The sequence below is a fragment of the Pseudomonas sp. MWU13-2517 genome (genome assembly GCF_023242545.1).
GTDB lineage: Bacteria > Pseudomonadota > Gammaproteobacteria > Pseudomonadales > Pseudomonadaceae > Aquipseudomonas.
Window position 1 is genome coordinate 230686 of record NZ_JALMFA010000006.1, and the last position, 55508, is coordinate 286193.

The following is a 55508-nucleotide window of genomic DNA, read 5'->3' on the forward strand; positions in this document are numbered from 1 at the left end:
AGCCTACCTGCTCGACCTGCAAGACCGTATTTGCAGCGCCCTGGAAACCTTCGAGACGGACACTCGCTTTATCGAAGACGCCTGGACCCGGCCTGCCGGCGGCGGCGGTCGCACCCGCGTGATTGCAGATGGTTCGATCATTGAAAAAGGCGGCGTTAACTTTTCCCACGTGTTTGGCAGCGGCCTCCCACCTTCCGCCAGTGCCCATCGTCCTGAGCTGGCCGGACGCGGCTTTGAGGCGTTAGGCGTGTCGCTGGTCATCCATCCGCACAACCCCCACGTGCCGACGTCCCATGCCAATGTGCGCTTTTTCATCGCCGAAAAAGAAGGCGAAGAGCCGGTATGGTGGTTCGGTGGCGGCTTCGACCTCACGCCCTACTACGGCAACGAAGAAGACTGCATCCACTGGCACCGCGTGGCCGAGCAGGCCTGTGCGCCGTTCGGTCCGGATGTGTACTCGCGCTACAAAGCCTGGTGCGACACCTATTTCCATATCAAGCACCGCAACGAGCCGCGCGGTATCGGCGGCCTGTTCTTCGACGACTTGAATGAATGGGACTTCGACACCTGCTTCGCCTTTATCCGCGCCATCGGCGATGCCTACATCGACGCCTACCTGCCGATCGTGCAGCGCCGCAAGGCCACGCCCTATACCGAGCAACAGCGCGCGTTCCAGGAATTCCGCCGAGGCCGTTACGTTGAATTCAACCTCGTCTACGACCGTGGCACCTTGTTCGGCCTGCAGTCGGGTGGGCGTACCGAGTCGATCCTGATGTCGCTTCCGCCGCAAGTGCGCTGGAGCTACGACTGGAAGGCCGAAGCCGGCAGCGAAGAAGCGCGCCTCACCGATTACTTCCTGCAGGACCGCGACTGGCTGGGTGTGCTCGCAGCCAAGGCGGCGGTCTGATGGATCGCTACGTCGTATTCGGTAACCCCATCGGCCACAGTAAGTCACCGTTGATCCACCGTATGTTTGCCGAGCAGACCGGCGAGACACTGGATTACAGCACCTTGCTCGCGCCGCTGGAGGATTTCAGCGGCTGCGCCCGTGAGTTCTTTGTGCAGGGGTGTGGTGCCAATGTCACCGTGCCGTTCAAGGAAGAGGCCTACCGTTTGGCCAGCGCCTTGACCGAGCGCGCCCAGCGCGCCGGCGCGGTGAACACCCTGAGCAAGCTGGCCGACGGCACCTTGCTGGGCGACAACACCGACGGCGCCGGCCTGGTGCGCGACCTGACGGTAAACGCCGGGTTGAACCTGAAGGGCAAACGCATCCTGCTACTGGGTGCTGGTGGCGCAGTCCGCGGTGCATTGGAACCTTTGCTGGCGGAACAGCCGGCCTCGCTGATCATCGCCAACCGCACCGTGGAAAAGGCTGAACTGCTCGCCGAGCTGTTCGACGACCTTGGCCCGGTATCCGCCAGCGGTTTCGACTGGCTGCGTGAGCCGGTGGACCTGATCATCAATGCCACGTCCGCGAGCCTGTCAGGCGATGTACCGCCGATTGCCGGAAGCCTGATCGAATCGGGCAAGACCTTTTGCTACGACATGATGTATGCCAAGGAGCCGACTGCGTTCTGTCGCTGGGCCACTGAACAAGGCGCGGCCGTGGCGATGGATGGTCTGGGCATGCTGGTCGAGCAGGCGGCGGAAGCGTTTTTCCTGTGGCGCGGGGTGCGCCCGGATTCGGCACCGGTGCTCGCTGAACTGCGTCGCCAACTCAGCTGACTGCGTTCCAAGTGTGGTGGGGGGCGAGCCTCCTTCCACATTATTGGCCACGTTCAGTCTTCGAAGTGGATGGGGCACTTATCCGCCCCTTCCAACTTTTTCAACTCGTCCACAACCTGCGGTCGGGCCCGGCGCAAGATCAAGCTGCGCCCCAACCCGCGCAACCTGCGTGCCTCCTGGTGCAGCATCTCCACCCCGGAATAGTCGATAAAGTTGATCTGCTGCGCCTCAATCACCACTCGTTCGCTCGCAAGGCTTTGCAGGCGCACTTGCAGGTAATGGCTGGCGCCGAAGAAGATCGAGCCGCCTACCCGCAGCACATCGTCTTCGCCGTCACGCCACTGCTGGACACGCGGTTGCGAGGTGCGCTTGAGGTAGAAAAACAGCGACGCCAGCACCCCGGCATAAATCGCCGTTTGCAGTTCCAGCAGCAGCGTGGCGACGCAGGTCAGGCTCATCACCATGAATTCGGCACGGCTCACCCGGAACAACGCGCGAATGCCGCGATGGTCCACCAGCCCCCAGCAAATCAGCAGAATGCTCGCTGCCATGCTCGGGATGGGGATGTGTGCAATCAACGCGGCGCCAAACAACGCGAACAGCGCCACCCACAGTGCGGAAAACACCCCCGCCAACGGTGAGCAGGCGCCGGCTTCATAGCTGAGCCCGGAGCGGGTAAAGGAACCGGCTGACAAGTACCCCGAGAAAAATCCGCCGACGATATTGGATAAGCCCTGTGCGCGGACTTCCTGGTTGGCGTCGAGTAATTGCTGCGAACGGGCCGATAAAGAGCGGGCAATCGATAGGCTGGTCACCAGCCCCAGCATGCCCACCGCCACGGCACTGGGCAGCAGGCGCAGAAGCATATCCAGGTCCATTGGCAGCGGGCTGAATGGAGGCAGCTTGCCGACAAACGAGCTGACCAGCGCCACCTGCCCGAACATCGCCGGCGACAGCCAGGCGACCAGGCTGCCGAGGGCCAGGGCGATCAACAGCGTTGGCCAGCGGGGCACCCAGTATTTGAGCAACGCGCCCACCAACAAGGTGCCCAGCCCGAGGACGAGTGAAGCTGGGTCCCACTCGCGGCTATGGTCGATCAGCGCCAGCAGGCTATTGATGGCCGTTGCCTGGCTCGGCACATCCAGGCCCAGCAGATTGGGCAGTTGGCCCAGGGCAATCACCACGGCGGCACCCAGGGTGAAGCCGAGCACCACCGAATGGGAGACGAAATTCACCAGCGCGCCGAAGCGCAGCATGCCCAGCAACCACTGGAAAACGCCGGCCAGGAATGTCAGCAGGAGGATCAAGGTAATGTAGTCCTGCGACCCCGGCACGGCCAAAGGGCTGATGCTGGCGTACAACACGATGGAAATCGCCGCTGTCGGGCCGCAGATCAGGTGCCAGGAGGAGCCCCAGAGGCAGGCAATCAGTACCGGGATGATTGCCGCATACAGGCCGTATTCGGGTGGGAGGCCGGCGATCAGCGCGTAGGCAATGGATTGTGGCAGCGCGAGTACTGCGCCGCTGAGGCCGACGACTGCATCTCGACCGACACTGGCGCGGGTTTGGCGTGGGAGCCAGGCGAGAAAAGGCAAAAGTGTGTGGCGGTTGGGCCGAAGCATCGCAGACTCGGTCAGAAGGTTTGGCTCAGAGTATCAGTACGCATCGGCCCCTGTGGGAGGGAGCGAGTCGAATCGGCGCACCGCCCCTCCCACATTCAGCTGGCGAGTATCTTTAGAGTTTGGCTTTTACAGCGGCCAGAGCATCCTTGCCATCCACTGTCTTTACGCCATCCAACCACTTATCCAACACCGCCGGGTTCGCCTTGATCCACGCTTTCGCCGCATCGGCATTGCTGACCTTGTTGTTGGTGACGTCGGCCATGATGCTGTTCTCCATCTCCTGGGTGAAACTCAGGTTGACCAACAGCTTCCCGACATTCGGGCAGGCCTGCGCGTAACCCTTGCGGGTCAAGGTATACACGCTGCCGGTGTCACCAAAATATTTCTCGCCGCCTTTGAGGTAACGCATTTTCAATTGCACATTCATCGGGTGCGGCGTCCAGCCGAGGAAAGTCACGAATTTCTGTTTCTTGACCGAGCGTGAAACCTCCGCGAGCATCGCTTGTTCGCTGGATTCGATCAGCTTCCACTGGCCGAGATCAAAATCGTTTTTCTTGATGATCTCCTGCAGCGAGATATTCGCCGGCGCGCCGGAACTGATGCCGTAGATCTTCTTGTCGAACTTATCGGCAAACTTGTTCAGGTCGGCAAAGTCATGCACGCCGGCATCCCACACATAGTCCGGCACAGCGAGGGTGAACTCGGTGCCGTCGAGGTTCTTCGCCAGTTGCACCACATCGCCATTGGCCACGAACTTGTCATAGAAGCCCTGCTGCGCCGGCATCCAGTTGCCCAGGAACACATCCACCTGGCCATCCCTGAGCCCGCCAAAGGTGATCGGCACCGCCAGCGTGTCTACTTTGTGTTTGTAGCCCAGGCCCGTCAGCAGAAAACCGGCGATGGCGTTGGTGGCGGCGATATCGCTCCAGCCTGGATCGGCCATTTTCACCGTTTCACAACTGCTGTCTGCGTACACATTGGCGCTGGCGAGCACCAGGATGCCCAGTACTACCGTTAGCTTTTGCATGGCCTTCCCTCTGTTATTTATTGGTTTTGGCAGGGTTGTGGATAACGTGCCTTGCGCTCCAAGTCGTCGAGGTCGATATGGTTGCGCATGTATTGCTGACTGGCGTCTACCAGTGGCTGGTGATCCCAGCTCTTCAGCTTGCCCTGGGTCAGCGCCTCAAATACCAGGCGACGGCGGCGTTGGCTGGCGAGCACCTGCTGGTGGATCGCCGGGATGTCCCATTTGGCCCGCGCCTCATTCAAGAAGGCTGCAAACAGCGCCCGATGTTGCGGCGACTGGCTGAGGTCTTCCTGCTCCCGTGGGTCGTTGTGTACATCGAACAGCAGGCAAGGGTCGTCTTCGCTGTAGATAAATTTGTAGGCGCCACGGCGAATCATCATCAGCGGGCTGATGGTGCCTTCGGCCATGTATTCGCCGAACACTTCGTCGTGCCCACCCTGCCCTTGCAAGTGCGGGACCAGTGAACGACCGTCCAGCGGCAGACGCGGGTCCAGCTCGCCGCCGGCCAGTTCCACCAGGGTCGGCAGCAGGTCGGCGGTGGACACGGCGTGGCTCACGCGGCCCGCAGCGAATTGCCCCGGTGCACAGACCAGCAGTGGTACGCGGGCGGCCATTTCAAACCAGTGCATTTTGTACCAGAGGCCGCGCTCGCCGAGCATGTCGCCGTGGTCGCCGGAAAAGATGATGATCGTATCCTCGGCCAGGCCGGTGTCTTCCAGGGTTTGCAAGAGCTTGCCGACGTTGCTGTCGATATAGCTGCAGGCACCGAAATAAGCACGGCGTGCATCGCGGATCTTATCCACAGGCAGCGGCTTTTCCCACAGGTCATAGACTTTGAGCAGGCGCTGGGAGTGCGGGTCCAGATCGGCCTGGGGCGGTGTTGTCGGCAAGGGGATGTCGCTGTCGTCGTACAGCTCCCAGAACGGCTTGGGAATGGTGTACGGGTCGTGCGGATGAGTCATCGACACCGTCAGGCAGAACGGCTGTTCGCCGTCTTCGCGGATATGGTCGAAAAGGTATTGCTGAGCCTTGAACACGACCTCTTCGTCGAAGTCCAGCTGGTTGGTGCGCACACATGGGCCGGCTTGCAGCACCGAGGACATGTTGTGGTACCAGCTGGGACGCACGTGCGGCTCATCCCAGTTCACGGCCCAGCCGTAATCGGCGGGGTAGATGTCGCTGGTCAGGCGCTCTTCGTAGCCGTGTAGTTGGTCGGGGCCACAGAAATGCATTTTGCCCGACAGGGCGGTGCGATAGCCGAGGCGGCGCAGGTAGTGGGCATAAGTCGGTACATCGGCGGGGAAATCCGCCGCGTTGTCGTAGGCGCCGATCTTGCTCGGCAATTGGCCGCTGACCAGGGTGAAACGCGACGGTGCGCACAGCGGGCTGTTGCAGTAGGCGGCGTCGAACACTACGCCCTGTGCGGCGAGGCGACTCAGGTTCGGCAGTTTGATCGGGGACGGTGCGTAGAACGGCAGCATTGGCGCGGCCATTTGATCGGCCATGATAAAAAGAATGTTCTTGCGCTTCATGGGGCTTCGGCATTCCATAGGCAGTGTTTATGCGAATGAGCATGCAGCCCATGAAAAATTGGGTAAAGCCCATGAAATACAATGTCTAGGATAAGTACAGCTTATGTATGAAGCCCTCGGTGATTTATCCCTCGACCTGTTGCGCGTGTTCGAGGCGGCGGCGCGTCATCGCAGCTTTACCGCCGCCGCCATGGAGTTAGGCACCACCCAGCCGGCCATCAGCCAGCAGATCAAGCGGCTCGAAGAGCAGTTGTCGATTCGCCTGTTTGATCGCATCTACCGTGGCATTGAACTGACCGATGCGGGAGCCCTGCTGTTCGAGCACGCCCAGGGCGGCTTGCAGGCCATCAACCAAGGCCTGAGCGCGATCACCCGGCAGGGTCAGCATGAAGTGCTGCAAGTGGCCACCGACTTCGCGTTCGCCGCTTACTGGCTGATGCCGCGTTTGCACCGCTTCCACCAGGCCAACCCGCAGGTCGATGTCAGCCTGGTCACCAGCGAGCGCAACCACGCCACGTTGCGCAGCGATATCGACGTGGCGGTGCTGTTCGGCGACGGTCGTTTCAAGCAGGGCGACAGCCTGTGGTTGTTCAACGAGGAGGTCTTCCCGGTATGTAGCCCACAGTGGCTCAAGGAGCAGACCACGTCGCTGACCCTGGCAAATTTGCAGGACTTTCCCCTGCTGCACCTGCGCCAGGAGAACACCAGCCAGTGGTTCGACTGGAGCGGTGTGTTTCGCGAGTTGGGCATCACCGCTGCACCGACACCCGGCCAGTTGCGTTTCGATAACTACACACTGTTGATCCAGGCCGCGATTGCCGGCCAGGGGGTGGCCATCGGCTGGCGCCACCTGGTGGATAATCTGTTGCAGCAGAACTGGCTGTGCCGGCCGATCAGCGACACGGTTATCTCGCGTTTCGGTTATTACGTCGTGCAGCCCCAGCGCAAGCGCCGGGGGCAGTTGGTCGAGCGCTTTGTCGATTGGTTGCTGGCGGAACAGGCCAGCAGCGCGCAGTCCCTGACTGGGCTGGCCCTGCCTTCGATTGCGGTCTAGGATCGGTTCACAATGGACACGGATTTCACCATGCAACGTATCAAGGGCTATCACGCCCATATCTATTTCGACGCCAGTACGATCGACCAGGCGCGCACCTTATGCGAAGACGCAGCCAAGCTGTTCCCGTTAAGCATGGGCCGTGTGCACGAACGGCCTGTGGGCCCGCACCCTGACTGGAGCTGCCAACTGGCGTTCGAGCCGGAGTACATCGGCGTGGTATTGCCGTGGTTGGCGCTGCACCGCGAAGGGCTGGTGGTGTTCCTGCACCCCGAAACCGGCGATGACCTGAAGGATCACACCGACTACGCGATCTGGATGGGTGCGATGCGCGAGCTGGATTTGTCGGTTTTTTAACCTTCTTCATCAGATAACCCTTACTTCCCTCCGCCGTAAAAAACCGGAGGTGACGCAAGATTTACTTCGTCAAGTCTCACTATATGGGATTGATATTTATATATTGAGATATGCGCAAGCATAGGTTTATATTCGCCCATCAGCTTTTTCGGCACCCACTCATTTCAGGTGAAGCGATGCAGGCGCAATTGATCGCGCTCGATTGGGGAACCAGCTCCCTTCGTGCTTATAAACTCGGCCCCGCAGGCGTGGTGCTGGACCAGCGTTCGCTGGCGTGGGGCATCATGCATTTGCCCACCGAGCCCAGGGATATCGCGGGTGTACGTTGCAGCGATGGTTTCGAGTTGGCGTTCGATGCGGCGTGCGGTGACTGGCTCGATGCCCAGCCCAACCTGCCAGTGATCGCTTGCGGCATGGTCGGTAGCGCCCAGGGCTGGAGCGAGGCGGCCTATCGCAATACACCCGTTGACGTCGCCAGCCTCGGCAAGGCATTGCATCGCGTACGCAGCATGCGGGGAACCGATGTGTATATCGTGCCCGGTGTGATCGAGCAGGTCGGCCTGCCCAATGTGATGCGTGGCGAAGAAACCCAGGTGCTGGGCGTGTTGCAAGGGCTTGGCGCTGACGTGTTGATCGGCCTGCCCGGCAGCCATTCCAAATGGGTCGAGGTGGCCGAGGGTTGCATCACCCACTTCGATACCTTCATGACGGGTGAGCTGTTCGCGGTGTTGAGCAAACACAGCCTCCTCGGGCGTACCCAGAAAATAACCGAAGCGTTCCAGGCCGAAGCGTTTGATCGTGGCGTGCAGGTGGCGCTCTCGGAAGACGGTCGGCGCGGCGTGCTGTCGACGTTGTTCAGTGCGCGCACGCTTGGGCTCACGGGCGAGTTGGCGGGCGACCAGCAGCCTGACTACCTGTCCGGCTTGCTCATTGGTCATGAGCTCGCGGGCTTGCCGGCCGGCGCCAGACACAAGCCCATCATCCTGGTCGGCGCTGCCGCCCTCTGCGCCCGTTACCAACGCGCCCTCGCCCTGTGCGGCTTCGACCACGTGAGCCTGGCGCAGGAAGCCACCGAGCGTGGTCTGTGGCAATTGGCGGTGGCTGCCGGGCTCACTCAACCTGCATTGGAGACCTGACATGCTCAAGCAAGCGCTGGCACACAACGGTTTGATCGCAATCCTGCGCGGTGTACGACCGGACGAAGTCCTGGCGATCGGCCAGGTGCTGTACGAGGCGGGCTTGCGTGTCATCGAAGTCCCGTTGAACTCGCCGGACCCGTACACCAGCATCCGCACGCTACGCGACGGCCTGCCCGCCGATTGCCTGATCGGCGCGGGTACGGTGTTGACCCCGGAACAGGTCGAGCAGGTCAAAGCCGCCGGCGGTCAGGTAATCGTCATGCCTCACAGCGATCCTAAGGTGTTGCGCGCAGCGAAAGCGGCGGGCCTGTTCCTGTCGCCCGGGGTAGCCACGCCGACCGAAGCATTTGCCGCCCTGGCCGAAGGCGCCGACGTCTTGAAATTGTTTCCGGCCGAGCAAATCGGCCCGTCGGTGATCAAGGCGTGGCTGGCGGTATTGCCGACGGGCACGTTGCTGCTGCCGGTAGGCGGCATTACCCCGGACAACATGCAGGTGTTCATCGATGCTGGTGCCAAGGGGTTCGGGCTGGGTTCCGGGTTGTTCAAGCCGGGTATGACGGTGGATCAGGTTGCGAGCCGTGCCCAGGCGTATGTCGCCGCCTGGAACACCCTGAGCTGACTTCAAGTTCCGCGCCCAAGGGCGCTGCATCTATAAGAGAGATAACAGATGAAAATAACCAAACTGACCACCTTCATCGTCCCGCCGCGCTGGTGCTTCCTCAAGGTTGAAACCGATCAGGGCGTGACCGGCTGGGGTGAGCCTGTGGTCGAAGGGCGCGCCCACACCGTGGCGGCTGCCGTCGAAGAGTTGTCCGACTACCTGATCGGCAAAGACCCACGCAATATCGAAGACATCTGGACGGTGCTCTATCGCGGCGGTTTCTACCGTGGCGGCGCGGTGCACATGAGTGCCCTCGCCGGCATCGACCAGGCGCTGTGGGACATCAAGGGCAAGGCCCTCGGCGTGTCTGTCAGTGACCTGCTCGGTGGCCAGGTGCGTGACAAGATCCGCGTGTATTCGTGGATCGGCGGCGACCGTCCGGCCGATACCGCCCGTGCCGCCAAAGAGGCCGTGGCCCGTGGCTTTACGGCGGTGAAGATGAACGGCACCGAGGAGTTGCAGTTCGTCGACAGCTTCGAAAAAGTCGACCTGGCCTTGGCCAACGTCGCCGCTGTACGGGATGCGGTCGGCCCTAACGTCGGCATCGGCGTCGACTTCCATGGTCGCGTGCACAAGCCCATGGCCAAGGTGCTGATGAAGGAACTGGACCCGTACAAACTGATGTTTATCGAAGAGCCGGTGCTCAGTGAAAACTACGAAGCGCTCAAGGAACTGGCGCCGCTGACCAGCACCCCGATTGCCCTCGGCGAGCGGCTGTTCTCGCGCTGGGACTTCAAGCGCGTGCTCAGCGAAGGCTACGTCGACATCATCCAGCCGGATGCGTCCCACGCCGGAGGCATCACCGAAACCCGCAAGATCGCCAATATGGCCGAAGCTTACGACGTGGCCCTCGCCCTGCACTGCCCGCTGGGCCCGATTGCCCTGGCGGCGTGCCTGCAACTGGATGCTGTGTGCTACAACGCGTTTATCCAGGAGCAAAGCCTGGGTATTCACTACAACGAGAGCAATGACTTGCTCGACTACGTGCGCGATCCGGGCGTGTTCGACTATGACCAAGGCTTCGTCAAGATCCCCAACGGCCCAGGCCTGGGCATCGAGATCAACGAGGAATATGTGATCGAGCGCGCTGCCATCGGCCATCGCTGGCGCAACCCGATCTGGCGCCATGCCGACGGCAGCTTTGCCGAATGGTGATCCCCTCCTGAAAGAGCTCGGTAAAAATGTGGGGGGAGCAAGCCTAATGCCAGTCAGTTAAGCGTAAGTGCCGGCTGTAGGAGCGAGCTTGCTCGCGAAAGACGTCAACGATAACGCAGCGTATCCGGTTTAACGCGGCGCTCTCAGGTTCTTCGCGAGCAAGCTCGCTCCTACAAAAAGCCTTAACTGACTTGCATTAGGGGAGTAAGCCCCTCCCACATTTTCATTCGGTTTCTTTAGTCAGATTTTCCCCGGACCTCAATAAACATAAGAAGAGGCACCCCCATGCAACCTGAATCCTTTACTGGGCAGGCGTCTTTAGTCACGCCGAGCAGAAAGCGTTTCTTCATCATGCTGTTGTTGTTCATCACCGTGGTGATCAACTATCTCGACCGTAGCAACCTGTCGATTGCCGCGCCGGCGCTGACCAGTGAGCTGGGCATCGACCCTGTGCATGTCGGGCTGATCTTCTCCGCCTTCGGCTGGACCTACGCCGCCATGCAGATTCCCGGAGGTTGGCTGGTGGACCGAGTGCCGCCGCGCATTCTCTATACGGCTGCATTGCTGTTGTGGTCCGTCGCCACCGTAATGCTGGGTTTTGCTGCCAGCTTTATCGCGCTGTTTGTGCTGCGCATGGCGGTGGGTGCGCTGGAAGCGCCGGCTTATCCGATCAACAGCCGCGTAGTCACCACGTGGTTTCCCGAGCGCGAGCGCGCTACCGCCATCGGTGTCTACACCTCCGGGCAATTTGTCGGGCTGGCGTTTCTCACGCCGGTATTGGCCTGGCTGCAGCACGCATTCGGCTGGCACATGGTGTTTGTCGTCACGGGCGGCGTGGGCATTGTATGGGCGTTGATCTGGTATGCGGTGTACCGCGAACCGAAGGAATTCAAGGGCGCCAATGCTGCTGAAATCGAATTGATCCGCGAGGGCGGCGGCTTGGTGGACATGCAGGCGAAAACCGTCAAGGCGCCATTCAGTTGGGTCGACCTGGGCATCGTGCTGAGCAAGCGCAAACTCTGGGGTATTTACCTGGGGCAGTTCTGCCTGAACTCCACGCTGTGGTTTTTCCTGACATGGTTCCCGACCTACCTGGTGAAATATCGCGGTATGGACTTCATCAAATCCGGCTTGCTTGCGTCGCTGCCCTTCCTGGCGGCGTTTGTCGGCGTGCTGTGCTCGGGGATTTTTTCCGACTGGCTGATTCGTCGCGGTGCGTCGGTGGGCCTTGCGCGCAAGCTGCCGATCATCGGCGGGTTGCTGATTTCCACGGCGATCATCGGCGCCAACTATGTGGAATCGACGGCATGGGTGATTACGTTCCTGGCCGTGGCGTTTTTCGGCAATGGCTTGGCTTCCATTACGTGGTCGCTGGTGTCGACGCTGGCACCGGCGCGTTTGCTCGGGCTGACCGGGGGCGTGTTCAATTTCATCGGTAACTTGTCGGCGATTGCCACACCGATAGTGATTGGCTTTCTGGCGAGCGGCGATTCGTTTGCGCCGGCGATCACCTACATCGCTGTGCTGGCGTTGCTTGGGGCTCTGTCCTACGTGCTGCTGGTGGGCAAAGTCGAACGCATAGAGATTTAGGCTACACCCTGTGGCGAGAGAGCAAACCCTCTCGCCACACCGGCATTCCGGCTCTAGTACAGCGCGCCATCCAGGATCTGATAGACGATGCTGGTGCCGATGGCGATCAATACGATATCGCCACCGGAGCGACGCCATTCATACCCGGGGTATTGCGGCAGATGGGCCAGGGCTCGCCCGTCCAGGCGTTCGCCGTAGTAGTTGCGCGGCAGCGGCTGACCACGCACCAGGCGCACGCCGGGAGGCGGTGGCGGGCCACGGCGGAAATCGTTGTGGTTGTCACGGATCACCTGGCGTACCGGGCCGAAATCTTCCGGTGGGCCACCCCGGTGGTTGGATGGCGGGCCACGGTGGTCGTCGCCGCGTTGTTCGTGCTGACCTTGCGGCCCACCTCGGTCGGGGCCGGGGCCGCCACGCTCATCGTAGGGCGCGGCCTGCGCCAGGGCACTCGCGCCGAGCATCAGCGCGCCGAGACCAGCGATCCAGCGTTTAGGCATTTTCATGGGGGCTTTCCTCAGTACTGCACGAACAAAAAAGGGATTTCGAACCGGGTTCGAAATCCCTTGGTCTTGTCAGTTTAGGTATTGATTCGTGCGTATGATTCCTCTGTATCAGGAACTTTACCTATCGCTACACCGCCTTTACGTACGGGCGGCGCGAACACCTTCCGACAGCGCCGCGCACAGGCTCAATACGCCATCAATCGCCTGTTGATCATTTTTGGCAGTGGCGATGTGATCGATCAGTGCCGAACCCACCACTACACCGTCCGCCAGGCGGGCGATGGCCGCTGCCTGTTCCGGCGTGCGGATACCGAAGCCAATGCTGATCGGCAGGTCGGTGTGCCGACGCAGGCGGGACACGGCCTCCTCGACGTGTTCCAGGGTGGCCGCGCCAGCACCGGTCACACCCGCTACCGACACGTAGTACACAAAGCCGGAGCTCCCGTTGAGCACGGTCGGCAGGCGCACATCGTCGGTGGTCGGCGTGGTCAGGCGGATAAAGTCGATACCGGCAGCCTGGGCCGGGTCGCACAGCTCGGCGTTATGCTCTGGCGGCATGTCGACCACGATCAGACCATCGACACCGGCTGCCTTGGCGTCGCTGATGAACTGCGGCACGCCGTATTTGTGGATCGGGTTGAAGTAACCCATCAGCACCAGCGGGGTGTCGTTGTTGTCTTGGCGGAACTCGCGAACCATTTGCAGGGTTTTCGCCAGGTTCTGCTTGGCGGTGAGCGCGCGAATGTTCGCCAGTTGAATGGCCGGGCCGTCGGCCATCGGGTCGGTGAAGGGCATGCCCAGTTCTATCACGTCGGCACCGGCGGCAGGCAAGCCCTTGAGGATCGCCAGCGAAGTGTCATAGCCCGGGTCGCCGGCGGTGACGAAGGTCACCAGGGCGGCGCGGTTTTGTTCCTTCAGGTGCGTAAAGCGGGTTTGCAGGCGGCTCATCAGTGTTTCTCCTGCGGGGCATGCTCTTGTTGAGAAAGGTCCAAGTGGTGCATCACGGTTTGCATGTCTTTGTCGCCACGGCCTGAAAGGTTGACCACCATCAGGTGATCTTTGGGCAGCGTCGGTGCGCGTTTGAACACTTCGGCCAGGGCGTGGGCGCTTTCCAGGGCGGGAATAATCCCTTCCAGGCGGCAGCACTTGTGGAAGGCATCCAAGGCTTCGTCGTCGGTGACCGAGGTGTATTGGACGCGGCCGATATCGTGCAACCACGCGTGTTCAGGGCCGATGCCGGGGTAGTCGAGGCCGGCGGAAATCGAGTGGGCGTCGATGATCTGACCGTCATCGTCCTGCAGCAGGAAGGTACGGTTGCCGTGCAGCACGCCCGGTACGCCACCGTTGAGGCTGGCAGCGTACTTGCCGGTTTCGATGCCGTGCCCGGCCGCTTCAACGCCGATGATCTCCACGCTCTTGTCGTCCAGGAACGGGTGGAACAGGCCCATGGCATTCGAGCCGCCGCCGATGCACGCCACCAGGCTGTCCGGCAGGCGGCCTTCCTGGGCTTGCAACTGGTCGCGGGTTTCCTTGCCGATCACGGCCTGGAAGTCGCGCACCATCGCAGGGTATGGGTGCGGGCCGGCCACGGTGCCGATCAGGTAGAAGGTGCTGTCGACGTTGGTCACCCAATCACGCAGGGCTTCGTTCATCGCATCCTTGAGGGTGCCGGTGCCGGCGACCACGGGGATCACTTCGGCGCCCAGCAGCTTCATGCGGAACACGTTGGCCTGTTGGCGCTCGATGTCGGTGGTGCCCATGTAGATCACGCACTGCAAGCCGAAACGCGCCGCCACGGTGGCGGTAGCCACGCCGTGCATGCCCGCGCCGGTTTCGGCAATGATGCGTTTTTTACCCATGCGCCGTGCCAGCAGGATCTGGCCGATGCAATTGTTGATCTTGTGCGCGCCGGTGTGGTTCAGCTCTTCGCGCTTGAGGTAAATCTTGGCGCCGCCGCAGAACTCGGTCAGGCGCTCGGCGAAGTACAGCGGGCTTGGACGCCCGACATAGTCGCGCTGGAAGTAGGCCAATTCCTCTTTGAACGCCGGATCTTCCTTGGCCGCTTCGTATTCACGGGCCAGGTCGAGGATCAACGGCATCAAGGTTTCAGCGACGTAACGGCCGCCGAACGCGCCGAACAGGCCGTTGGCGTCTGGGCCGTTGCGTAGATCGGTCTGGGACTGAGTCATGGGACGCTCCAGGAAAAAATGCATGTAGAAAACAATGAGGGCCACTCTACCCCCTCACGCGCCACGCTGAAAACCGATAAGATTGCCGCAACCTGTCAGGAAAACTCACAGATGAGCCGAGACCTTCCGCCCCTTAATGCCCTGCGTGCATTTGAAGCCACAGCCCGCCTCAATAGCGTCAGCCTGGCTGCTGAACAGCTGCACGTGACGCATGGCGCGGTCAGCCGCCAGCTGAAAGTGCTGGAAGAACACTTGGGCGTCAGTCTTTTCAGCAAGGAAGGCAGAGGCCTTAAACTCACAGATGCAGGCCTGCGGTTGCGGGACGCCAGTGCCGAGGCGTTCGAGCGATTGCGGGATGTGTGCGCCGAACTCACCCAGGGCGGCGCGGATGCACCCTTTGTGCTCGGCTTGTCGGGGAGTTTGCTGGCGCGTTGGTTCATCCCGCGTCTCGGCCGTTTGAACGCCGACCTGCCGGATTTGCGGCTGCACCTGTCGGCGGGTGAAGGCGACCTTGACCCGCGTCGTCCGGGGCTGGATGCGCTGCTGGTCTTCGCCGAACCACCGTGGCCGGCGGATATGCAAGTGTACGAGCTGGTCAGTGAGCGTATCGGGCCGGTCATGAGCCCACGTTTCGCGGATTTCGAGCGCCTGCGCGAGGCCCTGCCGCAAGCCTTGTGCGGCCAGCCGCTGTTGCATACCACCTCACGCCCGCAAGCCTGGCCCAGTTGGGCGCGACAACACGGCATCGATCCCGGCACGTTGAAGCACGGCCAGGGTTTTGAGCATTTGTATTATTTGCTGGAAGCGGCGGTAGCGGGGCTTGGCGTGGCGATAGCACCTGAACCGCTGGTCGCGGAGGACCTGCGTGCGGGACGCCTGGTAGCGCCGTGGGCTTTCAGTGAAACCCCGGCGCACCTGGCGTTGTGGCTACCCAAGCGCGCCGCAGATGGGCGCGCCCGGCAACTGGCGCAATGGCTCAAGGCTGAGCTGGCGCGCCAGCCTGTTTAATCACCGCGTTTGCAGAGCAGGTAAGCGGCCAGCAAGCCCAATGCGCCAACGGCGACACCGGCTGTGGTCCACGGGTGTTCTTGTGCGTAGTCCCGGGTCGCGGCACTGGTTTCGCGGATTTTGACTTTACTTTCTTCGTAGGCGTCGCTGATCAGGTGGCGGGAGTGCTTGAGAGCATTCTCGGCATTGCTTTTCAGGGCCTTCAGGGTTTTGCGCGACTCATCGGAAGCATCGTCCTTGAGGCTCTCAAGGGACTTGAGCAGGCTCGAAATCTCGGCTTCCATGCTTTCCAGCGATGCTTTGCGTAAAGAAGTGTTGGCCATTTGGACTCTCCTGAAGTGATTGAGTGACGTGTGTAGATACCGACTCCTGGGTTTTCAGAAAGTGCAGTAAATCTGAACTTTAGGGTAGGAACGGTCGCCAGAAGCAGTACGAACATTCACTGCTACGCTGATTAAAGCCCTCAGGAGAAACGCTATGTCTGATCACCACACCTACAAGAAAGTCGAACTGGTCGGTTCCTCGACCACCAGCATCGAAGACGCCATCAACAATGCCCTGGCCGAGGCCAACAAGAGCATCAAGCACTTGGAGTGGTTTGAAGTGACTGAAACCCGTGGTCACATCAAGGACGGCAAGGCCGCGCACTTCCAGGTCACGCTCAAGGTGGGGTTCCGAATTGCCAGTAGTTGACCTCGCCGGTTGAACTTGCTGACTGGCCGATTGCCATAACCTGCGCTACAACCTTAGGGTGCCGATGCAACGCGCGTCGGCACGTTCTTTTCGATCAGCGCAAGGAAAGTAACGGATGAAGAAGTTCCTGTTAGCGGTAGGCTTGTTGAGCATTGCGGGTACAGCAATGGCAGCGAAAGACTGCGGAGAGCTGAAAAGCGAGATCGCGGCGAAAATCGATGCCAAAGGTGGATCGCACTACTCCCTGGAGATCGTGGATAAAGGTGCTTCAGCCGATGGCAAAGTAGTTGGCACCTGCGGCGGCGGTACCAAGGAAATCGTCTACAAACGCGGTTGATACCGTGTACCAGACATAAAAAACCGACGCGAGTGCGTCGGTTTTTTTTCGCCTGGAGGGTTTAGCCCTTCATCAACTGCGCCAACAACTCGTAGGAATGAATTCGATCGGCGTGTTCGTACAGGTCGCAGGTAAAGATCAGCTCATCGGCTCCGGTCTGCTCGATCAACACCTCAAGCTTGGCGCGGATCTTCGCCGGGCTGCCGACCATGGCCAGGCCGAGAAAGCTGCCAACTGCCTCTTTCTCATGGGGCAACCACAGACCGTCCATGGTTTTTACCGGTGGGCGCTGTACCAGGCTCTGCCCGCGCATCAGCGCGAGAATGCGCTGGTACACCGATGTGGCCAGGTAATCGGCCTGTTCGTCGGTATCGGCAGCCACCAGAGGAATGCCGAGCATCACGTAGGGCTTATCCAATACGGCTGAAGGCTTAAAGTGGTTGCGGTATACGCGAATCGCCTCATGCATCAGGCGCGGTGCGAAGTGGGAAGCGAAGGCATAGGGTAAACCGCGCTCCCCCGCGAGCTGCGCGCTGAACAGGCTGGAGCCCAGCAGCCACACCGGTACGTTGGTGCCGGTGCCCGGGACGGCGATCACCCGCTGGTCTGGCGTGCGTGGGCCGAGGTAGGCCATCAGTTCAGCCACGTCTTCCGGGAAGTCGTCGGCGCTGCCGGAACGTTCCCGACGCAGGGCGCGGGCGGTCATCTGGTGGGAACCGGGAGCGCGACCCAGGCCCAGGTCGATACGGCCGGGGTAGAGGCTTTCCAGGGTGCCGAACTGTTCGGCGATCACCAGTGGCGCGTGGTTGGGCAGCATTACGCCGCCGGAGCCGACGCGGATGGTCGAGGTGCCGCCCGCCAGATACCCCAGCAGCACCGAGGTGGCCGAGCTGGCGATGCCATCCATGTTGTGGTGCTCAGCCACCCAGAAACGGTTGTAGCCGAACTTTTCCACGTGCTGGGCCAAGTCCAGGGAATTGCGCAGTGACTGCGCCGGGCTGCCGTTGGCCCTTACGGGTACGAGGTCGAGGGTCGAAAATTTCACGTCGGACAGCGATTTCATAAGCCAGCTTCTCCATTGGGTGCGCAGGCTTAATAGACGAACCAAAACCTGCCGCTTCATGTGCATCTCCCTGCAATGAGGGCATATACCCGAGATTCAATAGATGATCGTAAAATTTCCTACCGGAGCACTAGGTTTTTCCGACAAAGTGAACTTTGCAAAAGCTTCTATCCTCAGAACGCCTACTGACGCAAAAACCACCGTTCGAGGAGATAGCTATGAGTATCAAGAAAAAAGCATCGGCTCATTGGGAAGGTGATCTGAAGACAGGTCTGGGGTCCATCTCGACCGAAACCGGCGTACTACGCGAAGCGCCCTACGGCTTCAAGGCACGTTTCGAAGGCGGCAAAGGCACTAACCCTGAGGAACTGATTGGTGCTGCTCATGCCGGCTGTTTCTCCATGGCGTTTTCCATGATTCTTGGCGACGCCGGCCTCAAGGCTGACAGCATCGACACCCAGGCGGAAGTGACCCTGGACCAGGTGGAGGGTGGTTTTGCGATTACCGCCGTGCATTTGATTTTGAAAGCCAAGATCCCGGGCGCCAGCCAGGCGCAATTCGATGAGTTGAGCAAGAAGGCCAAGGAAGGTTGCCCGGTGTCCAAGGTGCTGAACGCAACCATCAGCCTGGATGCGACGCTCGTTAACTAACGCGGCCAATCCAATGTGGGAAGGCCCAAGTCGCAGCGCCCTTCCCACATTTGTTCTGCGTCAAAATCAGAACTCGTATTTCCCGGATGTGGTCATATAGGCTATGCAGCCTTAGGCGCACACCCGTGCGCAGGCATTCAGGGAGCTTCACACATGAAACGTTTTGCCTTGGCGATCATTTGCGGTGCGTTGGCCACTTCGGTTGTGGCCGCGCCAAAAGATTGTGAAGAGCTCAGGAAAGAGATCGAAGTGAAGATCCAGGCCAAGGCGATTCCGTCCTACACCTTGGAAATCATCACCGCTGAAGAAGCCAAGAATCATGACATTGCCATGATTGTCGGCTCCTGTGAAAACGGCACCAAGCGCATCATCTATCAAAAAAACAACGACTGATCACAGGCAGTTGACGCTGCGCTCTTCAGCCAGCAATTGGCGGGCGGCGTTATATAAACGGATATTCGGCGTGTAGGCCAACGAGCGCCCCTCCAGGCGATAGCGTTGGCCGGCTTCGAAGTGATCGTATTGCAGCGTAATGAAACAGGTACGGTCAGTTGTCTGCCCAAGCCCGCCGAAGCTGCCACCCGTGGGTACCTCAAAATCAAACCGCACCATCAGCTCATGGCTGCCGGGCGGCACTTGGAAAAAACGCCCGTCGTTGAGGTTCTTGCCATCCAGGCGCTGGGCCATGACCAGCTTGGCGCCCGGCGTTGGCGTGGCGAAATCGATCCAGGCCTGATGTGGGTCGGCAGGTGGAACCGGGGTTGAAGCGCAGGCGCTGAGAAACAAGACAGTGAGGCAAAGCAAAAGCTGGCGCATGGAGGGCACTCCGGCGGTAGGAAAGCGTAGGACAGACTCTGCTATCAGTATAAACACGCGACGCCATGGAAAAATTCTGCGCAGGCAGGCTAGTCTGGCGGGCAATTTACCCAGGAGTCATCGGGGCATGGTCAGGCGTTTTCTTCCAGGGTTGATGGTTGTGCTGCTCAGCGGCTGTTCCAGCGTGAGTTATTACAGCCAATTGGCCAGCGGCCAGTGGCAACTATTGCGGGCCAGGGAGCCGGTTTTCGAGGTCATCGCAGACCCTTCTCGCCCTCAGGTGCTCCGAGATCACTTGATGCAAGCGCAGAAGGCGCGGACCTTTGCCAGCGAGCACTTGCACCTGCCTGACAACCGGAGTTACAGGCTGTACGCCGACATTGGTCGGCCTTACGTGGTCTGGAATGTCTTCGCCACGCCGGAATTTTCTCTCTCGCCCGAAACCCATTGCTTCCCTATCGCCGGTTGCGTGGCTTATCGCGGGTATTACAACCAAGGCGCGGCGCGAGGCGAAGCGGCGTTGTTGCAGCAACGTGGCATGGATGTGTCGATTGGCGGTGTCGAAGCCTATTCCACCCTGGGTTGGTTCAACGACCCGATCATGAGTTCGATGATGAACTGGGGCGATGAGCGCCTGGCCACGCTGATCTTCCATGAGCTGGCACACCAGCGCTTTTATGTGAAGGACGATACCGAGTTCAATGAGTCCTACGCCAACTTCGTTGAGCAGGAAGGCACCCGCCAATGGCGGACAGCACGTGGTCTGGCGCCGCTGGGTGATGCGGCGCTGCAGCAACGCGATCAATTTATCCGGCTGATTCTCGACACCCGCAAACGCCTGGAAAAACTCTACGCGCAGCCATTGGCAACGGATGTGATGCGCCAGGCCAAAGCATCGGAGTTCGAACGCCTGCGCAGTGAGTACCGGCGGATGCGCGACAGCCAATGGGGCGGCGATAAGCGGTATGACGCGTGGATCAACCAGCCGATGAACAATGCACGGTTGTTGCCGTTCGGGTTATATGACCAGTGGGTGCCGGCGTTTGCGGCGTTGTTCAGGCAGGAAGGTGGCGATTGGGTGAGGTTCTTCGCGGCGGTGGAAAAGCTGGGTGGGTTGCCGGCGGAGCAGCGCAAAGCGGCACTGAAGCAGTTGGAAGCAGGTAGGCGTCAGGGCTTCATCGGGAGCAAACCCCACATTTGACCGTATACGCCAATCAATTGTGGGAGGGGCTTGCCTCCAATGGCTTCCTCAGGGGCGCTGCATAAACGCCTGATGCATCTGATCCACGGTTTCAAAGTGCCAAGTCGGAGCCTCGGCATTCAACTCATCAAAACTGCCGAATCCGTAACCGACCGCCGCCGAATCCAAGCCATTGCTGCGGGCGCCGATCAAGTCATGCTTGCGATCCCCGATCATCAGGGTGGTGGCCGGGTCCAGCCCTTCTTCGCGCATCAAGTGAGCGATCAGCTCCACCTTGTTGGTGCGCGTACCGTCCAGCTCGCTGCCATAGATCACCTTGAAGTGCCTGGCAAAGTCGAAATGCCGCGCGATCTCGCGGGCAAATACCCACGGCTTGGAGGTCGCCACATATAACTGGCGACCTTGGCCGTTCAGCTCTTCGAGCAAAGGCATTACGCCGTCGAAGACGCGGTTTTCATACAGCCCGGTGACCTTGAACCGCTCGCGGTAGAAGTTCACCGCTTCCCACGCCTTGGCTTCATCGAAACTGTAGTACTGCATGAACGCCTGCAGCAGCGGCGGGCCGATGAAATGTTCCAGCTTGGTCAGGTCCGGCTCATCAATGCCGAGTTTGCCGAGGGCGTACTGGATCGAGCGGGTGATGCCCTCGCGTGGGTCGGTCAGGGTGCCATCCAGGTCGAACAGTACGGTGGGGTAATGCAAGGTCATTGATCGAATCCTTCGGCCAGGTGCAGGTCTTTGAGCTTCACGTAGTTCGCGGCGCTGTAGGTGAAAAAGGCGCGCTCCTTGTCAGTCAGCGCACGGACTTGTTTAACCGGGCTGCCCACATACAAAAAGCCGCTGTCGAGTTTCTTGCCCGGCGGCACCAGGCTGCCGGCACCGATGATCACGTCATCCTCGACCACGGCACCGTCCATGACGATGCTGCCCATGCCGATCAACACCCGGTTGCCCACGCTGCAGCCGTGCAGCATGACTTTATGGGCGACGGTCACGTCATCGCCGATCAGCAGCGGGAAACCCTCCGGGTTGAAGGGGCCGGCATGGGTGATGTGCAACACGCAGCCGTCCTGCACGCTGGTGCGCGCACCGATGCGGATGCGGTGCATGTCGCCGCGAATCACGGTCAGTGGCCACACCGAGCTGTCGGCGCCAATTTCGACATCGCCGATCACCACCGCCGAAATATCGACGAACGCCCCGGCGCCCAGGGTTGGCGTGTGGTTCTGATAGCTGCGAAGGGTCACGATAGCCTCTCTCTCTTTTGCTGATAGCTGCGGTGGGCATTGATTGTAATTAAGATGGCCCCATCTTTGTCTCATCCGTTTCTTCAGCCAAGGTGCCAACCGTGAGCGCGAACAACCCACTTCTGCAGTCCTACGACCTGCCGCCGTTCTCGGCGATCCGTGCCGAGCATGTGCAACCGGCCATCGAACAGATCCTCGCCGACAACCGTGTCGCCATCGAAGGCATCCTGCAAAGCCAAGGTAAAAATCCGACATGGGCCGGGCTGGTCCTGGCGATGGATGAACTGAACGACCGCCTGGGGGCCGCCTGGAGCCCGGTCAGCCACCTCAATGCCGTATGCAACAGCGCCGAACTGCGCGAAGCCTACGAGGCGTGCTTGCCTGCGTTGAGCGCCTACTCCACCGAAATGGGCCAGAACCGTGCGTTGTTCCAGGCCTTCGAAGCCCTGGCCAACAGCCCGGAAGCCGCCGGCTTCGACGTGGCGCAGAAAACTATCTTGGAACATTCCCTGCGTGACTTCCGCCTGTCGGGTATCGATTTGCCGCCTGAGCAGCAGAAGCGTTATGCCGAAGTGCAGAGCAAGCTGTCGGAGCTGGGCAGCAAATTCTCCAACCAGTTGCTGGACGCCACTCAAGCCTGGACCAAGCATATTACCGATGAAGCCAGGCTTGCCGGCCTGACCGACTCGGCCAAGGCGCAAATGGCCGCCGCCGCCCAGGCCAAGGGGCTCGACGGCTGGTTGATTACGCTGGAGTTCCCAAGCTACTACGCGGTGATGACCTACGCGCAGGATCGCGCCCTGCGTGAAGAAGTCTACGCGGCCTATTGCACCCGCGCGTCGGACCAAGGCCCGAATGCCGGTCAGAACGATAACGGGCCGGTGATGGAACAGATCCTCGATCTGCGCCAGGAGCTTGCTCAACTGTTGGGCTACGCGTCTTTCTCCGAACTGAGCCTGGCCACCAAGATGGCCGAGTCCAGTGACCAGGTGCTGAGCTTTCTGCGTGACCTGGCCAAGCGCAGCAAGCCGTTTGCCGCCCAGGACCTGCAACAGCTCAAGGCTTACGCCGCCGAACAAGGCTGCGCCGACCTGCAAAGCTGGGACAGCGGGTTCTACGGTGAAAAACTGCGTGAGCAGCGCTACAGCGTGTCCCAGGAAGCCCTGCGCGCCTACTTCCCGATCGACAAAGTGTTGGGCGGGTTGTTCGCCATTGTGCAGCGCCTGTACGGCATCGAGATCGCCGAGCAAAAAGGCTTCGACGCCTGGCATCCGGACGTGCGCCTGTTTGAAATCAAGGAAAACGGCCAGCATGTCGGCCGGTTCTTCTTTGACCTGTACGCCCGCGCCAACAAGCGTGGCGGCGCCTGGATGGACGGCGCCCGCGACCGCCGCCGCACGATTGACGGCGTGCTGCAGAGCCCGGTGGCCAACCTGGTGTGCAACTTCACCCCGGCCGACAGCGGTAAGCCTGCGCTGCTGACCCACGATGAAGTGACCACCCTGTTCCATGAGTTCGGCCACGGCCTGCATCACCTGCTGACCCGCGTTGAACATGCGGGCGTGTCCGGCATCAACGGCGTGGCCTGGGATGCGGTGGAGTTGCCGAGCCAGTTCATGGAGAACTGGTGCTGGGAGCCGGAAGGCCTGGCGTTGATCTCCGGCCACTATGAAACCGGCGAGCCGCTGCCTCAGGACCTGTTGGAGAAAATGCTCGCGGCGAAGAACTTCCAGTCGGGCCTGATGATGGTGCGCCAGTTGGAATTCTCGCTGTTCGACTTCGAACTGCACGCCACCCATGGCGATGGCCGTACGGTCGCGCAGGTGCTGGAAGGCGTGCGTGATGAGGTTTCGGTGATGCGCCCGCCGGCCTATAACCGTTTCCCCAACAGCTTCGCGCATATCTTTGCGGGCGGTTACGCGGCGGGTTATTACAGCTACAAGTGGGCCGAAGTGCTGTCGGCGGATGCCTTCTCCAAATTTGAAGAAGACGGCGTACTCAATCCGCAGACCGGCCGTGCCTTCCGCGAGGCCATTCTGGCCCGTGGCGGTTCTCAGGAGCCGATGGTGCTGTTCGTCGATTTCCGCGGACGTGCGCCGTCGATTGACGCACTCTTGCGCCACAGCGGCCTGAGTGAGGACGCGGCAGCATGAGCGAAGGGCCTGTGATTACCAAAAAGCAATTCATCGCCGGGGCGGTCTGCCCGGCGTGCAGCGAGCCGGACAAGTTGAAGATGTGGACCGAGGACAGCGTGCCACACCGTGAATGCGTGGCCTGCGGGTATACCGATACGCTGAATGATCAAGGGCTGTCGGTGCCCAAGGAGTTGGGCACGCGGGTGAATACATCGGCGTTGAAAGCACCGGACCCGAAAGTACAGGCGGTGCAGTTTTTTCCGAATCCGAAGCTGAAAAAAGACTGAAAAAAAGCGGGGCACTGGGAGCCAAATGCCAGTCAGTTAAGGAGCAGCACAGTCACTGTGGCGAGGGAGCTTGCTCCCGCTGGGTCGCGAAGCGGCCCCAGCTTTGGGCTTGAAAAGACTGGGCCTGCTACGCAGTCCAACGGGAGCAAGCTCCCTCGCCACAGGTTACTGGTTGTCCGCTCTATCGCTTAACTGACTGGCATTAGGCACTGGGTGCCCCGCTTTTTCTTCAGCTACTCAGATGCTGGTCGTTACAGTTGTTTCTCGTCTTTTCCCGAAGTGGTTACCCAACTTTTCATCGAGCACAGGGCAAAGGCACTGGTGCTGCAATCGCCATTTGCCAAGGCGGTGCGCAATTTGTCGATATCGGCCTTCATCATGTAGCGAACGCCGTCCTTGAGGCCATTACTGGTACCGAAGCCGCCCTGGGTCATTTCGTTCAGCGCATCTTCCTTGCTCCACCCCTGTACCACCACACGATACATCGCTGCCATCAGGCCGGTGCGGTCAGTGCCGTGTTTGCAATGCATCAACACCGGGCCGTTTGCCTGGGCCTCCTGAATGGCACGCAAGGCCGCGAGGACATCGGAGTCGTCGACATGGTTGGTGCGATAAGACAGCTGAACCTGTTTGATATCCGTCGATTTCAACCAACTGGCGTCCGTTTCCGGCAGAAAGTTGATCACCGTGCCAATCTTGAGTTTTTCCAGCACCGGCAGCGCACTGCTGTCCGGCAACGCGCTGCGATAAAGCGTGGGCGTCATCTGGTGCAGATTGAATTGGTCGCCCACAGGCTGGGCCCATTCCGGCGAGCGGGTCGAAGCCACATCCTCGGCTTGAGCGTGAACGGTTGCGAACAGTGCCATGAACGCCAGGCCGAGGGCGGGAAGCAATCGAGTCTTGGACATGCGCTTTGTAACCGAATAGGGAAATGGCTGATGGGCCACAGATTCGTCTACGGACGGTCAACAAGGCGTGAGGTCCTCGTCAAAGAATTGTGAACAGGCGGCACTGATCTGCTGTTTTTTGCAGCAGAACTGACTCTTCCAAATCCTTAGGCTGCTATCATTTGTAACTATTGGTTGCCAAGGTGTCGCATGCCTTGGAAATCCATGCCTTCACGTTGCTCCCAGAAGCGGCGGATAAACCCGTGACCACATGATGAGGTGCTCCCATGTCTGATCAAGATCAAGACAACCCGCGGCGCGACTTTTTGCGCAAATCCTTGACCTTGATCCCGGTGGTCACGGTTGCCAGCACTGGCCTTGGCGGTTCGATGCTGATGGCCACGCCTGAGCCCGCCCAAGCTGCGCCGGCCAAAACACCTGCGAGCGATAAAGCCTACGAGCCGAGTTATTTCACCGCCGAAGAATGGGCGTTTATCAACGCTGCCGTCGCGCGTTTGATCCCCGCCGATGCCCAAGGCCCTGGCGCATTGGAAGCGGGTGCGCCGGAATATATCGACCGCCAGATGAACACACCGTACGCCAGTGGCGCGCTGTGGTTCATGCAAGGTCCGTTCAATGCCGACGCAGCCCCCGAAATGGGCTGGCAGAGTAAATTGGTGCCCAAGGAGATCTATCGCCTGGGCATTGCCGCGACGGATGCATGGTCGAAAGCGTTCAACGGTAAAGTTTTTGCTGGGCAAGACAGCGCTACCCAGGATGACATGCTGCGTCGTCTGGAAGCGGGCGGTAGCGAAGTGAGCGCCCATTTTGAAGCGGTGCCGGCGAAGATGTTCTTCAACCTGCTGCTACAAAACACCAAAGAAGGCTTCTTTTGCGACCCGATCCACGGTGGCAACAAAGGCATGGTCGGCTGGACCATGATTGGCTTCCCTGGCGCCCGCGCTGATTTCATGGATTGGGTGGAACGCAACGAGCAATACCCCTTCCCGGCTGTTTCCATCCGCGGCGAGAGGGCATAAACGTGGCGACCATCATGAAGAAAGTGGATGCAGTGATCGTAGGCTTTGGCTGGACCGGCGCGATCATGGCCAAGGAGCTGACGGAAGCTGGCCTCAACGTGGTAGCGCTGGAGCGCGGCCCGATGCAGGACACTTACCCGGACGGCAACTATCCCCAGGTCATCGACGAACTGACCTACAGCGTGCGAAAAAAACTCTTCCAAGACATCTCCAAGGAGACGGTGACTATTCGCCACAGCGTGAATGATGTCGCCCTGCCTAACCGTCAATTGGGTGCGTTCCTGCCGGGTAATGGCGTAGGCGGCGCGGGCCTGCATTGGTCGGGGGTGCATTTCCGTGTCGACCCGATTGAGCTGCGCATGCGCAGTCACTACGAAGAGCGCTACGGTAAGAACTTCATTCCTAAAGACATGACCATCCAGGACTTCGGCGTCAGCTATGAAGAACTGGAACCTTTTTTCGACTACGCGGAAAAAGTCTTCGGCACCTCCGGCCAGGCGTGGACCGTCAAAGGCCAGTTGGTAGGCGAAGGCCGTGGCGGCAACCCCTATGCGCCGGATCGCTCCAACCCGTTCCCGTTGGAGGCGCAAAAAAATACCGTTTCCGCACAGCTGTTTCAGAAGGCAGCTACGGAGGTCGGTTATAAGCCTTACAACCTGCCGTCCGCCAATACGTCGGGGCCGTACACCAACCCCTACGGCGCGCAGATGGGCCCGTGCAACTTCTGCGGTTTCTGCAGCGGTTATGTGTGCTACATGTACTCCAAGGCCTCGCCGAACGTGAACATTCTGCCGGCGCTGCGCCAGGTGCCGAATTTTGAGCTGCGGCCCAACTCTCATGTGCTCAAGGTCAACCTCGACAGCACCCAGAAAAAAGCCACGGGCGTGACGTACATCGACGCCCAGGGCCGTGAGTGCGAGCAACCGGCGGACCTGGTGATCCTCGGAGCCTTCCAGTTCCATAACGTGCGGTTGATGCTGCTGTCGGGCATCGGTAAACCCTACGACCCGATTACCAATGAGGGCGTGGTGGGCAGGAACTTCGCCTACCAGAACATGGGCACCATCAAGGCCTTCTTCGACAAGGACACCCACACCAACAACTTCATTGGTGCGGGCGGCAATGGCGTGGCCATCGATGATTTCAACGCGGACAACTTCGACCACGGGCCACACGGTTTTGTGGGCGGCTCGCCGATGTGGGTCAACCAGGCGGGCAGCCGGCCGATTGCCGGTACCTCCAACCCGCCGGGCACCCCCGCCTGGGGCAGTGCATGGAAACGCGCCACTGCCGATTACTACACCCACCAGGTGTCGATGGATGCCCATGGTGCCCATCAATCCTACCGGGGTAACTACCTGGACCTGGACCCGGTATACCGTGATGCCTACGGCCTGCCGCTGCTGCGGATGACGTTCGACTGGCAGGAAAACGACATCAAGATGAACCGATTCATGATCGAAAAAATGGGCAAGGTCGCCGAAGCGATGAACCCCAAAGCCATTGCCGTACTCGGCAAAAAGGTCGGTGAGCACTTCAACACGGCGTCCTACCAGACGACCCACCTCAACGGCGGCGCGATCATGGGCACCAACCCGAAAACCAGCGCGTTGAACCGCTATCTGCAGAGTTGGGATGTGCACAACGTGTTTGTCCCGGGGGCTTCCGCGTTTCCACAAGGCTTGGGCTATAACCCTACCGGCCTGGTGGCGGCGTTGACCTATTGGTCGGCGCGGGCGATCCGCGAGCAGTACCTGAAAAACCCCGGCCCGCTGGTTCAGGCATAAGGAGCGATGACCATGAAAGCAATCGTTATCGCCTCTCTGACGGCCTCTCTGGGGTTGCTCAGCAGCTGCTCGGTCAATGCGGCTCAAACTGATCTGATCAAACAGGGGGAATACCTGGCCCGCGCCGGCGACTGCGTGGCCTGCCACACCGCCAAGGGGGGCAAACCCTTTGCCGGCGGCCTGCCGATGGAAACCCCGATCGGCGTGATTTATTCCACCAACATCACCCCGGACAAGGCTGGTTTGGGCGACTACAGCTTCGAAGACTTCGACAAGGCCGTGCGCCATGGCGTCGCCAAGAACGGTAGTACGCTTTACCCGGCGATGCCCTACCCGTCTTACGCGCGCGTCAGTGACAGCGATATGCAGGCGTTGTATGCGTACTTCATGAAGGGGGTCGAGCCGGTCGCTCAAGCGAACAAGGACAGCGATATTCCCTGGCCCTTGAGCATGCGTTGGCCTTTGGCGGCGTGGCGTTGGATGTTCGCCCCGGCTGTGCAGGAATCCGTGGTCCAAGCTGCTGCCGACCCGGTGGTCAGCCGTGGCGCTTACCTGGTGGAAGGCCTCGGCCACTGCGGCGCGTGCCATACACCGCGCGCCCTGACCATGCAGGAAAAAGCCCTGAGTGCCACCGACGGCAACGCGTTCCTGTCCGGCAGTGCACCGCTGGAAGGCTGGATCGCCAAAAGTCTGCGCGGCGACCACAAGGACGGCCTCGGCAGTTGGAGCGAAGAGCAACTGGTGCAATTCCTCAAGACTGGCCGCAGTGATCGCAGCGCAGTGTTTGGTGGCATGAGTGATGTTGTAGTCCACAGCATGCAGTACATGTCGGAAGATGATCTGACTGCAATCGCCCGTTACCTCAAGAGCCTGCCGGCGGTCGATCCCAAGGATCAGCCGCACCAGTACGACAAACAGGTGGCTGAGGCGTTGTGGAAAGGCGACGACAGCAAGCCGGGCGCGTCGGTATACATCGACAACTGCGCGGCCTGCCATCGCACTGACGGCCATGGCTATACGCGGGTGTTCCCGGCGTTGGCAGGCAACCCGGTATTGCAGACGGCGGATGCCACGTCATTGATCAACATCGTATTGAATGGGGGCACCTTGCCGGCGACCCACACAGCGCCGTCCACCTTCACCATGCCGGCCTTTGCCTGGCGTCTGTCGGATCAGGAAGTGGCGGATGTGGTCAGTTTCGTTCGCGGCAGCTGGGGTAATAAAGGTGCCCCTGTGAAGGCCAGCGACGTGGCAAACCTGCGCAACAATGATATGCGCACCACCTCTGGTGATGACCTGGGGCAGGTGACGAAGAAAAACTGATCCGCCCTGACCGCCAAACGGCACTGGTCAGAAACCTTGCGCCTCGATACTGTATATAAAAACAGTATCGAGGCGTTTTCATGTCTACTGCGCTGCCGCCCCGTGGCCGGGGCACGGCCACCAACCTGCACAACCGCTTTGCGCCCACCGTCAGCGTGGTCGAGGACGACGGCTGGTTCCAGGAAGTGCCGCCGACCCAAGGCACTGAAGTGCGTATCGAAACGGCCAAGTCCATCATCACCCGCAACAACTCGCCGGATTTGCCCTTCGATCGTTCGATCAACCCTTATCGCGGTTGCGAGCATGGCTGTATCTACTGCTATGCACGGCCCAGCCACGCCTATTGGGACATGTCGCCAGGGCTGGATTTCGAAACCAGGTTGATCGCCAAGACCAATGCCGCCGATGTGCTGGAGCAACAGTTGTCGAAGCCGGGTTACGTGTGTGCGCCGATCAACCTCGGGTCCAACACCGACCCGTACCAGCCTATCGAACGCGAGTACAGGATCACCCGGCAAACACTTGAGGTACTGCTGCGCTACCGGCACCCGGTGACCATCATCACCAAAGGCTCGCTGATATTGCGCGACCTCGACCTGTTGACCGAGCTGGCTCGCCAGCGCCTGGTGGCGGTGATGATCAGCCTCACCAGCCTGGACGACGAACTCAAGCGCATCCTGGAGCCGCGCACGGCGGCACCCAAGGCGCGGTTGCGAGCGATTCGTGTGATGCGTGAGGCGGGCATTCCAGTGGGTGTGCTGTGTTCGCCGATGATCCCCATGATCAACGACAGTGAACTGGAAAGCCTGCTCACTGAAGCTCACGCGGCCGGCGCGCAAAGTGCCGCTTACATGATGTTGCGCCTGCCGTTGGAGGTGGCGCCGCTGTTCGAGGAATGGTTGGCCGCGCATTACACGCAACGCGCGGCCCATGTGATGAGCCTGGTGCGTCAGGTGCGCGGTGGGGAGGTGTACGACAGCCGTTTCGGCGTACGTATGCGCGGCGAAGGGCCGTTTGCCGATTTGCTGGCGCAGCGCTTCAGCAAGGCGATCCGGCGGCTGGGGTTGAACCGCCGGGAAGGGTTCAACCTGGACTGCACAGCGTTCTGCCCACCGGGGCGACAAATGGCGCTGCTCTAGGCTGCCTAGGAATGTCGTACTGATTTTGTAGGAATAGTCGCGTTTTGATATCAATGAAACCCGCGTTCTAGAGCGGTCCATTCAGTTTGAGTTAAGTTTCGATGGGTACCTTGTTCCGCGAGTGACTGATAAGTCTGCGTCGCAGCTGTAGGAGTTTTACTGCCTAGCGTCGATCTGACCTGACTACCTCCCCTGCATTAATCAAGAGGATGAATCATGAGTGACAAGGATAAACAGCCGTTGGCTGCGTCGGCTTCAGCGCCTCAGGTGGCGGAATCCGCCGATGCAGCGCTAAAGCATATCGTTGACGGCTTTTTGCATTTCCATCACGACGTCTTCCCGCAGCAGGAAGAACTCTTCAAGAAACTGGCCACGGCCCAGAGCCCACGGGCGATGTTCATTACCTGCGCCGACTCGCGCATCGTGCCCGAGCTGATCACCCAAAGCTCCCCAGGCGACCTGTTCGTGACCCGTAACGTCGGCAACGTGGTGCCGCCCTACGGCCAGATGAACGGTGGTGTTTCCACCGCCATCGAGTACGCGGTACTTGCCCTGGGCGTGCAGCACATCATCGTGTGCGGGCATTCCGATTGTGGTGCCATGCGCGCGGTACTCAACCCGGGCAGCCTGGAAAAGATGCCGACAGTCAAAGCCTGGCTGCGTCATGCCGAGGTCGCCAAGACCATGGTCCATGACAACTGCGACTGCGCCAGTGAGGGCGAGAGCATGAAGGTGCTGACCGAAGAAAACGTCATCGCCCAACTGCAACATTTGCGCACCCACCCGTCCGTGGCCTCGCGCATGGCCAATGGTCAGTTGTTTATCCATGGTTGGATCTACAACATCGAGACCAGCGAAATCCGGGCCTACGATGCGGACAATGCGGCATTTCGACCGTTGAACGGCACTGAGCCGATTCCTTCCGCGACGCCTAAAGCGCGCTTCTAAAACATTTCCCTGCCGGGTCAAGCGGTGGCTGTCATGGATGCAGCCAGGCTTTGCCGCGACCGGCGAATAGCTCGGGAGAGTGATCATGCGTGCTGCTCAATTGAAAGCTGTACTGCCGCGGGAGCTGCTCGCTTCCGTGGTTGTGTTTCTGGTTGCCCTGCCCCTGTGCATGGGCATCGCCATCGCTTCCGGCATGCCGCCTGCCAAGGGGTTGATCACCGGGATTATCGGTGGGCTGGTGGTAGGTTGGTTGGCGGGGTCGCCGCTGCAGGTCAGTGGCCCGGCGGCGGGGTTGGCGGTGTTGGTGTTCGAGTTGGTGCGCCAGCACGGCATGGTGATGTTGGGGCCGATCTTGCTACTGGCAGGGCTCCTGCAACTGGTGGCGGGTCGCTTGCGCCTGGGGTGCTGGTTTCGCGTGACGGCGCCGGCGGTGGTGTACGGCATGCTGGCGGGGATCGGCGTGTTGATCGTGCTGTCGCAGATCCACGTGATGCTCGACGGCGCGCCCCAACCTTCGGGGCTGGCTAACCTGACAGGTTTCCCGGCGGCGTTGGGCGAAGCGATTCCAACCCTCGGTGGTGGCCTCGGATGGCAAGCCGGCCTGCTCGGCTTGTCGACGATGTTGGTGATGTATCTGTGGGATAAATTACGTCCGCAAAGCCTGCGTTTCGTTCCCGGCGCCTTATTGGGTGTGGGTCTGACGACCGTTATCAGCCTGATGCTGGCGCTGCAGGTCAAGCGTGTGGAGGTCCCGGAAAACCTTGCCGACGCCATCGACTGGTTGCGTCCCAGTGACTTGCTGAACCTGGCCGACCCGCAGTTGTTGGTTGCTGCGTTCGCCGTGGCGTTTATTGCCAGCGCCGAGACGTTGCTCTCTGCAGCGGCGGTTGATCGGATGCACAGCGGTCAGCGCTCCGATTTCGATAAGGAATTGTCTGCTCAAGGTGTGGGCAACATGCTGTGTGGTCTGGTCGGCGCATTGCCGATGACGGGCGTGATCGTACGCAGTTCGGCCAACGTGCAAGCCGGTGCCACGACCCGACTGTCGGCCATGTTCCACGGCTTGTGGCTGCTGGCCTTCGTCTTGTTGCTGTCGAGCGTACTGCAGAGTATTCCGGTGGCGAGTCTGGCGGGTGTGCTGGTGTATACCGGAATCAAGCTGGTGGACATCAAGGCGTTCAAGGCGCTGGGGCGTTATGGGCGCATGCCGATGTTTACCTATGCCGCGACGGCGCTGGCAATCATCTTCACCGACCTGCTGACGGGCGTGCTGGTGGGTTTCGGTCTGACATTGGTGAAGCTGGCGTTCAAGGCGTCACGGTTGAAGGTGAGCCTGATCGATCTGCCGCAAGACGGCGAGATGGAGTTGCGCCTGACCGGCGCGGCGACCTTCCTGAAGGTGCCGATGCTGACCCAGGTGCTGTCGACGGTGCCGGCGGGGACCACCGTGCACGTGCCGCTGAACAACCTGAGTTATATCGACCATTCCTGCCTGGAATTGCTGGAGGAATGGGGGCGGGCTAACGCTGCCAAGGGATCGAAACTGGTGATCGAGGCGCGGGGGTTGAAGCGGCGCCTGGAAGGTCGGGTACGGACGACGGTGGGGATCGGCTCCGCACCTCCAATGACCTGACACAAGCGCATCAAAAAATGCGGGAGGGGCTTGCTCCCGGTGGCGGTGGGTCAATCAGCTCGTACATCGGCTGGTCCATCGCTATCGGGAGCAAGCCCCTTCCACATGTGTTCTGCGTCGGATTGGAATTTAAGCAGGCTGATCCAGCGACAGCTCAACCCCCAACTGCCTTGACAGGCACGGCCAGCGTTTCCACGCCGCTTCCGTGTCCGGGCTCTTGAGTGTCTCGCGATAGGCCTCCACCGACTCCAGCGCAAAGTTCTCTTCGTTGAGCATTTCATCCACCGCCAGATGCACCGCTTCATCCAGCTGGTTGGCGAATTGCTCACCGATCAGTTGATGGGCAATCAAATTGGCGACTGTGGTATCGGTTGGAATCAACGGTTGGCCGAAGTGCTTGATATACAGATCGTTGACCTCCTCCACCAAGCGATGGGCCAGATAGGCCTCGTCCAGCAGGCCATCGAGACCCTCATGCCCTGCCAGGATCGCAGGAGGCTGCAGGAAGAAGTGCTCGGCGATCTTTAATACCGGCTTGATCTGGCTTTCAATGCCGGCTTCACGGGCCACGTCGTTGGCGGCTTCCAGCAAGTCGGGAACGAGGTCGATGTAAGCGGTCACGAAGCGAGTCATGACAATGTTGCGATCACCGTCAGCCAGGGAGATGGCCGAATGCAGGTGCGGCAATTGTTTTTCCAATTGCTGGGCAAGCTGGCCCGTAGTGGCTTCGTGTTGATGGGCAAGGGAAATCTGCTCGCGCAATGCGGCGGTGTTCATGAAGGCTCCAGTGAAACAGGCGTAGGAAAAGGGAGAGGATAAGGTAGCTCGTTTATACGAGCACCTAAGATGCATTTGTCATAATTATTTCATGGTTATGCGCCGCGGTTATATCGAATTGCCATCGTCTGTCGGATAAACGTTTGCGCGCCCTGTTTTATGGGCCCCGCCCGTCGATTTTTGTTCATTTGCCCCTACACATTGCGGGGTTGCAGGTGCTGTCTATACTCGGTTTGTACGCAATTAGCTGATGACGCCCAACTGCATGAAGCAGGCAAGGCCTGGCGGTTGTAAGCAGTATGGAAGCCGCTCCCTTCGCCGCAGGTGCAAACCGGCGGGATAACAAGAAACATAAAGGGGAACCCGCAATGACGCGACATCCACATGTTTGGATGGGCCTACTGTTGTGGTCGGTATTCGGCCAGGCGCACGCCGCCTGGACAACGAATATGGCCCCAGGGGCGACTGAAGTCAGTCACGCCGTGTTTGACCTGCACATGACCATTTTCTGGATCTGTGTGGTGATCGGCATTGTCGTGTTTGGCGCGATGTTCTGGTCGATGATCCTGCATCGCCGGTCGACGGGCCAGGTAGCGGCCAAGTTCCACGAAAGCACGACCGTGGAGATTCTCTGGACCGTGGTGCCCCTCCTGATCCTGGTGGCCATGGCCATTCCCGCGACCAAGACCCTGATCAACATCTATGACAGCAGTGAGTCGGATATCGATATCCAGGTCACCGGCTATCAGTGGAAGTGGCATTACAAGTACTTGGGCCAGGATGTGGAGTTCTTCAGCAACCTGGCCACGCCCGCCGAGCAGATTCATAACCAGGCCACCAAAGGCGAGCATTACCTGCTGGAAGTCGACCAGCCGCTGGTGCTGCCGGTGGGAGCCAAGGTGCGCTTTTTGGTAACGGCCGCCGACGTGATCCATTCCTGGTGGGTGCCGGCCTTTGCGGTCAAGCGCGACGCCATCCCCGGCTTCGTCAACGAGGCCTGGACCCGTATCGAGAAACCTGGCATCTACCGTGGCCAGTGTGCCGAGCTGTGCGGTAAGGACCACGGCTTCATGCCGATCGTGGTCGATGTCAAATCCAAGGCCGACTACGACACTTGGCTGGGTGAGCGTAAGGCAGAAGCCGCCAAGTTGAAGGAACTGACCTCCAAGGAGTGGACGCTGGATGAGTTGGTGGCCCGTGGCGACAAGATTTATCACACCACCTGCGTAGCCTGTCACCAGGCCGAAGGCCAAGGCTTGCCGCCGATGTTCCCGGCACTCAAAGGTTCGCCGATCGCCACCGGGCCCAAGGAAGATCACCTGCACCGCGTCTACTTCGGCAAGCCCGGTACCGCCATGGCCGCGTTCGGCAAACAGCTTTCGGAAGTGGATATCGCCGCCGTGGTGACCTACGAACGCAACGCCTGGGGCAACAACAAAGGCGACATGGTTACGCCCAAAGACGTGCTGGCTCTGAAACAGGCGCAAAGCCAATGACTGCCCTCACCGCCTATGCCCTCAACCCATCCGCCCCCTCGCGTGCAGGAGAACGGCCATGAGCACTGTGATCGACCATGGTCATGCCGACCATGCCCACGGCCCCGCCAAGGGCCTGATGCGCTGGGTGCTGACCACCAACCACAAAGACATTGGCACCATGTACCTGTGGTTTGCCTTCACCATGTTCCTGCTCGGCGGCTCATTCGCCATGGTGATCCGTGCCGAGCTTTTCCAGCCCGGCCTGCAGATCGTGCAGCCGGCGTTCTTTAACCAGATGACCACCATGCACGGCCTGATCATGGTGTTCGGCGCGGTGATGCCGGCGTTTGTCGGCCTGGCCAACTGGATGATCCCGTTGATGATCGGCGCCCCGGACATGGCCCTGCCGCGCATGAACAACTTCAGCTTCTGGCTGCTGCCGGCAGCGTTCCTGCTGCTGGTATCGACCCTGTTCACCCCGGGTGGCGGGCCGAATTTCGGCTGGACCTTCTACGCCCCGCTCTCTACCACCTACGCGCCGGAAAGCGTGACGTTCTTCATTTTCGCTATCCACCTGATGGGTATCAGTTCGATCATGGGCGCGATCAACGTGGTCGCCACCATCCTCAACCTGCGCGCGCCGGGCATGACGCTGATGAAGATGCCGCTGTTCGTCTGGACCTGGCTGATCACCGCGTTCCTGTTGATCGCGGTGATGCCGGTGCTGGCCGGTTGCGTGACCATGATGCTGATGGATATCCACTTCGGCACCAGCTTCTTCAGCGCGGCCGGTGGCGGTGATCCAGTCCTGTTCCAGCATGTGTTCTGGTTCTTCGGCCACCCCGAGGTGTACATCATGATCCTGCCGGCCTTCGGCGCCGTCAGCTCGATCATCCCGACCTTCTCGCGCAAGCCGCTGTTCGGCTATACCTCGATGGTCTACGCCACCGCCAGCATCGCGTTCCTGTCATTCATCGTATGGGCGCACCACATGTTCGTGGTCGGTATTCCGTTGGTGGGCGAGTTGTTCTTTATGTACGCCACGCTGCTGATCGCCGTGCCGACGGGAGTGAAGGTGTTCAACTGGGTCAGCACCATGTGGCAAGGCTCGCTGACCTTCGAGACGCCGATGCTGTTTGCCGTGGCCTTCGTGATTCTATTCACCATCGGCGGCTTTTCCGGGCTGATGCTGGCAATCGCTCCGGCGGACTTCCAGTACCACGACACCTACTTCGTGGTGGCGCACTTCCATTACGTATTGGTGCCCGGAGCGATCTTCGGCATCTTCGCCTCGGCCTACTATTGGCTGCCGAAATGGACCGGCCACATGTACGACGAAACCCTGGGCAAGCTGCACTTCTGGCTGTCCTTCGTGGGCATGAACATGGCGTTTTTCCCGATGCACTTTGTGGGGCTGGCCGGCATGCCGCGCCGGGTGCCGGACTACAACCTGCAGTTCGCCGACTTCAACATGGTGTCGTCCATCGGTGCGTTCATGTTCGGCGCCACGCAGATTTTCTTCCTGTTCATTGTGATCAAGTGCATCCGTGGTGGCCCGCCAGCGCCGGCCAAGCCGTGGGACGGTGCCGAGGGCCTCGAATGGAGCATCCCCTCACCCGCGCCGTACCACACCTTCACCACGCCGCCGGAGGTGAAATGAACATCCGGCTGCGTTGCGAACACCGTCAATCTGGGAGGGTGCTCGCCCTCGATGGCGGTGTGTCAGGCGGCATCATCATTGGCTGTGAAATCGCTATCGGGGGCAGGCCCCCTCCCACATTGGGTGGTCGTCATGGCTGAGTCCGTGCCCATCAGGCGCCTGGTCACCCGCCTGCTGATCCTGGTGGTGGCGATGTTTGCCTTCGGCTTCGCCTTGGTGCCGATCTACGACGTGATGTGCAAGGCGTTCGGCATCAACGGCAAGACCGCCGGGCAGTACGAGGGCGAGCAAGTAGTCGACCCGACGCGCCAGGTACGCGTGCAGTTTCTCTCTACCAACGCGATCGACATGGTCTGGGAGTTTCACTCCAAGGCTGACGAGGTGGTGGTCAACCCGGGTGCGGTCACCGAGATGCTGTTCGTGGCCTACAACCCTACCGACAAAGTCATGACCGCTCAGGCGGTGCCGAGCATCTCCCCGGCTGAAGCGGCGATGTATTTCCATAAGACCGAATGCTTTTGCTTTACCCAGCAGGTGCTCCAGCCGGGCGAGCGTATCGAGATGCCGGTGCGCTTCATTGTCGACCAGGCGATGCCCAAGGATGTGAAGCATTTGACCCTGGCGTACACGCTGTTTGATATCACTGCGCGCCAACCGCCGGTGGCCGTCCATACCGGCGGCTAGCTACTGTTTGCCCCCTCAATCAGGAGAGCGAATACATGTCGTCTCATGATACGTACTACGTACCAGCACAAAGCAAATGGCCCATAATTGCCACGTTTGGCATGTTGATCACGGTGTACGGCCTGGGCGTGTGGTTCAACGACCTCAAAGCGGCACGCCCGGAGTCCCACGGGCCGTGGATCTTTTTCGTCGGTGGCCTGCTGCTGGCCTACATGCTGTTCGGCTGGTTTGGTGCGGTGATCAAGGAAAGTCGCGCCGGTTTGTACAGCTCGCAGATGGACCGCTCGTTTCGCTGGGGCATGACCTGGTTCATCTTTTCCGAAGTGATGTTCTTTATCGCCTTCTTCGGTGCACTGTTTTATGTACGGCACATGTCCGGCCCATGGCTGGGCGGTGATGGCCATAAAGGCATCGCGCACATGCTGTGGCCGAATTTCCAGTTCACCTGGCCGCTGCTCAATAACCCGGACCCGAAACTCTTTCCGCCACCGGAAGGCACCATCAGCCCGTGGGGTTTGCCGCTGGTCAACACGATCCTGCTGGTCAGCTCCAGCGTGACCATCACCCTTGCCCACCATGCGTTACGTAAGGGCCACCGTGGTGCGCTGAAGATCTGGCTGGCGCTCACCGTGCTGCTGGGTTGGGCGTTCCTGGGCTTCCAGGCCGAGGAGTACATGCACGCCTATAAAGAACTGGGCCTGACCCTCGGCTCGGGCGTGTACGGCGCAACCTTCTTCATGCTCACGGGCTTCCACGGTGCCCACGTGACCATCGGCACCATCATTCTGTTCGTGATGCTGATGCGCATCCTGCGTGGGCATTTCAATGCCGAGCACCAGTTCGGCTTCGAGGCGGCCAGTTGGTATTGGCACTTTGTGGATGTGGTGTGGATCGGTCTGTTTTTCTTCGTTTATGTGCTGTGAGGCGTCTTACCACGGCGCATGAGAAACCAACTGGCCGCTGAAAAAGCCCCAGGCGATCAGGCCTACGGTGATCGCGGCCAGTACGACACGTACGGTCAAGGCCGTGACGAGGCGGTTGGAGTTGCCCTCGTCCTTGACCAGAAAGAACAAGCCACTGAACAGGCTCACGACAGTCGCGATCAGCATCAGGGCAATGGCGGCTTTGAGCATGGTCTGGCTCCAGGGCTATAGCGGGAGGGGTGATGAAAACCAGTATAGCCAGTGCCATTCAGCGCTTTCGTCCCGGTATTGCGCCGACACTGGTGGTGCTGGTGCTGCTGCCCCTGATGGTGGGCCTGGGGTTCTGGCAGTTGGCTCGCGGTCATGAAAAACAGCTGCTGGTGGACCGTTATGCCGAGCGGCGCATAGCTGAGCCGATCAGCAGTGTGCAGCTCAGTGACATGACCGATCCCGCTTTTCACCGCGTGCGCCTGCGCGGTCAATTTGATGCCGGACACAGCGTGCTGCTCGACAATCGCATGCGTGACGGCCGCGCAGGCGTGGAACTGCTGCAACCGTTTCATGACCAGGCCAGTGGCCTGTGGTTGCTGCTCAATCGCGGCTGGCTGCCCTGGCCGGACCGGCGCACGCCACCGCTTTTCACGACGCCTGAACAACCGTTGAATCTGGACGCCTGGGTGTACGTCGCCCCGGGCGAAACCTTCCAGTTGCATGCCGACCCAGCGACCAGTCAGTGGCCACGCCTGCTCACGGCCCTGCACCCGGATGCCTTATGGGCGGAGTTGGGTCGCAGCGGTTTTGCCTACGAGCTGCGCGCCGAACCCGGTCCCGGTACGTACGACACCACCTGGGCGGTGGTCGCCATGGGCCCGGAAAAACACTTGGGGTACGCCGTGCAGTGGTTCGCCATGGCACTGGCGTTGCTGGCGCTTTACCTCTACCTCGGATGGCACAACAAAAAGGAGAAGTCCCATGGGAGCGGCCATGAATCCACCCAACATGTCTGAAGCGCCTGACCGGCGCAAAGGCCGCTGGCAGCTGATGTTGATTCTGATGATGGTGATCGGCCCGATGGCGCTCGCCACCTTCATGTACAAGCTGCAGTTCTGGGTGCCGGACAGTCGCAGCTACCATGGTGAAATGATCGGCAACGGCCAGACGCGCGCCGACATCGGCGTGCAGGCGGATGAGCAGCGCTGGCAACTGCTGGTCACCGCGCCCGCCGCCTGCGCCGCCGATTGCCGGCAACTGGTGTACCTGGCGCGCCAGCTGCAAATCAGCCTGGGGCGCGATGCCTCCCGCGCCAGCCATGCCCTGGCCAGTGCCCAGCCGGTGAGCGCTGAATACGAGGCCAAGCTCAAGGCCGAGTACCCGCAACTGCAACGCTATGCGCTGGACCTGTCAACCTTCACCAAAGACGCCGCTGCACCGGGCGATGCGCAACTGTGGATCGTCGACCCCCATGGCAACCTGGTGTTGCGCTACGACGCCAAGGTCAAGGGCAAGGACCTGCTCAACGACCTGCGCCTGCTTCTGAAACTGTCGAACATCGGATAGGGGCACCGTCATGGCCAAACCTGGATTTCGCCTCGCGTTGTTTGCCACCTTGCTGGCGCTGCTGGTCGTACTGCTGGGCGCCTACACCCGCCTGACCCATGCCGGCCTGGGCTGCCCGGACTGGCCGGGTTGCTATGGCTTTATCAGCGTGCCCAAGACCGAAGCCCAGTTGGCCCATGCCGAGCTGCATTTTCCCGATACACCAGTGGAGGCAGACAAAGGCTGGGCCGAAATGACTCATCGCTACTTTGCCGGCACGTTGAGCTTGCTGATCGTGCTGCTGGCCGCGCGTTCATGGAGCCATCGGCGTGACCCTGGCCAGCCGGTGAAATTGCCGCTGTTCTTGCTCGCGGTGGTGTTCGCCCAAGCGGCATTCGGAATGTGGACGGTGACGTTGAAGCTGTGGCCGCAGGTGGTCACGGGCCATCTGCTGGGCGGCTTTGCGACCTTGAGCCTGCTGTTTCTGCTGACGTTGCGCTTGTCCGGTGTGCTGCCCGCCTTGATCGTGCCCAGGCGCCTGCAATATTGGGCGACGGCGGGGTTGGTGCTGGTGATCGGGCAGATTGCGCTGGGCGGTTGGGTCAGTTCCAACTATGCGGCGGTGGCCTGTATCGACCTGCCGACGTGTCACGGTCAATGGTGGCCGGCGGCGGACTTTGCCAACGGTTTTCATCTGACCCAGCACATCGGCCCCAATTACCTGGGCGGGCAGCTTGATAGCGAGGCGCGCACGGCCATCCACCTCACCCACCGTATCGGTGCGATCATCGTCACTGTGGCGTTGCTGGGCCTGGCCTGGCAGTTGCGCGCCGTGGGCATGACCCGGCTGGCGGGCTTGCTGCTGATCGCCCTGGCGGCGCAAATCAGCCTGGGCCTGAGCAATGTGTTTTTTCATCTGCCGTTGCCGGTGGCCGTCGCGCATAACGCCGGCGGCGCGGCGTTGTTGCTGACGCTGGTGCTGGTCAATTACCACGCGCGTACCAGCCTGGTCCGGGTACGCAATCAGTTGCCGTTCGGTTGGCGCTTCATTCCACGCAAACACGTGTCGGGCCTCATTACCCTCAAGGGAGAAATGCCATGGCGACCTTGATCGGCGCACGTCACGATCAGGCGATCTGGCGTGACTACCTGGAGCTGACCAAGCCCAAGGTGGTGGTGCTGATGCTCATCACGTCCCTGGTGGGGATGTTCCTCGCCACCCGTGCGGGTGTGCCGTGGACGGTGCTGGTATTCGGCAACCTGGGCATTGCCCTGTGTGCCGGTGGCGCGGCGGCGGTCAATCATGTGGTGGATCGGCAGATCGACGCGCTGATGGCGCGTACCCATAAACGGCCGCTGGCCGAAGGGCGCGTGTCGCCTCTCGCGGCACTGGCGTTCGCATTGTTTCTGGCGGTTGCGGGCCTGGCCCTGCTGCTGGTGTTTACCAATCCATTGGCGGCCTGGCTGACGTTGGCCTCGCTGCTCGGCTATGCGGTGATCTACACAGGCTTTCTCAAGCGTGCGACGCCGCAGAATATCGTCATTGGTGGCCTGGCCGGCGCTGCACCGCCGTTGTTGGGTTGGGTTGCCGTCACCGGGCATGTCAGCGCCGAGCCGTTACTGCTGGTGCTGATTATTTTCGCCTGGACCCCGCCACACTTCTGGGCCCTGGCCATTCACCGCAAGGAGGAATACGCCAAGGCCGATATCCCGATGCTGCCGGTTACCCACGGCGAGCATTACACCAAGGTGCATATCTTGCTCTATACCTTCGCCCTGCTGGCGGTGAGCCTGATGCCTTATGTGATTCATATGAGCGGACTGCTGTACCTGGCCTGTGCGCTGGTATTGGGCGGGCGCTTTCTGCAATGGGCCTGGGTGCTGTACCGTGGCAGCAAGCCGCACGCGGCGATCAACACCTTCAAGTACTCTATCGGGTACCTGTTTTTGCTGTTTATCGCCCTGCTCGTAGACCACTACTTACTGTTGAACCTATGACTCGAACTCAAAAAACCGTCTTTATCCTGGTGGCCATCGTCGCGTTGATCATGGGCCTGACCGTCAACAAAGTGCTGAACAGCAAAGGCCAGGGCGATCCTACCGCGCTGATCGACGCCGGCATCATCCTGCTGCCGCAAGCACGCCAATTGCCGCCGGTGACGATGACCAATCAGGACGGTCAGCCGGTGGTGGTTAATGAGCTCAAAGGCAAGTGGAGCCTGTTGTTCTTCGGCTACACCTTCTGCCCGGACATTTGCCCGACTACGCTGGCCCAGCTACGTCAGATCAAGAGTGAGCTGCCCAAGGACGCCGTGGATAAATTGCAGGTGATTCTGGTCAGTGTCGACCCGAACCGCGACACACCCGCCCAGCTCAAGCAGTACCTGGGCTACTTCGACCCGCAATTCGAAGGTCTCACTGGCGCGAATGTGGAGGATGTGCAGAAGGTCTCGAATGCCGTGAGCATCCCTTTCATCCCGGCCGATACCAGCAAACCGAACTACACCGTCGACCACAGCGGCAACCTGGCGTTGATTGGGCCGGATGGTACGCAGCGTGGGTTTATTCGGGCGCCGTTGAACAACCAGAAGTTGGTAGCGCAGTTGCCGGGGTTGTTGCAGCGTAAATAGCAGGCAGCGCAAACAAATGTGGGAGGGGGCTTGCTCCCGATCGCTCAGTTTCAGTCGATGCATACGCTGACTGATCTATCGCTATCGGGGGCAAGCCCCCTCCCACATTTTGGATCTACGGTGTCAGATCAGAACGCCGGCTTGATCGCGCCTTTGTACTTTTCTTCGATGAATTTCTTCACTTCAGGTGTGTGCAGGGCTGCAACCAGTTTCTTCACCGCATCCGAATCCTTGTTGTCTTCGCGGGTCACCAGGATGTTCACGTAAGGCGAGTCGCTGCCTTCGATGATCAGTGCATCCTTGGATGGGTCCAGCTTGGCTTCCAGGGCATAGTTGGTGTTGATCAGCGCCAGGTCGACCTGGGTCAGCACGCGCGGCAGGGTGGCGGCTTCCAGTTCGCGGAACTTCAGGTGTTTCGGATTGCCGGTGATGTCCTTGATGGTCGACAGGATGTTGGTCGGGTCCTTCAGGGTGATCAGGTTGTGCTTGGCCAGCAGCAACAGTGCGCGGCCGCCGTTGGTGGCGTCGTTCGGGATCACCACATTGGCGCCGTCCGGCAGGTCTTCCAGCTTTTTGTACTTGCTGGAGTACGCGCCCAGCGGCTCAAGGTGCACGGCGCCGGCGCTCACCAGGTGAGTGCCCTTGGCCTTGTTGAATTCATCCAGGTACGGCTGGTGCTGGAAGAAGTTGGCGTCCAGGCGCTTTTCAGCCACTTGCACGTTTGGCTGCACGTAGTCGGTGAAGACTTTCACCTGCAGGTCCACGCCTTCTTTGGCCAGGGCCGGCTTCACGAATTCGAGGATTTCCGCGTGTGGCACCGGCGATGCGGCGACCGTGAGGGTCTCGGCAGCATGGGCGGAAAACGCGGCAACGGCGGCGAAAGCAACCAGTAGTTTTTTCATCCAGCAAGCTCCTTGTTCGGGCATGTGCCGGCGAGGCCGGCAATGGCCGTTATTTTCGAGAAAAGTGCACCACCAGCTTGTCGCCGACGGTTTGCAGAATTTGCACCAGGATCAACAGCAACACCACAGTGACCACCATCACATCAGTCTGGAAGCGCTGGTAACCGAAGCGGATCGCCAGGTCACCCAAGCCACCCGCACCGACCACGCCGGCCATAGCGGTGTAGGAAACAAGCGTAATTGCGGTCACTGTAATCGCCGCGAAAATGCCGGGGCGTGCTTCGGGCAGCAATGCGTTGGTGATGATCTGACGTGTACTGGCCCCCATGGACTGGGTGGCCTCGATGATGCCGCGGTCCACTTCACGCAAGGCAGTTTCCACCAGCCGCGCGAAAAACGGCGTAGCCCCCACCACCAGCGGCGGGATCGCGCCCGCCACACCCAGCGAAGTGCCGGTGATCAGGACAGTGAACGGGATCATCACGATCAGCAGGATGATGAACGGCAGCGAGCGCAGGATATTTACGATCAACGACAGCAGCGCGTACAGGCCCTTCTGTTCAAACAGTTGGCGCGGACTGCACAGGAACAGCAGCACCCCCAGCGGCAGGCCGAGCAGCACGGTGAAGAACAGTGAACCGAATAGCATGATCATGGTGTCGCCGGTGGCGAGCCAGATTTCAGACCAGTCGATATTGGCGAAGAAACTCAACAGGACTTCCATTAGCGCAGAACCTCCATGTGGACGTCTGCCGCGGTAAAGCGGGCGAAAGCGGCTTCCATGTCCCCGCCGGTAACGGCGAGGGTCAGTTGGCCGTAGGGAATATCTTTGATGCGGTCGATACGACCGGCAAGGATGCTGTAGTCCACCCCCGTTTCACGGGCGACGGTGCCCAGCAGCGGCGCGTAGGTCGCTTCACCTTGGAACGTCAGACGCACGATACGGCCCGGTACGTGAGCGAAGTCATCACGCTGCTCGCTTTCGTCGATCTGATCAGCTTCCTGCACGAAGCGCTTGGTGGTCGGATGCTTGGGATGCAGGAACACATCGGCCACCGAACCTTGCTCGACGATCACACCGGCATCCATCACGGCGACCTGGTCGCATACGCGACGGATCACATCCATTTCATGGGTGATCAGCACGATGGTCAGCTTCAGTTCGCGGTTGATCTCGGCCAGCAGTTGCAGGACCGAGGCGGTGGTCTGCGGGTCGAGTGCACTGGTGGCTTCGTCGCACAGCAGGATTTTCGGCTTGGTGGCCAGGGCGCGGGCGATGCCGACGCGTTGCTTCTGGCCACCGGACAACTGCGCCGGGTACTTCTTGGCGTGGTCCGACAGGCCGACGCGGGCGAGCAGCTCGGCCACGCGCAGGTCGATTTCCTTGCGCGACAGTTCGCCGGCGAGAGTCAGCGGCAGCGCGACGTTATCGGCGACGGTCTTGGAAGCCAGCAGGTTGAAGTGCTGGAAGATCATCCCGACTTGCTGGCGGAAACGACGCAGGCCGTTGGCATCCAGGGCGGTGACTTCTTCACCGTCGACATTGATCTGGCCGCCGCTGGGTTGCTCAAGGCGGTTGATCAGGCGCAGCAGCGTGCTTTTGCCCGCACCGGAGTGGCCAATCAGGCCAAATACCTGGCCGTTTTCGACGCGCAGGCTGGTGGGGTGCAGGGCGGGGATTTCCTTACCGGCGACGCGGTAGGTTTTATGGACGTTTTGAAACTCGATCACGTAGCGAACCTTGTGGGGCGCATGGAAAAGGGATCAGCGGTTAGCCGGGCGCGCATTTTAGCCTGTCCGTATAGCGTTTCTTAGCATTTATTTCGTATTCAACCAGCGATTTGGCAATAACGCGATCAAAGGTCATAAAAAGGGAACGGTGAAAAAAGGTATCAGTCACTACTTAAGCAATTCGAAATCCTGAGGTGCCGTGCCTGGGGATAGTTCTAGAAGAGCCAGGGATCGCTCTGGCCACTTAAGAAGGAGTTTTTGTCTGATGAGTACTAAAAAGCCAGTCACCCCGCCAAAGAGTGAACTTGCGGGGACCGATACCTTGGACCGTGGCAACACCAACGCCAAGCTGCAGGCTTTGGAGGAGTTTCGCTCGGACGCCACTGGCCAGGCCCTGCGCACCAACCAGGGCGTGAAGATTGCCGATAACCAGAACACCCTGAAAGTCGGCGCCCGTGGTCCGTCGCTGCTGGAAGACTTCATCATGCGTGAAAAGATCACGCATTTTGACCATGAACGTATCCCGGAGCGCATCGTGCATGCCCGTGGTACCGGTGCCCATGGTTATTTCCAGACTTATGAAAACCACTCGGCGCTGAGCAAGGCCGGGTTTCTGCGTAACCCTGAGCATAAAACCCCGGTATTTGCGCGTTTCTCCACCGTTCAAGGTCCGCGTGGATCGGGCGATACGGTGCGTGACGTGCGCGGCTTCGCCGTGAAGTTCTTCACTGACGAAGGCAACTTCGATCTGGTGGGCAACAACATGCCGGTGTTTTTCATACAAGACGCCATTAAGTTTCCCGACTTCGTGCACGCCGTAAAGCCTGAGCCGCACAACGAGATTCCCACCGGCGGCTCGGCCCACGATACGTTCTGGGATTTTGTCTCGCTCCAGCCGGAATCGGCGCATATGGTGCTGTGGGCAATGTCCGACCGCGCTATTCCAAAAAGCCTGCGCGCCATGCAGGGCTTTGGCGTTCATACCTTCCGCATGATCAATACCGATGGTGAGTCGAGCTTCGTGAAGTTCCACTGGCGCCCTAAAGTGGGTACGTGTTCCCTGGTGTGGGACGAAGCGCAAAAGCTTGCCGGCAAAGATACCGATTACCACCGTCGCGACCTGTGGGAAGCGATCGAATGCGGTGACTACCCTGAGTGGGAATTGGGTGTGCAGATCGTCGCGCAAGAGGACGAACACAAGTTCGACTTCGACCTGCTCGATCCGACCAAGATCATCCCCGAAGAGCTGGTGCCGATTACGCCGCTGGGTAAGATGGTGCTTAACCGCAACCCGGACAACTTCTTTGCTGAAGTCGAACAGGTCGCGTTTTGCCCAGGCCATATCGTGCCGGGTATCGACTTCACCAACGATCCGTTGTTACAAGGCCGTCTGTTTTCCTACACGGATACCCAGATCAGCCGACTCGGTGGTCCGAATTTTCATGAGCTGCCGATCAATCGCCCGGTCACGCCTTTCCATAATGGCCAGCGCGATGCTCAGCACCGTACCGTGATCGACAAGGGCCGCGCCGCGTACGAACCGAATTCGATTGATGGTGGTTGGCCGAAAGAAACACCTCCGGCGGCCCAGGATGGCGGTTTCGAGACCTATTACGAGCGCGTGGACGCCAACAAGGTACGTGAGCGCAGCGAGTCGTTTGGTGATCATTTCTCGCAAGCCACGCTGTTTTTCCACAGCATGAGCCATCACGAAAAAGAGCACATCATCGCGGCTTACAGCTTCGAGTTGGGCAAGGTGGAACGTGAGTTCATTCGTGCTCGCCAAGTCAATGAGATCCTGGCCAATATCGATTTGGAACTGGCCAAGCGCGTCGCGCAGAACCTGGGTCTGCCGGCGCCAACCAAAGGCACGGTGCCGCCGCGTGAGACGTCGTTGAAAGTGTCGCCCGCGTTGAGCCAGGTGAACCTGCTGTCGGGCGATATCAAGACGCGCAAAGTCGCGATTCTTGCGGCTAACGGTGTGGATGGCGCGGCGATTGCGGCGCTGAAGGCGGCGCTGGAAACCGAAGGTGCACACGCCAAGTTGCTCGGGCCGACTTCGGCGCCGGTGAAGGCCGCTGATGGCAAGAGCCTGGCGGTGGATGCGTCGATGGAAGGCATGCCATCTATTGCGTTTGATGCAGTGTTTGTCCCTGGCGGTAAAGAGTCGATCAAGGCGCTGAGCGGGGATGGCGTCGCGTTGCACTTCCTGTTGGAGGCATACAAGCATCTGAAGGCAATTGCCGTTGCCGGTGATGCCAAGCCATTGCTGGACCTGCTCAAGCTTGAAGTGGATGCGGGATTGATCGTTGGAGCCGATGCCAAGGCATTCAAGGCTTTCTTCGCGGCGATTGCCCAGCATCGCGTGTGGGAGCGTGAGCCGAAGGCCAAGGCTATTCCGGCTTAAGTGATCTGCTGTTAGTCGGATCGCTATCGGAAGCGAGCCCGTCCGCACTTGAATGTAATTATCTTCACGTGTGGGACGGGGTCGCTCCCGATGCTTTTACTGCGTCTTGCGTGGAATCAGCACAACCTGCGCGGCAATGTTCTTCAAAATCTGCCGGTGAATCTTCAGGTCATATCCCGAATCAATTCGCTTAACCCGTTTGGTGAGCAATGTGGCCAGCCATGGGTAATCCTGGGTGCGCGGCACTTGAATGCTCACGTCGCACTGGTAATTCACCAGGTCGGTGGCGATCGCATCCAGTTGGTGGCGAAGTTCTTCTATATCGGTGAGGTTCAGCGCCACGGTGGTGCTTTCTGCGGCCGGGTCGATGACTTTGGCGGCAGGCTTGGTTTCAGCGGCTTTCAGGGCGGCTTCGGCTTTTTCCAGTTCGGCTTTGCGGGCGTGGCTGATGGCGCTGTTTACGCCGCCTGTCAGTGCAGGCGCCTTAGGCATCAGCGCACGTGCGCGGCTCAGTGCCGTGGCGGCGGCGTTGACGTCACCCTTTTGCAGCACGATCTGGCTGCGTTGCAGATAGGCTTCGGCCAATTGGCGTTGGTAAGGTTCCAGAGCCGGGTCATCAGGCGACTGTGCCTGCAATGCGGCGAGCTGATCCTCAGCGGTGGCCAGCTCACTGCTGGCCAGGTTTTGCTCCAGTTGCGCGATGGCCGTAGCACGCGCATCCGGAGCATCGGGAGCGGCCGGTGGTGTGCTTTGGCAGGCGCCCAGCAGCAGGGAAAATGCGGCAAGGAGCAGATAACGGGAGTTGAACGGCTTCATTCCTGCGACTCTCTAATTGCGCAAAAAGCGAGCAAGTCTACACCCCTCGACGGGGCAGGACAAAACTCAGCAGAAACAGGGCGGCCGCCGTTACAACAATCGACGGTCCTGCCGGCGTGTCCTTGAACCAAGACAGTGCCAGGCCCCCGCACACTGCCAGCATCCCCAGCAGGCTGGCGCCGATGGCCATCTGCTCGGGAGAGCGGGCGTGGCGCTGGGCGGCGGCGGCGGGAATGATCAGCAGCGACGTGATCAACAATACGCCGACTATCTTCATCGCAACAGCAATCACCACCGCGATCAACAGCATCAGGGCCATGCGCAGGGCCGGCACGGGCAAACCCTCCACCGTGGCCAGTTCTTCATGCACCGTAATTGCCAACAACGGACGCCACAGGGCCACCAGTAAAACCAGTACGGCCGCGCTGCCGCCCAGTATCCATGCGAGATCACCTGGGCTGATCGCCAGTAAATCGCCAAACAGGTAGGCCATCAGGTCGATGCGAACTTCGTGCATGAAACTCAGCACCACCAGGCCCAGGGACAGGGTGCTCGGCGCCAGGATGCCCAGTAGCGTGTCGGAGGCGAGCGGCTGGCGCTGTTGCAGGGTTACCAGCAGCACTGCCAGTAGCAGGCAGCCTACGGTGACGGCGATGGTCGGGCTCACATCCAGTAAAAAGCCCAGGGCGACGCCCAGCAGGGCGGCATGGGACAAGGTGTCGCCGAAGTAGGCCATGCGTCGCCAGACCACGAACGAGCCCAACGGGCCCGCCACCAGTGCCAAAGCCAAGCCTGCCAGCAGGGCGTAGAGCAGAAAATCAGCCATGCTTGCAGCTATCTCCATGGACGTGGGTATGAGGTTTGGCGAGATCATCCACGACAGCGCCATGCAAATCATGGGCATGATCGTGGTGGTGATGGTATATCGCCAGGCTCTGGGCGTTCTTGCCGAACAACTCGACGAACGCCGGATCGCCGCTGACCTGTTCCGGGTGGCCGGAGCAGCACACATGGCGGTTCAGGCAGACGACCTGGTCAGTGGTGCTCATCACCAGATGCAGGTCGTGCGACACCATCAGAACGCCGCACCCATGGCGGTCGCGCAGGCGGGTGATCAGGCTGTACAGCTCGGCTTGGCCTGCGACGTCGACGCCTTGTACAGGCTCATCCAGCACCAGTAACTCGGGCTCGCGCAACAGTGCGCGGGCCAGTAATACGCGCTGCATTTCGCCGCCGGAGATGCTCTGCACCGGGCTATCGATGACCTGCTCGGCGCCGACTTCCCTGAGCGCAGCCTGTGCGCGGGCACGGTCGACACCGGGTACCAGGCGCAGAAAGCGCAGTACGGACAAGGGCAGCGTCGGGTCGACGTGCAGCTTCTGCGGCATATAGCCGACGCGCAGCTTGGGTTTGCGCCATACGCGGCCGCTGTCGGGCTTGAGCAAACCGAGTACGGCACGCACCAGGGTGGTCTTGCCCGCGCCATTCGGGCCGATCAGGGTGACGATCTGCCCGGGTTCCACGCTCAGTGCGATGTTATCCAGTACGTTTTGCCCGGCGAACGTGACTGCGACCTGCTCCAGGCGGATTAACGCGTCGCTCATCAAGCCCCCTGGCAACCCGAGCAGAGCCCGACCACTTCGACCGTTTGCCCTTCAACCTTGAAGCCGACGTCGGCGGAGCTTTGGATGATGGCGTCGCTGATGCTTTTCTGTTCAAGCTCGATGGCGGCGTGGCACTCGCGGCAGATCAGGAACTGCCCCTGATGCGCGTGCTCCGGATGGCTGCAGCCGACAAAGGCGTTGAGGGACGCGATGCGATGCACCAGGCCGTTGTCCAGCAGGAAATCCAGCGCACGGTAAACCGTAGGCGGTGCGGCGCGGCGGCCGTCCTGCTCGCTGAGCACGCCAAGAATGTCGTAGGCGCCCAGCGGCTTGTGGCTCTGCCATACCAGTTCCAGCACCCGACGACGCAAAGCGGTCAGGCGCAAGCCTTTCTGCGCACACAGGGTGTCGGCTTCCGACAGCGCGGTATGCACGCAGTGGGAGTGGTCATGGGGACGGCTGGCAAGCGGTGTTTTAGGCATGGGCGGCGACAGACATTTGATAGAGACGTTATTATGTTACCCGTTCCTACGCCATCGAGTGGTCATCGTGTTCCGACTTTTTCCCGTTTTTGTCGTATTTGTCACCAGTTTGTTCGTTGCCGGGGCTGCTCAGGCAGAGGTCAAAGTGTTGACCAGTATCAAGCCGTTGCAGCTGATTGCCGCCGCTGTGCAGGATGGCGTAGCGATCCCGGAGGTGTTGTTGCCGCCTGGCGCATCGCCGCACAACTATGCCTTGCGCCCATCCGACGTACGGCGCGTGCAGTCGGTGGACCTGCTGTATTGGATCGGTCCGGACATGGAGAGCTTCCTGCCGCGCGTGCTCAAGGGGCGCAACCTGCCGACCGTGGCCGTGCAGGACCTTCCAGGCATGAAACTGCGTCGTTTTGCCGAAGATAGCCACTCTCACGCTGACGAAGCCGACGAACATGACCATGATCATCGCCCGGGCAGCCTGGATGCGCACTTGTGGTTGTCGACAGTAAACGCGCGTGTGATCGCGGCACGCATGGCGTCTGATCTCAGCGCCGCCGACCCGGCCAATGCCGCACGTTATCAAAGCAACGTGAAAGCCTTCGATGAGCGCCTGGATGCTTTGGATGCGCGGTTGAAGGCGCGCCTGGCGTCAATCGGCGACAAACCTTACTTCGTGTTCCATGAGGCCTTTGATTACTTCGAAGACGCCTATGGGCTCAAGCACGCCGGCGTATTCAGCGTGGCTGCCGAAGTTCAGCCGGGCGCCCAGCACGTTGCGGCAATGCGTACGCGTTTGCAGGAAGTGGGCAAGACGTGTGTGTTCAGTGAGCCGCCATTGCGTCCGCGCCTGGCTGAGACGCTGGTGGCAGGCCTGCCGGTGAAGCTGGCGGAGCTGGATGCATTGGGGGGCTACACGCCGGCCACGGCGCAGGGTTACGAGCAGGTACTGGAGAAATTGGGCAATGATCTGGCGGGGTGCCTGGAGTCGCTCTGACAGCCTGCGCTACGCGTCAACCCATGGGAGGGGGCACGCCCCCTCTCACATTTTTTGCGCTTAGAGGGCGAACGGCAGTTGGACAGTGACTTGCTGACGCTGCATAAGCCGACGCTCGAATTCCGCTGGGTCGTGAATCAACACATCCTGGCCGGCAAATGATTCAGCGGCGATCAGGCGCGACAGCCAGAACCGCACGCACGCTACGCGCAGCATGGTCGGCCAGAGTTCCGCTTCCCTGGCGGTAAACGGCCGCAGGCTCGCGTAGGCGCCCAGCAGCGCTCGGGCGCGCGGCCCATCAATCACGCCGTGCGCATCCGAGCACCAATCATTCAGGGCGATTGCCACGTCGTACAGCATCGGACCTGAGCAGGCGTTGTAGAAGTCGATCAGGCCTGTGAGATGCGTGCCTTCAAACATCGCATTGTCGCGGAAGAGGTCGGCATGCACGTTGGCGCGCGGCAAGGCAAGGATCCCGGCTTTGTGGGCTTCGATCTCGGTCAATGCGTCCTGCAGAAGGCGTTGTTGTGCGTGGTTCAGGTGCGAAATCAGCTGTGCACCTTCACTGAGCATCCAATCCAGCCCGCGATCGGTCTTGCGTTCCAGCACCTTCTCACCTTGGGTGGCCAGGTGCAGGTGGCCCAGCAGGTCACCGACCTGGGAGCAATGCTGGGCGTTGGCGTCCTTGATGTGTTTGCCGGCCAGGCGCGGTTGCAACAGTGCCGGTTTGCCGGCCAGCGTGCGCAGGGCTACGCCGTCGGTGGTGCGTAGGGCATAAGGCACCGGCAGTTCGGCGTCGTGGAGTACGTCGAGCAACTCGATGAAAAATGGCATTTCCGCGACAGGGCCGCGCTCAACCAGGGTCAGGACGAACTCGCCCTGTTCCAGGCTGATAAAGAAATTGGTGTTTTCACTACCAGCGGCAATCCCCTGGAAATCAAGCAGGCGGCCGAGCCCGTAAGGGGCGAGAAAGGTTTCCAGCTCGGGCCGAGCCAGGGGGGTAAACACAGACATGGTTAAAACTGCCAGTACGGGCGCCGCGGTGCGCGGCGCCAATTGAAGTTAAGAAATCATTTCCATTCGAAGATCTTCCATGACGGGATCAGCATATCCGGCTGGTCAGAGCGGATGAAGTTCGCGTCAGTTCCGTCCGCGCGCACCAGGAAGTAAGGCGGGGCACCCTTTACCGTGACCTTGATTGCGTACAGGAAACCATTTTGGCGGTACTCCTGGATGGTTCTGTCGCCTTCCGTGCGAATGGTAACTTCCGGATCGCCTGAAGGGGCGCTGTCTGCCGCCATGGCAGCCATCGGAGCGAGTGCAATCAAGCCAGTGAGGAGCAGGCGATTGAATGTACGCATGATAACCTTGTCCCTTTGTCGTCATTGGTCCGGCTATTCTAGCGCCTGACCCGCCGAAAAGGTTGATCCTGCTCATGAGCCAAGCCCCCCTCGTCCTGGTGGACGGTTCTTCTTACCTGTATCGCGCCTTTCACGCGCTGCCACCGCTCACCACGTCCAAAGGCCTGCCGACCGGTGCGGTCAAGGGCGTGTTGAACATGCTCAAAAGCCTGCGCAAGCAGTACCCGGACAGCCCCTTCGCCGTGGTGTTTGACGCCAAGGGTGGGACTTTTCGCGATGACATGTATGCCGAATACAAGGCCAACCGCCCGAGCATGCCTGATGACATGCGCCTGCAGATCGAGCCGTTGCACCAGAGCGTCATCGCTCTGGGCTTCCCGCTGCTGTGCGTCGAAGGCGTCGAGGCCGATGACGTAATCGGCACCCTGGCCCGCAGCAGCGCAGCTGCCAACCGACCGGTGGTGATTTCCACGGGTGACAAAGACATGGCGCAGTTGGTCGATGGGCACATTACCTTGGTCAACACCATGACCGGTAGTTCGATGGACATCGAAGGCGTAAAGGAGAAATTTGGCGTCGCTCCGGAGCAGATCATCGACTATCTGGCGTTGATGGGGGACTCGTCCGACAACATTCCGGGTGTTCCGGGCATTGGTCCGAAGACCGCTTCCGGCTTGCTGGTGGGCGTGAATGGCGGGATCAAAGAGCTTTATGAACAGCTGGATATCGTGCCAACCCTGCCCATCCGTGGGGCCAAGACCTTGCCGGCCAAGTTGGAAGAGCACAAGGAGATGGCGTTCCTGTCGTACCAACTGGCGACGATCAAGTGTGACGTGCCGCTGGACGTCGGCCTGGAAGACCTGCACCTGATCGAACCCGATCGTGAAAAGCTGCTGGAGTTGTACACGCTGCTGGAGTTCAAGAGCTGGTTTGACGAGATTCAGCGTGACGCCAAGCGTGTGGAGCTCAACACCGCTCCCGTCGCTGAAACTGCTATCGAGGTTGCCGTGGCTGCGCCTGTCGAGGCGACTTACACCACAATCCTTGACCAGGCGACCTTCGATACCTGGCTGAAGAAGCTCAATGACGCGAAGTTGTTCGCGTTCGACACCGAAACCACCGGCATCGACGCGCAGCAGGCGCAACTGGTCGGGCTCTCGTTTGCGGTGCAGCCCCATGAAGCGGCCTACATCCCGCTGACTCATTCCTACATCGGCGCGCCGTCGCAGCTGGATCGCGACACCGTGTTGCTCGCGTTGAAACCATTGCTGGAAGATCCGACCAAGCTCAAGGTCGGCCAGCACGCCAAGTTCGACATGAACATCCTGGCCAACTGCGCCATCGGTGGCGACCCGGCGCAAGGCATTACCGTGCGCGGCATCGCATTCGACACCATGCTCGAATCCTATGTGCTCAATTCCACTGCAACGCGGCACGACATGGATAGCCTGGCCAAGAAGTACCTGGACTACGACACCGTCAGTTTCCAGGACATCGCCGGCAAGGGTGCCAAGCAGCTGACATTCGACCAGATCCCGCTTGAGCAAGCCGGCCCTTACGCGGCTGAAGATGCCGACGTGACACTGCGTCTGCATCAGGCGTTGTACGCGCAACTGGCGGCCCTACCAAGCCTGGCCAGCGTGCTGACCGACATCGAGATTCCATTGGTGCCGGTGCTGGCGCGCATCGAGCGCCAGGGCGCGTTGGTGGATAAGGACCTGCTGGGCGTCCAGAGCATCGAGCTGGGCAACAAGATGGTTGAGCTGGAGCGCCAGGCATTCGAGATCGCCGGTGAAGCGTTCAATCTGGGTTCGCCCAAGCAGCTTGGGGCGATTCTCTACGAGAAACTGGGCCTGCCGGTACTGAAGAAGACCGGCAAAGGCCAGGCGTCCACCGCTGAGGAAGTGCTGGCCAAGTTGGCCGAAGACGACTTCCTGTTGCCCAAGGTGCTGATGCAGTACCGCAGCATGAGCAAGCTCAAAAGCACCTACACCGACCGGCTGCCAGAGCAGATCAACCCACGTACCGGACGCATCCACACGTCTTATCACCAGGCGGTGGCGGCGACCGGGCGTTTGTCCTCCAGCGATCCGAACCTGCAGAACATCCCGGTGCGCACCGCCGAAGGGCGGCGGATACGTCAGGCATTTGTCGCGCCCAAGGGCTACAAACTGTTGGCGGCTGACTATTCCCAGATCGAGTTGCGGATCATGGCGCACTTGTCCAAGGACGAGGGCTTGATGAATGCCTTCCGCAACAACCTGGACGTGCACACGGCCACGGCGGCCGAGGTGTTCAAGGTGGAATTGGCTGAGGTCACGTCCAACCAGCGGCGCAGTGCCAAGGCGATCAACTTTGGCCTGATCTACGGTATGGGTGCACAGAAGCTCGGTAAAGACATCGGCGTCGACACCAAGACCGCCAAGGCCTACATCGATGTGTATTTCGCACGCTACCCGGGCGTTCGCGAATATATGGAGCGCACCCGCGCCCAGGCAGCCGACCAAGGCTATGTGGAAACCTTCTTCGGGCGTCGGCTGTATTTGCCCGATATCAACTCCAATAAGCCTCAGGAGCGCGCGACCGCCGAACGCACGGCGATTAACGCGCCGATGCAGGGCACGGCGGCGGACATCATCAAGAAAGCCATGGTGCAGGTGGATAACTGGCTGACGGAGTCGGGCCTGGACGCCAAGGTTATCCTGCAGGTGCACGACGAATTGGTGCTTGAGGTGCGTGAAGATCTGGTGGCGCAAGTCAGCGAAGGGATCCGCGAACACA

57 protein-coding genes (2 of these 57 only partly in view) are annotated in these 55508 nt (G+C 60.3%); 34 read left to right on the forward strand and 23 right to left on the reverse strand.

The genetic code is table 11. The annotated features are described in order from the left end of the window. Both hemF and aroE read left to right on the forward strand, forming a co-directional pair. Positions 1 to 907 carry the 3' portion of an oxygen-dependent coproporphyrinogen oxidase gene (gene hemF, locus M5B97_RS11035; RefSeq protein WP_248731476.1) on the forward strand. It extends 26 nt beyond the left edge of the window, so the window shows 907 of its 933 coding nt (coding positions 27–933); the start codon falls outside the window, past its left edge; the stop codon is at positions 905 to 907. After that, positions 907 to 1725, forward strand: a complete 819-nt coding sequence (gene aroE / locus M5B97_RS11040; RefSeq protein WP_248731477.1) for a shikimate dehydrogenase — start codon at positions 907 to 909, stop codon at positions 1723 to 1725. The genes hemF and aroE overlap by 1 nt, the downstream gene beginning before the upstream one ends. Before the next feature lie 53 nt (positions 1726 to 1778). Here the strand turns inward: aroE and M5B97_RS11045 are convergent, their stop codons facing one another. From M5B97_RS11045 to betC, 3 genes are all read right to left on the reverse strand, one after another. Beyond that, a complete protein-coding gene (locus tag M5B97_RS11045; RefSeq protein WP_123716684.1) occupies positions 1779 to 3347 on the reverse strand; it encodes a SulP family inorganic anion transporter in 1569 nt (522 codons plus the stop codon). A gap of 112 nt (positions 3348 to 3459) precedes the next feature. Continuing rightward, positions 3460 to 4374 carry a choline ABC transporter substrate-binding protein gene (gene choX, locus M5B97_RS11050; protein WP_248731478.1) on the reverse strand — a complete coding sequence of 305 codons (915 nt, stop codon included), beginning with the start codon at positions 4372 to 4374 and terminating at the stop codon, positions 3460 to 3462. A 17-nt stretch (positions 4375 to 4391) separates the two neighbouring features. Next, the gene (betC, locus tag M5B97_RS11055) at positions 4392 to 5906 is read right to left on the reverse strand and encodes a choline-sulfatase (protein WP_248731479.1); all 1515 of its coding nucleotides are present in this window, start codon (positions 5904 to 5906) and stop codon (positions 4392 to 4394) included. A 103-nt stretch (positions 5907 to 6009) separates the two neighbouring features. Here betC and M5B97_RS11060 point away from each other — a divergent pair, with 103 nt between their 5' ends. The 6 genes from M5B97_RS11060 to M5B97_RS11085 all read left to right on the forward strand — a co-directional run bounded on the left by M5B97_RS11060 (position 6010) and on the right by M5B97_RS11085 (position 11862). Next, positions 6010 to 6960 (forward strand): LysR family transcriptional regulator, encoded by a 951-nt coding sequence (locus M5B97_RS11060; protein WP_134661098.1) that lies wholly within the window; start codon positions 6010 to 6012, stop codon positions 6958 to 6960. Between the two features lie 30 nt (positions 6961 to 6990). Then, the gene (locus M5B97_RS11065) at positions 6991 to 7317 is read left to right on the forward strand and encodes a DOPA 4,5-dioxygenase family protein (RefSeq protein WP_123716766.1); all 327 of its coding nucleotides are present in this window, start codon (positions 6991 to 6993) and stop codon (positions 7315 to 7317) included. 176 nt (positions 7318 to 7493) lie between these two features. Further along, complete coding sequence (locus M5B97_RS11070) at positions 7494 to 8453, forward strand: 2-dehydro-3-deoxygalactonokinase (protein WP_248731480.1); 960 nt, start codon at positions 7494 to 7496, stop codon at positions 8451 to 8453. A 1-nt stretch (position 8454) separates the two neighbouring features. Further along, positions 8455 to 9075: a 2-dehydro-3-deoxy-6-phosphogalactonate aldolase gene (locus M5B97_RS11075; RefSeq protein ID WP_123716689.1), complete on the forward strand. Its 621-nt coding sequence runs from the start codon at positions 8455 to 8457 to the stop codon at positions 9073 to 9075. A 48-nt stretch (positions 9076 to 9123) separates the two neighbouring features. Beyond that, on the forward strand, positions 9124 to 10272 hold the full coding sequence (dgoD, locus tag M5B97_RS11080) for a galactonate dehydratase (RefSeq protein WP_003170741.1): 1149 nt from the start codon (positions 9124 to 9126) through the stop codon (positions 10270 to 10272). Between the two features lie 285 nt (positions 10273 to 10557). Continuing rightward, positions 10558 to 11862, forward strand: a complete 1305-nt coding sequence (locus M5B97_RS11085) for an MFS transporter (RefSeq protein WP_248731481.1) — start codon at positions 10558 to 10560, stop codon at positions 11860 to 11862. A gap of 53 nt (positions 11863 to 11915) precedes the next feature. Here the strand turns inward: M5B97_RS11085 and M5B97_RS11090 are convergent, their stop codons facing one another. The 3 genes from M5B97_RS11090 to trpB form a co-directional block, all read right to left on the reverse strand. Continuing rightward, a complete protein-coding gene (locus M5B97_RS11090) occupies positions 11916 to 12365 on the reverse strand; it encodes an anti-virulence regulator CigR family protein (RefSeq protein ID WP_123716692.1) in 450 nt (149 codons plus the stop codon). 138 nt (positions 12366 to 12503) lie between these two features. After that, positions 12504 to 13313, reverse strand: a complete 810-nt coding sequence (gene trpA / locus M5B97_RS11095; protein ID WP_248731482.1) for a tryptophan synthase subunit alpha — start codon at positions 13311 to 13313, stop codon at positions 12504 to 12506. Beyond that, positions 13313 to 14554: a tryptophan synthase subunit beta gene (gene trpB / locus M5B97_RS11100; protein ID WP_248731483.1), complete on the reverse strand. Its 1242-nt coding sequence runs from the start codon at positions 14552 to 14554 to the stop codon at positions 13313 to 13315. The genes trpA and trpB overlap by 1 nt, the downstream gene beginning before the upstream one ends. Before the next feature lie 111 nt (positions 14555 to 14665). Here trpB and M5B97_RS11105 point away from each other — a divergent pair, with 111 nt between their 5' ends. Beyond that, positions 14666 to 15562, forward strand: coding sequence for a LysR family transcriptional regulator (locus M5B97_RS11105; RefSeq protein ID WP_248731484.1), 897 nt, complete (start codon positions 14666 to 14668; stop codon positions 15560 to 15562). Here the strand turns inward: M5B97_RS11105 and M5B97_RS11110 are convergent. After that, a complete protein-coding gene (locus M5B97_RS11110) occupies positions 15559 to 15885 on the reverse strand; it encodes a DUF883 family protein (protein WP_003187304.1) in 327 nt (108 codons plus the stop codon). The two genes, M5B97_RS11105 and M5B97_RS11110, sit on opposite strands and share 4 nt — an antisense overlap. A gap of 154 nt (positions 15886 to 16039) precedes the next feature. On the opposite strand from M5B97_RS11110, the gene M5B97_RS11115 reads away from it, so the two are divergent. Beyond that, a complete protein-coding gene (locus M5B97_RS11115; protein WP_005783406.1) occupies positions 16040 to 16255 on the forward strand; it encodes a dodecin in 216 nt (71 codons plus the stop codon). A gap of 115 nt (positions 16256 to 16370) precedes the next feature. Then, positions 16371 to 16592, forward strand: coding sequence for a DUF1161 domain-containing protein (locus tag M5B97_RS11120; RefSeq protein ID WP_123716696.1), 222 nt, complete (start codon positions 16371 to 16373; stop codon positions 16590 to 16592). Between the two features lie 61 nt (positions 16593 to 16653). On the opposite strand, the gene M5B97_RS11125 is transcribed toward M5B97_RS11120, so the two are convergent. Beyond that, a complete protein-coding gene (locus M5B97_RS11125) occupies positions 16654 to 17655 on the reverse strand; it encodes an LLM class flavin-dependent oxidoreductase (RefSeq protein ID WP_248731485.1) in 1002 nt (333 codons plus the stop codon). 218 nt (positions 17656 to 17873) lie between these two features. On the opposite strand from M5B97_RS11125, the gene M5B97_RS11130 reads away from it, so the two are divergent. Together M5B97_RS11130 and M5B97_RS11135 are read left to right on the forward strand one after the other, a co-directional pair. Beyond that, a complete protein-coding gene (locus tag M5B97_RS11130) occupies positions 17874 to 18305 on the forward strand; it encodes an OsmC family protein (RefSeq protein ID WP_123716698.1) in 432 nt (143 codons plus the stop codon). A gap of 153 nt (positions 18306 to 18458) precedes the next feature. Then, positions 18459 to 18698 carry a DUF1161 domain-containing protein gene (locus M5B97_RS11135; protein WP_123716699.1) on the forward strand — a complete coding sequence of 80 codons (240 nt, stop codon included), beginning with the start codon at positions 18459 to 18461 and terminating at the stop codon, positions 18696 to 18698. On the opposite strand, the gene M5B97_RS11140 is transcribed toward M5B97_RS11135, so the two are convergent. After that, a complete protein-coding gene (locus M5B97_RS11140; protein WP_248731486.1) occupies positions 18699 to 19121 on the reverse strand; it encodes a hypothetical protein in 423 nt (140 codons plus the stop codon). A 127-nt stretch (positions 19122 to 19248) separates the two neighbouring features. On the opposite strand from M5B97_RS11140, the gene M5B97_RS11145 reads away from it, so the two are divergent. Beyond that, positions 19249 to 20322 carry an aminopeptidase gene (locus M5B97_RS11145; RefSeq protein ID WP_248731487.1) on the forward strand — a complete coding sequence of 358 codons (1074 nt, stop codon included), beginning with the start codon at positions 19249 to 19251 and terminating at the stop codon, positions 20320 to 20322. Positions 20323 to 20370: 48 nt separating this feature from the next. Here M5B97_RS11145 and M5B97_RS11150 read toward each other — a convergent pair whose 3' ends face one another. Together M5B97_RS11150 and M5B97_RS11155 are read right to left on the reverse strand one after the other, a co-directional pair. Then, a complete protein-coding gene (locus M5B97_RS11150) occupies positions 20371 to 21030 on the reverse strand; it encodes an HAD family hydrolase (RefSeq protein ID WP_248731488.1) in 660 nt (219 codons plus the stop codon). Continuing rightward, the gene (locus M5B97_RS11155; protein WP_123716703.1) at positions 21027 to 21569 is read right to left on the reverse strand and encodes a gamma carbonic anhydrase family protein; all 543 of its coding nucleotides are present in this window, start codon (positions 21567 to 21569) and stop codon (positions 21027 to 21029) included. The genes M5B97_RS11150 and M5B97_RS11155 overlap by 4 nt, the downstream gene beginning before the upstream one ends. Before the next feature lie 101 nt (positions 21570 to 21670). Here M5B97_RS11155 and prlC point away from each other — a divergent pair, with 101 nt between their 5' ends. Both prlC and M5B97_RS11165 read left to right on the forward strand, forming a co-directional pair. Next, positions 21671 to 23722, forward strand: coding sequence for an oligopeptidase A (gene prlC / locus M5B97_RS11160; protein WP_248731489.1), 2052 nt, complete (start codon positions 21671 to 21673; stop codon positions 23720 to 23722). Then, positions 23719 to 23991, forward strand: a complete 273-nt coding sequence (locus M5B97_RS11165) for a YheV family putative zinc ribbon protein (RefSeq protein WP_027608125.1) — start codon at positions 23719 to 23721, stop codon at positions 23989 to 23991. The genes prlC and M5B97_RS11165 overlap by 4 nt, the downstream gene beginning before the upstream one ends. A 251-nt stretch (positions 23992 to 24242) precedes the next feature. On the opposite strand, the gene M5B97_RS11170 is transcribed toward M5B97_RS11165, so the two are convergent. After that, positions 24243 to 24899 carry a dual specificity protein phosphatase family protein gene (locus tag M5B97_RS11170; protein WP_123716705.1) on the reverse strand — a complete coding sequence of 219 codons (657 nt, stop codon included), beginning with the start codon at positions 24897 to 24899 and terminating at the stop codon, positions 24243 to 24245. A gap of 266 nt (positions 24900 to 25165) precedes the next feature. Here M5B97_RS11170 and M5B97_RS11175 point away from each other — a divergent pair, with 266 nt between their 5' ends. From M5B97_RS11175 to M5B97_RS11200, 6 genes are all read left to right on the forward strand, one after another. Further along, a complete protein-coding gene (locus M5B97_RS11175; protein WP_248731490.1) occupies positions 25166 to 25918 on the forward strand; it encodes a gluconate 2-dehydrogenase subunit 3 family protein in 753 nt (250 codons plus the stop codon). Positions 25919 to 25920: 2 nt separating this feature from the next. Beyond that, on the forward strand, positions 25921 to 27705 hold the full coding sequence (locus M5B97_RS11180) for a GMC family oxidoreductase (protein WP_123716707.1): 1785 nt from the start codon (positions 25921 to 25923) through the stop codon (positions 27703 to 27705). Positions 27706 to 27717: 12 nt separating this feature from the next. Beyond that, a complete protein-coding gene (locus tag M5B97_RS11185) occupies positions 27718 to 29028 on the forward strand; it encodes a cytochrome c (protein ID WP_248731491.1) in 1311 nt (436 codons plus the stop codon). Between the two features lie 80 nt (positions 29029 to 29108). Then, on the forward strand, positions 29109 to 30167 hold the full coding sequence (locus M5B97_RS11190) for a PA0069 family radical SAM protein (RefSeq protein ID WP_248731492.1): 1059 nt from the start codon (positions 29109 to 29111) through the stop codon (positions 30165 to 30167). A 216-nt stretch (positions 30168 to 30383) separates the two neighbouring features. Then, a complete protein-coding gene (locus tag M5B97_RS11195) occupies positions 30384 to 31115 on the forward strand; it encodes a carbonic anhydrase (protein WP_123716710.1) in 732 nt (243 codons plus the stop codon). An 85-nt stretch (positions 31116 to 31200) separates the two neighbouring features. After that, positions 31201 to 32748 carry a SulP family inorganic anion transporter gene (locus tag M5B97_RS11200; protein ID WP_248731493.1) on the forward strand — a complete coding sequence of 516 codons (1548 nt, stop codon included), beginning with the start codon at positions 31201 to 31203 and terminating at the stop codon, positions 32746 to 32748. Between the two features lie 129 nt (positions 32749 to 32877). Here the strand turns inward: M5B97_RS11200 and M5B97_RS11205 are convergent, their stop codons facing one another. Then, the gene (locus M5B97_RS11205; protein ID WP_123716712.1) at positions 32878 to 33525 is read right to left on the reverse strand and encodes a hypothetical protein; all 648 of its coding nucleotides are present in this window, start codon (positions 33523 to 33525) and stop codon (positions 32878 to 32880) included. 368 nt (positions 33526 to 33893) lie between these two features. Here M5B97_RS11205 and coxB point away from each other — a divergent pair, with 368 nt between their 5' ends. From coxB to M5B97_RS11225, 4 genes are all read left to right on the forward strand, one after another. Beyond that, entirely contained in the window at positions 33894 to 35021 is a 1128-nt protein-coding gene (coxB, locus tag M5B97_RS11210; RefSeq protein WP_123716713.1) for a cytochrome c oxidase subunit II, read from the forward strand. A gap of 58 nt (positions 35022 to 35079) precedes the next feature. Next, positions 35080 to 36663 carry a cytochrome c oxidase subunit I gene (gene ctaD, locus M5B97_RS11215; protein ID WP_017137901.1) on the forward strand — a complete coding sequence of 528 codons (1584 nt, stop codon included), beginning with the start codon at positions 35080 to 35082 and terminating at the stop codon, positions 36661 to 36663. Between the two features lie 132 nt (positions 36664 to 36795). Then, a complete protein-coding gene (locus M5B97_RS11220) occupies positions 36796 to 37347 on the forward strand; it encodes a cytochrome c oxidase assembly protein (RefSeq protein ID WP_248731494.1) in 552 nt (183 codons plus the stop codon). 35 nt (positions 37348 to 37382) lie between these two features. Next, complete coding sequence (locus tag M5B97_RS11225) at positions 37383 to 38270, forward strand: cytochrome c oxidase subunit 3 (protein WP_248731495.1); 888 nt, start codon at positions 37383 to 37385, stop codon at positions 38268 to 38270. Positions 38271 to 38276: 6 nt separating this feature from the next. On the opposite strand, the gene M5B97_RS11230 is transcribed toward M5B97_RS11225, so the two are convergent. Beyond that, the gene (locus M5B97_RS11230; protein ID WP_016969525.1) at positions 38277 to 38480 is read right to left on the reverse strand and encodes a twin transmembrane helix small protein; all 204 of its coding nucleotides are present in this window, start codon (positions 38478 to 38480) and stop codon (positions 38277 to 38279) included. Between the two features lie 32 nt (positions 38481 to 38512). On the opposite strand from M5B97_RS11230, the gene M5B97_RS11235 reads away from it, so the two are divergent. The 5 genes from M5B97_RS11235 to M5B97_RS11255 are packed head-to-tail and all read left to right on the forward strand — an operon-like array spanning position 38513 to position 42436. Further along, positions 38513 to 39277 (forward strand): SURF1 family protein, encoded by a 765-nt coding sequence (locus tag M5B97_RS11235; RefSeq protein ID WP_248731496.1) that lies wholly within the window; start codon positions 38513 to 38515, stop codon positions 39275 to 39277. Beyond that, complete coding sequence (locus tag M5B97_RS11240; RefSeq protein ID WP_248731497.1) at positions 39243 to 39827, forward strand: hypothetical protein; 585 nt, start codon at positions 39243 to 39245, stop codon at positions 39825 to 39827. Before M5B97_RS11235 ends, M5B97_RS11240 begins: the two co-directional genes overlap by 35 nt. Before the next feature lie 10 nt (positions 39828 to 39837). Next, positions 39838 to 40917, forward strand: a complete 1080-nt coding sequence (locus tag M5B97_RS11245) for a COX15/CtaA family protein (protein ID WP_248731498.1) — start codon at positions 39838 to 39840, stop codon at positions 40915 to 40917. After that, a complete protein-coding gene (gene cyoE / locus M5B97_RS11250; RefSeq protein ID WP_248731499.1) occupies positions 40905 to 41804 on the forward strand; it encodes a heme o synthase in 900 nt (299 codons plus the stop codon). Before M5B97_RS11245 ends, cyoE begins: the two co-directional genes overlap by 13 nt. Next, positions 41801 to 42436, forward strand: a complete 636-nt coding sequence (locus M5B97_RS11255; protein ID WP_134661079.1) for an SCO family protein — start codon at positions 41801 to 41803, stop codon at positions 42434 to 42436. Before cyoE ends, M5B97_RS11255 begins: the two co-directional genes overlap by 4 nt. Positions 42437 to 42564: 128 nt before the next feature. Here the strand turns inward: M5B97_RS11255 and M5B97_RS11260 are convergent, their stop codons facing one another. Genes M5B97_RS11260 through M5B97_RS11270 form a run of 3 tightly spaced genes read right to left on the reverse strand, consistent with a single transcriptional unit; the run spans position 42565 to position 45069 of the window. Then, positions 42565 to 43338 carry a MetQ/NlpA family ABC transporter substrate-binding protein gene (locus tag M5B97_RS11260; RefSeq protein WP_123716720.1) on the reverse strand — a complete coding sequence of 258 codons (774 nt, stop codon included), beginning with the start codon at positions 43336 to 43338 and terminating at the stop codon, positions 42565 to 42567. A gap of 49 nt (positions 43339 to 43387) precedes the next feature. Beyond that, positions 43388 to 44062: a methionine ABC transporter permease gene (locus tag M5B97_RS11265; RefSeq protein ID WP_123716721.1), complete on the reverse strand. Its 675-nt coding sequence runs from the start codon at positions 44060 to 44062 to the stop codon at positions 43388 to 43390. Continuing rightward, positions 44062 to 45069 carry a methionine ABC transporter ATP-binding protein gene (locus M5B97_RS11270; protein ID WP_248731500.1) on the reverse strand — a complete coding sequence of 336 codons (1008 nt, stop codon included), beginning with the start codon at positions 45067 to 45069 and terminating at the stop codon, positions 44062 to 44064. Before M5B97_RS11270 ends, M5B97_RS11265 begins: the two co-directional genes overlap by 1 nt. Before the next feature lie 265 nt (positions 45070 to 45334). Between M5B97_RS11270 and katE the strand changes: the two genes are divergently transcribed. After that, the gene (gene katE / locus M5B97_RS11275) at positions 45335 to 47476 is read left to right on the forward strand and encodes a catalase HPII (protein WP_248731501.1); all 2142 of its coding nucleotides are present in this window, start codon (positions 45335 to 45337) and stop codon (positions 47474 to 47476) included. A 96-nt stretch (positions 47477 to 47572) separates the two neighbouring features. On the opposite strand, the gene M5B97_RS11280 is transcribed toward katE, so the two are convergent. From M5B97_RS11280 to M5B97_RS11295, 4 genes are read right to left on the reverse strand one after another with little or no spacing between them, the layout of a single operon-like run. Beyond that, positions 47573 to 48292 (reverse strand): PA5502 family lipoprotein, encoded by a 720-nt coding sequence (locus tag M5B97_RS11280; RefSeq protein WP_134661075.1) that lies wholly within the window; start codon positions 48290 to 48292, stop codon positions 47573 to 47575. A 37-nt stretch (positions 48293 to 48329) separates the two neighbouring features. Continuing rightward, on the reverse strand, positions 48330 to 49118 hold the full coding sequence (gene znuB / locus M5B97_RS11285) for a zinc ABC transporter permease subunit ZnuB (RefSeq protein ID WP_071494781.1): 789 nt from the start codon (positions 49116 to 49118) through the stop codon (positions 48330 to 48332). Next, entirely contained in the window at positions 49111 to 49896 is a 786-nt protein-coding gene (znuC, locus tag M5B97_RS11290) for a zinc ABC transporter ATP-binding protein ZnuC (RefSeq protein ID WP_248731502.1), read from the reverse strand. Before znuC ends, znuB begins: the two co-directional genes overlap by 8 nt. Beyond that, on the reverse strand, positions 49896 to 50378 hold the full coding sequence (locus M5B97_RS11295; protein WP_123716726.1) for a Fur family transcriptional regulator: 483 nt from the start codon (positions 50376 to 50378) through the stop codon (positions 49896 to 49898). Before M5B97_RS11295 ends, znuC begins: the two co-directional genes overlap by 1 nt. Positions 50379 to 50436: 58 nt before the next feature. On the opposite strand from M5B97_RS11295, the gene M5B97_RS11300 reads away from it, so the two are divergent. Then, positions 50437 to 51366 (forward strand): zinc ABC transporter substrate-binding protein, encoded by a 930-nt coding sequence (locus tag M5B97_RS11300; protein ID WP_134661157.1) that lies wholly within the window; start codon positions 50437 to 50439, stop codon positions 51364 to 51366. A 60-nt stretch (positions 51367 to 51426) separates the two neighbouring features. On the opposite strand, the gene M5B97_RS11305 is transcribed toward M5B97_RS11300, so the two are convergent. Both M5B97_RS11305 and M5B97_RS11310 read right to left on the reverse strand, forming a co-directional pair. Further along, positions 51427 to 52380 (reverse strand): homoserine kinase, encoded by a 954-nt coding sequence (locus M5B97_RS11305; protein WP_248731503.1) that lies wholly within the window; start codon positions 52378 to 52380, stop codon positions 51427 to 51429. A 56-nt stretch (positions 52381 to 52436) separates the two neighbouring features. After that, on the reverse strand, positions 52437 to 52727 hold the full coding sequence (locus tag M5B97_RS11310) for a DUF2782 domain-containing protein (RefSeq protein ID WP_060756492.1): 291 nt from the start codon (positions 52725 to 52727) through the stop codon (positions 52437 to 52439). A gap of 74 nt (positions 52728 to 52801) precedes the next feature. Between M5B97_RS11310 and polA the strand changes: the two genes are divergently transcribed. Next, positions 52802 to 55508, forward strand: the 5' portion of a protein-coding gene (polA, locus tag M5B97_RS11315) for a DNA polymerase I (RefSeq protein ID WP_248731504.1). Its footprint extends 77 nt past the window's final position; the window shows 2707 of its 2784 coding nt (coding positions 1–2707); its start codon is at positions 52802 to 52804; its stop codon lies off the right edge, out of view.

Coding starts and splice junctions, on each gene's coding strand:
- ctaD (WP_017137901.1), top strand. CDS start 35,080: ATGAGCACTGTGATCGACCATGGTCATGCCGACCATGCCCACGGCCCC.
- M5B97_RS11245 (WP_248731498.1), top strand. CDS start 39,838: ATGGCCAAACCTGGATTTCGCCTCGCGTTGTTTGCCACCTTGCTGGCG.
- M5B97_RS11265 (WP_123716721.1), bottom strand. CDS start 44,062: ATGGAAGTCCTGTTGAGTTTCTTCGCCAATATCGACTGGTCTGAAATC.
- aroE (WP_248731477.1), top strand. CDS start 907: ATGGATCGCTACGTCGTATTCGGTAACCCCATCGGCCACAGTAAGTCA.
- M5B97_RS11140 (WP_248731486.1), bottom strand. CDS start 19,121: ATGCGCCAGCTTTTGCTTTGCCTCACTGTCTTGTTTCTCAGCGCCTGC.
- M5B97_RS11205 (WP_123716712.1), bottom strand. CDS start 33,525: ATGAACACCGCCGCATTGCGCGAGCAGATTTCCCTTGCCCATCAACAC.
- M5B97_RS11195 (WP_123716710.1), top strand. CDS start 30,384: ATGAGTGACAAGGATAAACAGCCGTTGGCTGCGTCGGCTTCAGCGCCT.
- M5B97_RS11305 (WP_248731503.1), bottom strand. CDS start 52,380: ATGTCTGTGTTTACCCCCCTGGCTCGGCCCGAGCTGGAAACCTTTCTC.
- znuB (WP_071494781.1), bottom strand. CDS start 49,118: ATGGCTGATTTTCTGCTCTACGCCCTGCTGGCAGGCTTGGCTTTGGCA.
- M5B97_RS11150 (WP_248731488.1), bottom strand. CDS start 21,030: ATGACCTTGCATTACCCCACCGTACTGTTCGACCTGGATGGCACCCTG.
- M5B97_RS11280 (WP_134661075.1), bottom strand. CDS start 48,292: ATGAAGCCGTTCAACTCCCGTTATCTGCTCCTTGCCGCATTTTCCCTG.
- znuC (WP_248731502.1), bottom strand. CDS start 49,896: ATGAGCGACGCGTTAATCCGCCTGGAGCAGGTCGCAGTCACGTTCGCC.
- M5B97_RS11145 (WP_248731487.1), top strand. CDS start 19,249: ATGGTCAGGCGTTTTCTTCCAGGGTTGATGGTTGTGCTGCTCAGCGGC.
- M5B97_RS11200 (WP_248731493.1), top strand. CDS start 31,201: ATGCGTGCTGCTCAATTGAAAGCTGTACTGCCGCGGGAGCTGCTCGCT.
- M5B97_RS11255 (WP_134661079.1), top strand. CDS start 41,801: ATGACTCGAACTCAAAAAACCGTCTTTATCCTGGTGGCCATCGTCGCG.
- M5B97_RS11190 (WP_248731492.1), top strand. CDS start 29,109: ATGTCTACTGCGCTGCCGCCCCGTGGCCGGGGCACGGCCACCAACCTG.
- trpA (WP_248731482.1), bottom strand. CDS start 13,313: ATGAGCCGCCTGCAAACCCGCTTTACGCACCTGAAGGAACAAAACCGC.
- M5B97_RS11105 (WP_248731484.1), top strand. CDS start 14,666: ATGAGCCGAGACCTTCCGCCCCTTAATGCCCTGCGTGCATTTGAAGCC.
- dgoD (WP_003170741.1), top strand. CDS start 9,124: ATGAAAATAACCAAACTGACCACCTTCATCGTCCCGCCGCGCTGGTGC.
- M5B97_RS11130 (WP_123716698.1), top strand. CDS start 17,874: ATGAGTATCAAGAAAAAAGCATCGGCTCATTGGGAAGGTGATCTGAAG.
- M5B97_RS11235 (WP_248731496.1), top strand. CDS start 38,513: ATGAAAACCAGTATAGCCAGTGCCATTCAGCGCTTTCGTCCCGGTATT.
- trpB (WP_248731483.1), bottom strand. CDS start 14,554: ATGACTCAGTCCCAGACCGATCTACGCAACGGCCCAGACGCCAACGGC.
- M5B97_RS11225 (WP_248731495.1), top strand. CDS start 37,383: ATGTCGTCTCATGATACGTACTACGTACCAGCACAAAGCAAATGGCCC.
- M5B97_RS11120 (WP_123716696.1), top strand. CDS start 16,371: ATGAAGAAGTTCCTGTTAGCGGTAGGCTTGTTGAGCATTGCGGGTACA.
- M5B97_RS11240 (WP_248731497.1), top strand. CDS start 39,243: ATGGGAGCGGCCATGAATCCACCCAACATGTCTGAAGCGCCTGACCGG.
- M5B97_RS11260 (WP_123716720.1), bottom strand. CDS start 43,338: ATGAAAAAACTACTGGTTGCTTTCGCCGCCGTTGCCGCGTTTTCCGCC.
- coxB (WP_123716713.1), top strand. CDS start 33,894: ATGACGCGACATCCACATGTTTGGATGGGCCTACTGTTGTGGTCGGTA.
- M5B97_RS11115 (WP_005783406.1), top strand. CDS start 16,040: ATGTCTGATCACCACACCTACAAGAAAGTCGAACTGGTCGGTTCCTCG.
- M5B97_RS11125 (WP_248731485.1), bottom strand. CDS start 17,655: ATGAAATCGCTGTCCGACGTGAAATTTTCGACCCTCGACCTCGTACCC.
- katE (WP_248731501.1), top strand. CDS start 45,335: ATGAGTACTAAAAAGCCAGTCACCCCGCCAAAGAGTGAACTTGCGGGG.
- cyoE (WP_248731499.1), top strand. CDS start 40,905: ATGGCGACCTTGATCGGCGCACGTCACGATCAGGCGATCTGGCGTGAC.
- M5B97_RS11135 (WP_123716699.1), top strand. CDS start 18,459: ATGAAACGTTTTGCCTTGGCGATCATTTGCGGTGCGTTGGCCACTTCG.
- M5B97_RS11295 (WP_123716726.1), bottom strand. CDS start 50,378: ATGCCTAAAACACCGCTTGCCAGCCGTCCCCATGACCACTCCCACTGC.
- choX (WP_248731478.1), bottom strand. CDS start 4,374: ATGCAAAAGCTAACGGTAGTACTGGGCATCCTGGTGCTCGCCAGCGCC.
- M5B97_RS11230 (WP_016969525.1), bottom strand. CDS start 38,480: ATGCTCAAAGCCGCCATTGCCCTGATGCTGATCGCGACTGTCGTGAGC.
- M5B97_RS11075 (WP_123716689.1), top strand. CDS start 8,455: ATGCTCAAGCAAGCGCTGGCACACAACGGTTTGATCGCAATCCTGCGC.
- betC (WP_248731479.1), bottom strand. CDS start 5,906: ATGAAGCGCAAGAACATTCTTTTTATCATGGCCGATCAAATGGCCGCG.
- M5B97_RS11070 (WP_248731480.1), top strand. CDS start 7,494: ATGCAGGCGCAATTGATCGCGCTCGATTGGGGAACCAGCTCCCTTCGT.
- M5B97_RS11065 (WP_123716766.1), top strand. CDS start 6,991: ATGCAACGTATCAAGGGCTATCACGCCCATATCTATTTCGACGCCAGT.
- M5B97_RS11220 (WP_248731494.1), top strand. CDS start 36,796: ATGGCTGAGTCCGTGCCCATCAGGCGCCTGGTCACCCGCCTGCTGATC.
- M5B97_RS11170 (WP_123716705.1), bottom strand. CDS start 24,899: ATGTCCAAGACTCGATTGCTTCCCGCCCTCGGCCTGGCGTTCATGGCA.
- M5B97_RS11090 (WP_123716692.1), bottom strand. CDS start 12,365: ATGAAAATGCCTAAACGCTGGATCGCTGGTCTCGGCGCGCTGATGCTC.
- M5B97_RS11045 (WP_123716684.1), bottom strand. CDS start 3,347: ATGCTTCGGCCCAACCGCCACACACTTTTGCCTTTTCTCGCCTGGCTC.
- M5B97_RS11060 (WP_134661098.1), top strand. CDS start 6,010: ATGTATGAAGCCCTCGGTGATTTATCCCTCGACCTGTTGCGCGTGTTC.
- M5B97_RS11110 (WP_003187304.1), bottom strand. CDS start 15,885: ATGGCCAACACTTCTTTACGCAAAGCATCGCTGGAAAGCATGGAAGCC.
- M5B97_RS11085 (WP_248731481.1), top strand. CDS start 10,558: ATGCAACCTGAATCCTTTACTGGGCAGGCGTCTTTAGTCACGCCGAGC.
- M5B97_RS11310 (WP_060756492.1), bottom strand. CDS start 52,727: ATGCGTACATTCAATCGCCTGCTCCTCACTGGCTTGATTGCACTCGCT.
- M5B97_RS11175 (WP_248731490.1), top strand. CDS start 25,166: ATGTCTGATCAAGATCAAGACAACCCGCGGCGCGACTTTTTGCGCAAA.
- M5B97_RS11165 (WP_027608125.1), top strand. CDS start 23,719: ATGAGCGAAGGGCCTGTGATTACCAAAAAGCAATTCATCGCCGGGGCG.
- M5B97_RS11185 (WP_248731491.1), top strand. CDS start 27,718: ATGAAAGCAATCGTTATCGCCTCTCTGACGGCCTCTCTGGGGTTGCTC.